The following is a 57,671-nucleotide window of genomic DNA, read 5'->3' as shown; positions in this document are numbered from 1 at the left end:
GAGAGGGTCACCATCGGGTGCCACGAGGTCGCACTCGACCCAGCGGCCCACGCTCTCCCGGGGTTCGTCGGGCAGACCGAGGCGGACCGCCTGGAACGGCAGCCGGGACGCGATCGCCACCCCGGCGCGACCCGCCGCCGGTGCCTCGTGGTGCACCACGTGCCAGTCCGCGCTCAGGTGCTCGGCGAGGACCGCGGCCGGTGCGCGCACCTCCTGGAGTAGCAGCACGTCAGGGTGCGCGGACGTCAGCCACGCGCCCATGCCGCGACGGAACGCCGCCCGGATCCCGTTGACGTTGACGCTCGCGACCACCAGCGCCCGGCCGTGCGGCTCGCGCGGCTCAGACCCCACGGATCAGCGTGAGGACCGTGCTGGCGAGCTGGTCGCGATCGAGCTCGACACCCTTGCCGGCGGAGTCGACGATCGCCTGCAGCATCACACCGTCGGTGTAGGCGAGCAGGGCTCGGGTGGCGGCCTCCGCGTGCGGGTGCCCGTGCGCCGTCAGGTTCTCGACGCCGAGGGCCATCCACTCCGACAGCGCCCCACCGAGGCGCTCGGGGTAGACCAGCGTGAGCGCGAACCGTGCGCGCGTGCGCGTCATCCGGCCGGGGCGGCACAGCCGCACCGCGAACTCGGCGATGCCGCGCGAGAGGGCGGCGTCGTCGAGGTTCTCGAAGCCGCTGTGGATGTCCGTCAGGGTCGCCTGGTCGACCTCGACGAGGCGCTCGACGGCGCCGTCGAGCAGCGACTCCCGGGTGCGGAAGTAGTTGGAGGTGCTGCCGTCGGGCAGCTTCAGACGGCGGTCGACGCCGCGATGGGTGAGGGCCCTCGTACCGCCTTCTCCGATGATGGCGAGCGCGGCATCGAGCATCCGCGTACGGCGATCGAGCATGGTTGCACAGCGTACGCGCGTCAGCCGGTGCAGGCACGCCCAGCACGCCCGACACGCGAGAAGACGGTCGCCAGACCTTCCCAAATGACTACGTGAGTAGTAAGGTCGGTCGGGCGTTGCGAGCGGTGCGGGGTTGCTCGCAGCGGCAGGGGTGACTGGCGCTCGCGTCCGCTACGGGCGCGAGCGCCGCCCCCTCAGCTCGCCTGCCGGTTGTCCTGCGGCACCCGACGCGCCCACGGCCACCACACGGTACGTCCGATGTCGTGCACGAGACCGGGCACCAGCAGCGACCGCACCACGAAGGTGTCGATCAGCACGCCCACCGCCACGATGAAGGCGATCTGCAGCAGGAACAGCAGCGGGATCACCGCGAGCGCGGAGAACGTCGCAGCGAGCACCAGCCCGGCCGAGGTGATGACGCCACCGGTCACGGCCAGCCCACGCCGCACCCCCTCGCGCGTGCCGTGTTGCAGCGACTCCTCGCGCACACGCGTCATGAGGAAGATCGAGTAGTCGATGCCGAGCGCCACCAGGAACACGAACCCGTACAGCGGCACGGTCGCATCGGCCCCGGGCAGGTCCAGCACGTGGTTGAACACGATCGCCGCGAGCCCCATCGTCGCGGCGAACGACACCACGTTCGCCACCAGCAGCAGCAGCGGCGCGACGATCGCGCGCAGCAGCAGCACCAGCATGATGAAGATGACCACGAGCACGATCGGCACGATGGTGCGGAGGTCGCTCGCCGCGGTCTCCTGGGTGTCGAGGCGCTCCGCAGCCGCCCCGCCGACCAGGCTCTCCGGGTCGGCCTCGTGCGCCGCCACGCGGACGTCGGCGGCCACCCCGGTCGCCTCCTGGCTCTCGGCGCTCGCCTCGGTCACCACCTGCACGAGCACCAGGCCGTCGACGACGAGCGGCTCGGCGGGCTCGGCAGGCTCCTGACCCGGCTGACCGGCGCTGTCGCCGTCCTCGGTGAACAGGGATGCGGACGCGACCCCCTCGACCCCGGTCACGGCGTCGATGACCGCCTGCCCCGACGCCTCCGGGACGACCACCTGGATCGGCTCGACCTGCCCGACCTCGAAGTGGGCCGCGAGGACCTCCTCGCCCGCGACCGCCTCGACCTCGCCGCGGAAGACGTCGGACTCCCCCGTGCCGTCGGCGCGCAGCGTCGGCACGAACGCCGCGAGCGCGACCAGACCCAGCAGCGTCACCACCCAGACCGGGCGCGCCCGCCGCGTCACGGCGTCGGCCACCCGCTGCCACAGACCGGCCCGCTGGGGCCCGGCCACGTCGGCACCGCCGAACACCGGCCGGCGGGGCCAGAACACGGCCCGGCTGCGGGCGCCGCCGAGCAGCAGCAACGCCGGCAGCAGTGTCAGCGCGGCCAGGAACGAGGCCGCGATGCCGATCGCGGCCACCGGACCGAGGCTCGCGTTGGACCCGAGGTCCGAGAGCATCAGGCACAGCAGCCCCGCGATCACGGTGCCCGCGCTCGCCGCGATCGGCTCGAGCGAGGCGCGCCAGGCCGCGCGCATCGCCGCACCCGGGTGGCGATGGCGTGTCAGCTCCTCGCGATAGCGCGCGACCAGCAGCAGCGAGTAGTCCGTCGCTGCACCGATCACCAGGATCGACAGGATGCCCTGGCTCTGCCCGTTCAGCTGCAGCACGTCGTTGCCGGCCAGCGGCTTGATCACCAGCGCCGCGAGGCACAGCGCGAAGACCGACGTCAGGATCACCGCGAACGGCAGCACGGGCGAGCGGTAGACGATCACGAGGATGACCAGCACGACCACCAGGGCCACGGCGAGCAGGATGCCGTCGATGCCGCCGAACGCCGAGACGAGATCGGCCACGAACCCGCCGGGGCCGGTGACCCACGCCGTCATCGCGGCGTCGTCGAGTGCGTTCGGCGCCTCGGCGCGGATCGCCTCGACGACGGCGATGCTCACCCGGTCCTCCTCCTCACCGACCAGCCGGTCGGCCTCGGACCCGTCGATCGAGACCGGGATCAGCAGCGCCTCACCGTCTTCGGACGGCACCGCCACGACGGGGCCGGTCAGCACGTCGGCGACCAGCTCACCGCCCGGCAGCTCGAGGTCGCCGATGCTCTCGGCGAAAGCCTGGCCGGCGCCGAGCTGCTCCTCGGTGAGCGCCGCGTCGTCGTCGGAGGTGACCACGACGAGAGCGGGCAGCGTGTCGGTCTGGGTGAACTCGGAGGCACGATCACCCGCGCGGGTCGACTCCGCGCTCGCCGGGAGGAAGGCGGAGGAGTCGTTCTCCTGGACCTGCGAGAGCGTGCCCTGCGCCATGCCCCCGAACGCGGCGATCGCGAGCCACCCCAGGATGGCGACGACCACGAACAGCCAGCGGGCCGTACCGCGGCTGCGCGTGGCCTCTCCATCGCGATGACGCGGTTGACCCTCAGAATCACTCAGCACGCTGAGTATTTTCTCACCTGCACCCCGGTCGGGCAAGTCAGGGCAGAATGCCAGGGGTGAGCACACCGACGCAGCCCGATCACGGGGTCGGTGTCGGACCGGAGGCGTGGCCCACGGGGCGGCTCCTGTCAGCCGCGGCCCGCCGCATGGAGAACGAGTGGAACGCCTACCTGGCGCGGTGGCACCTCAACCATGCCTCGTTGCCCGCGCTGGCGATCCTGCTGGCCCGCCCGCTCTCCCAGCGCGACCTGGCGGCTGCGCTGGGCGTCACGGAGCAGACGACGAGCCGGATCGTGGCCGGGCTCGAGCGGAACGGGTACGTCACCCGGCAGCGGCTGCCCGACGACCGCAGGGTGCGGCTCCTCGCCGCCACCGGCGAGGGTGCAGCTGTGATGCACCAGCTCACCGCGGCCGGGTCGGTCGACTCGATCGTCGAGCACGGCCTCAGCGCCGAGGAGGAGGCGACGCTGCGGCGGCTGCTGATGCGCTTCCTGTGACGGTGTCGGCGGCTCGTGGCAGCATCGACGGATGCGACTCACACTCGAGATCGACCTCGACACCCTTGGTCCCGACGCCGCCGCTGAAGCCGGACGAGCCTTGCGCTACTGGGCCGGCGCGCTCGGCCAGATGGACCTCACCGCACCCGCCGCGTTCCCCCTGATGGACTCGAGCTACCAGGAGATCGGGAGCATCGCCGTCGAGAGTGCGGGAGTGACGCCGGAGCGGGACGTCAAGGCGCACCTGCACAGCTACCTCCAACGGCAGCACGAGGCGCTGCTGTGGAAGATCGACGGGCTCGGCGAGCGCGACGCCCGGTGGCCGATGACCGCCACCGGGACCAACCTGCTGGGCCTGATCAAGCACGTCGCCACCGTCGAGGCCGAGTACTTCGGGCTCGTGTTCGACCGGCCGTTCCCCGAGGTCATGCCCTGGTCCGCCGAGGACGCCGAGGACAACGCCGACATGTGGGCCGCGCCGGAGGAGTCGATCGAATCGGTGCGGGAGTTCGCCGTGCGCGTCTGGGCGCACGCCGACGACACGATCGAGGCGCTCGGTCTTGACGCCCGGGGCCACGTGCCGTGGTGGGGCGACCGGGGGGATGTGACGCTCGGGCAGGTGCTCGTGCACGTGGTGGCGGAGGTCGCCAGGCATGCCGGCCACGCCGACATCGTGCGCGAGCTGATCGACGGCGCGGCCGGGCTGAGCACCCGGATCTCGAACCTCCCCGAAGGTGATGCGCAGTGGTGGGCCGACTACGTCGAGAAGCTCAAGCAGGTCGCGAGCGCCGCCCGCTGACCACCCCGCACCCCGATTTCACCGCACTTCCGACCGACGTCCGATTTCACCGCACTTTCGACCGACGTCCGATTTCACCGCACTGTCGACGTACGTCCGGTTTCACCGCACCTTGACCCAGGTAGACGTCGGCGCACGCGGGAGATCCGACGTGCATCACCACGTGGGTGAGATCTGGATCGGGACGAAAGTGCGGTGAAATCTGGAACGGGTCGACAGTGCGGTGAAACCGTCAGGAGGAGTGGCGCCGCTCCGCGGCGTCGACGGCGTTCTTGAACAGCATCGCGATCGTGGTCGGGCCGACACCGCCCACGCGGGGCGTGATCGCACCGGCGACCTCCGCGCAGCGCTCGTCGACGTCGGGCAGCAGCCGCTTGCCCTCGTACCGGACGCCACCGCCCACGACCGTCACGCCAGGCGTGAGGTGCTCGGGCTGCAGGATCCCGGGAACACCGACCGCCGCGATGACGATCTCGGCGCGGCGCGTGTAGTCGGCCCAGTTCGGCACACCGGTGTGGACCACCGTGACCGCCGCGTTGGCCGTGGCGCGCTTCTGCGAGAGCAGCAGCGCGAGCGGGCGGCCGAGCGTGGTGCCGCGACCCAGGATCACCACGTCACGCCCCGCGACGGGAATCTCGTGGTGGGCGAGCAACGCCTCGATCCCCGCCGGCGTGCACGGCACCGGGCCGGGCATGCCGAGCGCGAGACGACCCATGTTCACCGGGTGCAGGCCGTCGACGTCCTTGTCCGGGTCGAGCTCGAGGAGCGCGGCGTCGAAGTCGATCTGCGGCGGCGTGGGGTGCTGGATGAGCACGGCGTCCACCTCGGAGGCCTCGTTCATCTCGCGGATCGCCGCGATGACGTCGGACTGCGTGGCCTCCTGCGGCAGGTGGATGTGAGGCGAGGCCAGCCCCAGCTCCCCGGCCTTCTCCTGCTTCATCCGGATGTAGCCGGCGCTGGCCGAGTCGTCACCCACGAGGATGGTGCCCAGACCCGGCTGGTGACCGGCCGCCGTCAGGGCCTCGATGCGAGGACCGAGCCCGGCGAGGACCGCCTCGGCGACCGGCTTGCCCGGCAGCAGACGGGCGCTCACTGCTGCAGGCCCTCGTACAGCGGGAACGCCTCGGTCAGCGTCGCGACGCGGGCGCGGGCGGCCTCGATGTCGGCCCCCTGCCCCTCGCGCAGCACGCCGGCGATGATGTCGGCGACCTCGGTGAACTCGGCGTCGCCGAAGCCGCGGCTGGCCAGCGCCGGGGTGCCGATCCGCAGACCGGAGGTGACCCGCGGCGGGCGCGGGTCGAACGGCACCGCGTTGCGGTTGACCGTGATCCCGGCGGCGTGCAGGAGGTCCTCGGCCTGCTGCCCGTCGAGCGGGCTGTTGCGCAGATCGACCAGCACGAGGTGCACGTCGGTGCCGCCGGTCAGCACCGAGACGCCCGCCTCGGTCACGGCCGGGTCCATGAGCCGCTCGGCGATGATCTTGGCGCCGCTGAGGGTGCGCTGCTGCTTCTCCTTGAACTGCTCGCTCGCCGCGACCTTGAGCGCGACCGCCTTCGCGGCGATGACGTGCATGAGCGGGCCGCCCTGCTGACCGGGGAACACCGCGGAGTCGAGCTTCTTGCCCCAGGTCTCGGCGTCGCGCGCGAGCAGCAGGCCGGAGCGGGGGCCGCCGAGCGTCTTGTGCACGGTCGTGGACACCACGTCGGAGTGGGGCACGGGTGAGGGGTGCAGACCGGCGGCGACCAGCCCGGCGAAGTGGGCCATGTCGGTCCACAGCAGCGCGCCGACCTCGTCGGCGATGGAGCGGAACGCCTCGAAGTCGAGGTGCCGCGGGTAGGCGGACCAGCCCGCGATGATCACCTGCGGCTGCGCCTCGATCGCGGCGGCGCGCAGCGCGTCGTACTCCACGCGGTGGCTCTGCTCGTCGACGCCGTAGGCGTGGACCTCGTAGAGCTTGCCGGAGAAGTTGATCTTCATGCCGTGCGTGAGGTGTCCGCCGTGCGCCAACGACAGCCCGAGGATGCGGTCCCCCGGCTTGGCGATCGCGTGCAGCACGGCCGCGTTGGCGGTCGCACCCGAGTGCGGCTGCACGTTGGCGTAGTCGGCGCCGAACAGCGACTTGGCCCGCTCGATCGCGAGGTTCTCGGCGATGTCGACCTGCTCGCAGCCGCCGTAGTAGCGCTTGCCGGGATAGCCCTCGGCGTACTTGTTGGTGAGCACGCTGCCCTGCGCCTGCAGGACCGCGCGGGGAACGAAGTTCTCGCTCGCGATCATCTCGAGCGTGTCGCGCTGCCGGGTGAGCTCACCCTCGAGGACAGCGGCGATCTCGGGGTCGACGTCGGCGAGCGGTGCGTCGGGATGGGGGTGGCTCATGGCACTTCCTCCGTGTGACTGGGCGGGTTTCCGTGGCGATCTGCGGCCCAGGCGGGCGACCTCAGATCAAGCGTGGAACCGTCGCTCCCCGGTGGTGCACCACCTTCGCCAGTCGCGACGCCCCGAGCCTACCCTGATCGAGCCAGGTCCCACCAAGCCCGACGGCGATGCTCACGACTGCTGGGACGCCGTCGTCCCGCTCGTCTCGGCCGGGCCGCTCAGCGCGGCTCGGCGCCGCCGTCGTCGTCGCCCGAGTCCTCGGTCTCGTCGTCGACCTCGGCCTCGCCGAGGATCTTGCGCAGATAGGCGTAGGTGAGGTCGCCGGCGTTCTGGTCGTACTGGTGCTCGAACCCGTGCTTGGCGTAGAGCGAGAGGTTCTGCTTGGAGTCCTGGCCCGTGAAGACCCAGACCTCCTTGGTGTCCTCCGGGAGGTAGGTCAGCACCGACATCAGCAGCTTGGTGCCGATGCCCTGCCCCTGCAGGTCCGGCACCACGGCCAGCCGGCCGAGCAGCGCCCGGTCCTCCTCGAGGCCGACGCGCACGGACCCGATCATCCGGGTGCCCATCCAGGCGGCGAGCGTGACCACGTCGGGTCGGGCCAGGTCGGCGCGCAGCTCGTCGAGGGTCTGCGTGAGGGCGGGGATGTGCGGGTCGTCGTACAGCTGCGCCTCCGTGACGAAGGCAGCGCGACGCACGGTGAGCAGCTCACCCGCGTCGCCGTCCTCGACGACGTCGATCCTCAGCTCGATCTCGGCCATGCGCAGCATCCTTTCATCTCCGCGCGGCCCCTGGGCCGATCAGCGCGCCGTGGCGGCGATCGCCTACCCTCGCCGGGTGAGCAGCATCGATCCGAGCACCCACTGGGTCCTCACCCTGTCTTGTCCGGACCGCCCCGGCATCGTGCACGCCGTCACCGGTGCGCTGGCCGGGCTGGGCGGGAACATCACCGAGTCGCAGCAGTTCGGCGACCCGGGTACCGGTCTGTTCTTCATGCGGGTGCAGGTGGAGTCGGCCGCGCCGCGCACCGAGCTCGTGGCCGCGCTGACGGCGGTCGGCTCGGAGTTCGCCATGACCTGGCAGCTGGACGTGGTCGGGCGCCCGGTGCGCACCCTCGTGCTCGTCTCGACGACGGCGCACTGCCTCACCGACCTGCTGTTCCGGCAGCGCTCGAACCGGTTGCCGATCGAGATCGCGGGCGTCGTCTCCAACCACACCGATCTCGCCCCGATCGCCGCGTTCTACGACGTGCCGTTCCACCACGTGCCGGTCACCAAGGCCACCAAGGACGCGGCCGAGGACCGGCTGCTGGGCCTCGTGGAGGAGCTCGACGTCGAGCTCGTGGTGCTCGCCCGGTACATGCAGATCCTCTCGGACCGCGTCTGCACCGAGCTCGCCGGCCGCGTGATCAACATCCACCACTCGTTCCTGCCCTCGTTCAAGGGCGCGCGCCCGTACGCGCAGGCCCACGACCGGGGCGTGAAGCTGATCGGGGCGACCGCGCACTACGCGACCGCCTCGCTCGACGAGGGCCCGATCATCGAGCAGGACGTCGAGCGCGTCAGCCACGCCGACGCCGTCGACGACCTCGTCGGGCTCGGGCAGGACGTCGAGCGGCGCGTCCTGGCCCGCGCGGTGCGGTGGCACGCCGAGCATCGCGTCCTGCTCGACGGGCACCGCACCGTCGTCTTCCGCTGACCGCTTTCAACACGATTCCGAACACCCCGCGGTTTCAACACGATCCCGGACAGGGCACGGTGTCAACACCGTCCCGCCCCGTCCGGAATCGTGGTGAACCGGTCAGGGGCGGGGCTCCCACACGCCGTCGACGCGGCGCGCGAGGCGCCAGGGGTTGTCGTCGCGCAGCGCCGGCGGCAGCAGTGCCTGCGGCACGTCCTGGTAGGCGACGGCACGGCCGAAGCGCTGCACCGCCGCGGTGCCCACGGACGTGCCGGCGATCGTCGTCGCCGGGTAGGGGCCGCCATGCTGCATCGCGTAGGTGACCGCGACGCCGGTGGGCCAGTCGTTCCAGACGAGGCGCCCGGACAACGTCGAGAGCACGTCGACCAGCTCGCCGGCGAGCGCCTCGTCCGGCTCGCCGTGGACGGTCGCGGTCAGCTGCCCGTCGAACCCCTCGACCACGGGGACGAGGTCCGCCGGGTCCTCGTACTCGACGACGAGGGAGACCGGTCCGAAGCACTCCTCGCGCAGCCGGTCGACCTCGGCGAACCGATCGATGCCGACGGCGAGCAGCGTCGGCGTGGGCGTGGCACCGGTGGAGCCGTCGACGACGACCCGCACCCCCTCGACGCCGCGGAGCTCCTGGAGGCCGTGGGCATAGCCCTCGGCGATGCGGTCGTTGAGCATGGGTGCCGCGGAGACCTCCGACAGCGCCTGCCCGGCTGCCTCGAGCACCGCAGACCCCGCGGGGGCGAGCAGGATCCCGGGGCTGGTGCAGAACTGACCCACGCCGAGCGAGAGCGAACCGGCGTAGCCGGTGCCGATCTCGGCACCGCGCGCCGCTGCGGCCGCCGGCGTCACCACCACGGGGTTGACGCTGCCCAGCTCGCCGTAGAAGGGGATCGGCACCGGGCGGGCGACCGCGAGGTCGAACAGCGCGCGGCCGGCACCGATCGAGCCCGTGAAGGCGCCCGCACGGATCGCCGGGTGCTGGATCAGCGCGACACCGGCGTCGAAACCGTGCACGAGGCCGAGCCCACCAGGGGCACCTGCCTCGGCGAGGGCACCGGCGACGATCTCGGCGACCGCCACCGACAGCCGCGGGTGGCCGGGATGCGCCTTGACGACGACCGGGCAGCCCGCCGCGAGCGCGGACGCGGTGTCGCCGCCTGCGACGCTGAACGCGAACGGGAAGTTGCTGGCGGAGTACACCGCGACCGGCCCGAGCGGGACGGTCACGCGCCGGATGTCCGGACGCGCCACGGGACGCCAGTCCGGGTCGGCGTGGTCGATCGTGGCATCCCACACCGCGCCCGACTCCACCTCAGCCGCGAGCAGCTCGAGCTGGCCGGTGGTCCGGCTCAGCTCGCCCGCCAGCCGGCCCTCGGGCAGGTGCGACTCCTCCTGCGCCAGCGGCACCAGGGCCTCACGCTGCGCCTCCAGGGCCTGCGCGGCGGCCCGCAGCCACCCGGCTCGCTCGCCGGGACCGGCGGCCGCCATCGGGCCGGCCGCCCGGGCGGCAGCGGCGACGATCGCGTCCAGCTCGGCGGTGGTGGTCTCGGCAGGGGTGGTGATGTGCGTCAAGACGTCTCCGTGGTCGATCGGCCAGGGCAGGCGGCGGTCAGTATCCGGGCGGGTTCTGCCCGGGAGGCGTGGTCCCGGGAGGTGTGAAGCCCGGCGGGACGCCGCCCGAGCCGTAGCCGAGCTGCGCCGCCTCGGCCTTCTTGGCCTTGTTCATGTCGATGAGGCCGCGGATCGCGATCACGATACCGATCAGGGCGAAGTACCACGGCACGAAGTACCGGTCGCCCGGCTCGGCCATCGAGTAGCTGACCACCGTGATCACGATCGCCGCGACGAAGAGCCCCAGGCCGATCCAGATCGAGCGCCTGCCGCCGGAAGCCTGGTTCTGCGCCAACGCGGCCTGCGCGCTTCCGGGAGCGGTGGAGCCGAAGGCACCGGGGGCCGCCGTGCCGTAGGGGTTCTGGTCCGCGGCGCCGTAGGCGGGCTGGGGCGGTGTCCCGTAGTCGGCTATCGGGTTCGTGCCGTAGCCGCCGGCCTGGTCGCCGGACGCCGGGGTGCCGTAGCCGCTCGCGGGCTGCGCGGCGTCGTCGACCCAGAAGGTCCAGCCGTTCGGCGCCGGCGGCCACGAGGGGTCGGGCTGCCAGTCGGAGGTGGGGACGAAGTTCGGCGGGACGTTCCATCCCGGGGGTGCGTTGAATCGCTGGGCCATGGCCGACAGGCTAGACCCGGAGACGACCTCGACATGCTTCCGGTGCAGGGAAGAACTTCCCTCGCCCGTGCCTGCGGCGTACCGTGGGGTCATGCGCGCGATCGTCACGACGACGCCGGAACCACTCCGGCGCCGTCACGGCATGCGCTGACACCGCACGCACCGCACAGCCCCGGAGCCATCGGCCCGGGGCGTTTTCGTGTCCTGGGCTCCCCAGACCAGGAGACGACACCATGCACCACGACCACCGCGACCTCGCCCGCGACATGGGTCTGATCGCCGGCGACCCGCTCGTCGGCGCGGGCCTGCCGCTCTGGCTACCCGCCGGCGCAGTGATCCGTCACGAGCTCGAGGGCCTCGGCCGTGAGACGGCCCTCGCGACCGGCTGCAGCCCCGTCTACTCGCCCGTGCTCGGCAAGCGGGCGCTCTTCGAGCGCTCCGGGCACTGGGACAAGTTCGCCGACGACATGTTCCCCGCGATGGCCATGGGCGGACCCGACGCCGAGGACCTCGTGCTGCGCCCCGCCAACTGCCCGCACCACGCCATGCTCTACGCGGCCGAGCAGCACAGCTACCGCGACCTGCCGATCCGCTACCACGAGCTGGCGCCCATGTTCCGGGCGGAGCGATCCGGTGTGGTCTCCGGGCTGAGCCGGGTGCGCCAGATCAACCTCGACGACACCCACGTCTTCGCCCGCACGGCGCAGATCGGTGACGAGGTCGCGCTCGCGCTCGCCGCCGGCCTCGACGTGCTGGGCACCCTCGGCGTCGAGGTCTCCCACGTCCGGTTGTCGCGTCGTGACGACGGCGACCGCTGGCTCGGCGAGCCCGAGCGCTGGGCCGATGCCGAGAGCCAGCTACGAGAGGCGACCTCCGCCGTCGACCTGGCCGGGCGTGGCATCGACCTCCAGGAGGTCGCCGGGGAGGCCGCGTTCTACGGGCCCAAGCTCGACGTCCAGGTCCGCGACGCAGCGGGCCGCGAGGAGACCATCTCCACCGTGCAGCTCGACTTCGGTCAGCCGGAGCGGTTCGACCTCACCTGCATCGGTCCGGACGGCGGTCGCGAGCGGGTGGTGATGATCCATCGAGGGCTCATCGGGTCGATGGAGCGGATGGTCGCGCTGCTGCTCGAGGTGCACGACGGCCGGCTCCCGATCTGGTTGGCGCCCGTCCAGGTGTGCGTGCTGCCGGTCTCCGAGGCCCACGAGCCCGCGGCAGCCGGCGCCGCGTCGCGGCTGGCCGCCGCCGGGCTCCGGGTCCGGGTCGAGAGCGGCGGCTCGCTGGGGCGTCGGCTGCGCGCCTCACGACGACGGCGTGACGCGCTGCTCGCCGTCCTCGGGTCGACCGAGGCCGCGGGTGACAGCCTGGCCGTGCACGACCCGGCGACCGACTCACGTGCCGCGATCGCCGTCGACGAGCTGCGGAACCGGCTGCTCGCCGCCGTCGAGGGCCGTCGGCCGCGGGTCGAGCTGTGCTGATGGGCGTCGGCGCGATCCCCACAGCACCCCACCGATCACGAGCACGCCACCGAGCACCTCGGGCACGGCCGGCCGCTCGCCGAGCACCAGCCACGCCGTGGTGATGCCTGCGACCGGCACGAGCATCGAGAACGGCGCGACCACACCCGCCGGGTGCCGTGCCATCAGCCACACCCAGACACCGGACCCGACGATGGTCCCGACGAGCACCGTGTAGGCGAGGCCGAGCCACGCCGGCACGGCTGCGGCCTCGGTCGCTGTGCGCAGCGACTCGGTGATGCGGTCGGGACCTTCCACCAGCAGCGACAGCACCAGCATCGGGACCGGCGGCACGACCGACATCCACAGGGTCAGGCGCAGCGGCCTGGGCGCGACCGCCTTCCGCATGGCCAGGTTGCCCAACGCCCAGCCGAGACCGCCGAGAACCACGAGCCAGAACGGCAGCCAGGCCGAGATCCCGGCGCGCGAGACCCCGACGAGGCCGAGGCCCACCGCGGCGACCGCGACGCCCAGAGCCGCGCGCGCACCGACCCGCTCCCTCAGCAGCAGCGCACCCAGCACGACGGTGAACGGTGCTGACGACTGCAGCACCAGCGAGGCCAGACCGGTGGGGAACCCCGCCGCCATGCCCAGGTACAGGCCGACGAACTGCAGCGTCCCGAAACCGAGGCCGTAACCGATCAGCCACCGCAGCGGCACCTGCGGCCGGGGCACGAGCAGCACGGTCGGGATCGCGATCACCGCGAACCGGAGCGCGACGAGGAACAGCGGTGGGAACTGCTCGAGCGAGAGGTGGATCGCGAGGAAGTTGACGCCCCACATCACCGCGACGGCGACGGCGAGCAGTGCGTGGCGGACCGGCATGCGCTCAGCCTCGTCGACGTGGCGGTGTAGGACCAGCGACTTATTCTGCAGCGTCCCTGTAGGTTCCCTTCATGGAAGTTCGGCATCTGGAGCTGCTCCGCGAGCTGTCCGTGCGCGGCTCGGTCACCGCCGTCGCGGCCGCGACATTCAGGACGCCCTCCGCGGTGTCGCAACAGCTGCGCACCGCAGAACGCGAGCTCGGGGTCGCGCTCGTCGAGCCGGTCTCGCGCGGGATCCGGCTGACGGCGCCCGGCCAGCTGCTCGCCGACGGCGCCGACGACGTCCTGCGCGCTCTCGCCGAGCTGCAGGCGCGCCTGGACGCCGGGATCGGACGGCCACGAGGGCGGGTCGCGATCGGGACGCTCCCGAGCGCGGGCGAGGCACTGCTGCCCGAGCTCGTCAGGAGGTTGCGCGACACCGAGATCGAGCTCGACATCGACGACTTCGATCTCGCCGAGGCCGACTACGCCAATCGCACGCTCGACGCCGACGTGGTGATCGCGCACAGTCTCACCGGCGACGTCCCGGCCGGCGCCGAGGCGCTGACCGCTCGCGTGCTGGCACGCGAGCCGATCGACGTCGCCCTGCCTGCCGAGCACCCGTTGGCGGCACGCGCGGTGCTGACACCGGCGGACCTCATCGGCACGTCATGGATCGGGGTGCCGGTCGGGTACCCGTTCGACAGCATCCTCGTGGCGGTCGAGACCGTGACCGGGTGCGTGCTCCCCCGCTCGATCCGGCTGCGTGACAACCGGCTCGTCGAGTCGTTGGTGGCAGCCGGCCAAGGATTGGCACTGCTGCCCCGGTTCACCACCCGGCCGCGACCAGGGATGGCGATCCGCCCGCTCACCGGCGTCCCGGTCGTGCGCAGCGTCGTCGCCGTGGCGCGACCCGACCGGCTCGCCCGCCTCGCCGTCCGGCACGTCGTCGAGGAGCTCGCCGCCATCGGCGGCGACCTCAGCGCCAGCTCACCCGAGCCCGCCGGGTGAGCGCGGCACCGTCTCAGATCAGGCCGAGACCCTTGACGGCGTCGCGCTCCTCGCCGAGCTCGGCGACCGAGGCGTCGATGCGGCCGCGGGAGAACTCGTCGATCTCCAGACCCTGGACGATCTCCCAGGCGCCGCCGACCGAGCGGGCCGGGAACGAGGAGATCAGACCCTCGGGCACCCCGTAGGAGCCGTCGGAGGGCAGCGCGACCGAGGTCCAGTCGCCCTCGGGGGTGCCGTTGACCCAGTCGTGGACGTGGTCGATCGCCGCGTTGGCCGCCGACGCCGCCGACGACGCCCCGCGCGCCTCGATGATGGCCGCGCCACGCTTGGCGACGGTCGGGATGAAGGTGTTCTCGAGCCAGTCCTGGTCGTTCACGACGTCCGCGGCGGGCTTCCCCGCCACCGTGGCGTGGAAGATGTCCGGGTACTGGCTGGCGGAGTGGTTGCCCCAGATCGTCAGCTGCTTGATGTCGTTGACCGTGGTCCCGGTCTTGGCCGCGAGCTGGCTGAGCGCCCGGTTGTGGTCGAGACGGGTCATCGCGGTGAAGCGCTCCGCCGGCACGTCCGGCGCGTGCTGCTGGGCGATCAGCGCGTTGGTGTTGGCCGGGTTGCCGACGACCAGGACGCGGACGTCCTCGGCGGCGCCGGCGTTGATCGCCTCGCCCTGCGGCTTGAAGATGCCACCGTTGGCCTCGAGCAGGTCGGCGCGCTCCATGCCCGGGCCGCGGGGGCGGGCGCCCACGAGCAGAGCGATGTTGGTGCCCTCGAAGCCGGCGGCGGGGTTGTCCGCGATGTCGATGCCGGCGAGCAGCGGGAAGGCGCAGTCGTCGAGCTCCATCGCGGTGCCCTCGGCAGCCTTGACCGCCTGCGGGATCTCCAGGAGGCGGAGCTTCACGGGCGTGTCCGGACCGAGCAGCTGACCGGAGGCGATCCGGAACAGCAGCGCGTAGCCGATCTGACCGGCGGCGCCGGTGACGGTCACGGTGACGGGGGCGGTGCTCATGGGTGTGTCATCCCGTTCTCGGCTCGTGGGGCGTCCTGCGCCGGTTCGCGAGCCGTTGAGGTCAGCCTGCTCTTGATGCGGCCCATCCTGCCACTTGCCGCGATGTCCGCTCGCGCCCACCTCCCCTCCCCCTCACCTCACCCACCCCTCCCCGGTTCGAGGTAAACGCCGACCCTCCGGAGGCGGCCAATTACCTCGAACCGGCATAGGGGTGAGGGTCGCGGGACCCGGCGGCACCGCATCCACCCCTCCCCGGTTCGAGGTAAACCCACCGTCCCGCGGCCCCCGATTACCTCGACCCGGCAGAGGTGGTGGCGGACGCGGGGGTGGAGCGGCGGTCGCAGAGCCGGTAGCCGGCGCAGACCTGGTCCATGTAGGCAGCGGGCGCGAGACGCCAGCCGACCAGATCGATGTGCAGCACCACGTCACCGGCCAGGGAGACGGCGTTGGCCCGAAGATTGTCATCGGCGACGGCGAGGCCCCAGCGGTGGGCTGCGCCGTCGATCTCCACGACCAGGCCGTTGCGCCAGCGCACATCGAGGTAGACGGTGCCGCGCGGGCCGTGTCGGATCACCTGACGGTCCGGTTCGGGAAGCCCGCGTGCCCGGCAGGCTCCGGCGAAGTCGAGCTCACCCAGGGACTGGGCGCCGTCAGCGACATCGGCAGCGACGAGGCTGATGAAGGCGCGTCGATTCCTGCCCCGCGCCGCCCGATTCGCCTCGACCAGGTCCCGGCCGCTCACCAGTCGTTGCTGCACCGGCATGCAGAGGACCAGCGCCGCCTGTCGGTCCGAGGCAGCCCAGTGCGCAGCTCGGATGGCAGCGATCGCCGGTCGGGTTCGAGGGATCCCCGCCGTCGTGGTCTCGTGGGGCACACGCCGGATGATCTTGTGGATGCGAACACCCTCGACGGGTTCGACGTCGTGGCTGTGCAGCACCGAGACGTGCACGTCCGACTCGTTGAAACCGGTCATGCCGTCGGCCTCCAGGGCCGACACGCCGTCGAGCTGGGCAATCCGCTCGCCGACCTCCCAGATCGCGCGCCAGCGCAACGCCTGCGTGTCGAGCTCGCCGGTATGCAGCGACACCGTCTGGCGGCCCCACAGCCGCCAGCGCTCCGCCCGGACCTCGCGGCGAACCATTCGATCGTCGATGCCGAGCGCTCTGAGACGTCGCCTCGACAACGCACCGCCGAAACGGCGCGCCACCGCCCGCGCCGAGCGCCGTCGCTCCGCCGTCGTCGCTGTCATGGATCCGCAGCATGCGCCGCCTCGATCGGACCTCGCCGGTCGAGCGGGGGGTGCTGTGGATCCAGATGCATCAGGCCGCACCTGTGGACAGCAGCCCTGCCGCCCTCGTCGTCACCCCTTCCCCCGGGCGGTCGAGGTAATCCCCGACCACGCGAAGGCCCCCGATTACCTCGACCGGGGCGGGGTCGGGGGGCCCTCCGCCGTGTCGAGGTAATCCGGGACCTCGCGGAGGCTGCCGATTACCTCGAACGGGGTGGGGGTGGGCGCGAGCGGAGGCGGGTGGGGGGCGGGGTCGGGGGCGGAGGCGGGGCCGGTGGCAGGGTAGAACCGGGGGCTCAGTGACCTGTCACACGGCAGGATGGGGAGCGACTGTCAGCTCGCACCGATATCTTGATATCAAGACATCAGCGAGAATCTCGGAAACGGAGCACCGGTGCCTGAATCGACGATCATCTACACCTACACGGACGAGGCGCCTGCGCTCGCGACAGCGTCGCTGCTGCCGATCGTCACCTCCTTCACCCACCAGGCGGGTGTCGAGATCGAGACCCGCGACATCTCGCTCGCCGGCCGCATCCTGGCCTCCTTCCCGGAGGCCCTGACGGCGGAGCAGCAGATCCCCGACGCGCTCGCCGAGCTGGGCGACCTCGCGAAGACCCCCGAGGCGAACATCATCAAGCTGCCGAACATCTCGGCCTCGATCCCGCAGCTGAAGGCCGCGATCGCGGAGCTGCAGGCGCTCGGCTACGCGCTCCCGAGCTACCCGGACGAGGTCGTCACGGAGCAGGACAAGGCCGTGCGCGCCGCCTACGACAAGGTCAAGGGCTCCGCCGTCAACCCGGTGCTGCGCGAGGGCAACAGCGACCGTCGTGCACCCGCCTCCGTGAAGGCCTACGCGCGCAAGCACCCGCACTCGATGGGTGCGTGGACACCCGACTCGAAGACGAACGTGGCGACGATGGGCGCCGATGACTTCGCCAGCAACGAGAAGTCGATCGTGATGCCCGCCGAGGACACCCTGCGCGTGGAGCACACCGCCGCCGATGGCACCGTGACCGTGCTCAAGGAGGCGATCCCGGTGCTCGCCGGCGAGGTCGTGGACGCCTCCGTGCTCGAGGTCGCCGCGCTCCAGCGCTTCCTCACCGAGCAGATCGAGCGCGCCAGGTCCGAGGCCGTGCTGTTCTCGATCCACCTCAAGGCCACGATGATGAAGGTCAGCGACCCGATCATCTTCGGCCACGTGGTCCGCGCCTTCCTGCCCGAGGTCTTCGCGACCTACGGCGCCACCCTGGCCGAGGCCGGCCTGTCCCCCAACGACGGGCTGGGCGCGATCCTCGCCGGCCTCGAGGGTCACCCGCAGCAGCAGGAGATCACGGCAGCGATCACCCAGGGGATCGCCGACGGTCCCGCGCTCGCCATGGTCGACTCCGACCGCGGCATCACGAACCTGCACGTCCCCTCGGACGTCATCGTCGACGCCTCGATGCCCGCCATGATCCGCACCTCGGGCCACATGTGGGGCCCGGACGGCGAGGAGGCCGACACCCTCGCGGTGCTCCCGGACTCCTCCTACGCCGGGATCTACCAGGTCGTCATCGACGACTGCCGCGCCAACGGCGCCTTCGACCCGACCACCATGGGTTCGGTCCCGAACGTGGGCCTGATGGCGCAGAAGGCCGAGGAGTACGGCAGCCACGACAAGACGTTCGAGATGGCCACCGACGGCGTCGTGCGGGTGCTCGACTCCTCGGGCGCCGTGCTGATCGAGCACGCCGTCAGCGCCGGCGACATCTGGCGCGCCTGCCAGACCAAGGACGCCCCGATCCGCGACTGGGTCAAGCTCGCGGTGACCCGGGCCCGTGCTACCGGCGCCCCCGCCGTGTTCTGGCTCGACGAGAGCCGCGCGCACGACGCCAACCTCATCGCCAAGGTGGAGGTCTACCTGACCGACCACGACGTGACCGGGCTCCAGATCGAGATCATGCCGCCCGTCGAGGCGATCGCGTTCTCCCTCGAGCGGATCCGGCGCGGCGAGGACACGATCTCGGTGACCGGCAACGTGCTCCGCGACTACCTCACCGACCTGTTCCCCATCCTCGAGCTGGGCACCAGCGCCAAGATGCTCTCCGTGGTGCCGCTGATGAACGGTGGTGGCCTCTTCGAGACCGGCGCCGGCGGCTCCGCTCCCAAGCACGTGCAGCAGCTCGTCAAGGAGAACTACCTGCGCTGGGACAGCCTCGGTGAGTTCCTCGCGCTCGCGGTGAGCCTCGAGCACATGGCGCAGACCACGAGCAACCCGCGCGCCCAGGTGCTGGCCGACACGCTCGACCGGGCCACCGGCACGCTGCTGGACGAGAACAAGTCGCCCGCTCGCAAGGTCGGCCAGATCGACAACCGCGGCAGCCACTTCTACCTCGCGCTGTACTGGGCGCAGGAGCTGGCCGCGCAGACCGAGGACCCGGAGCTCGCCGCCCTGATGTCCTCGGTCGCGGAGTCGCTGGCGAGCAACGAGCAGACGATCGTCGAGGAGCTTCTCGCGGTGCAGGGCGCGCCCGCCGACATCGGTGGCTACTACCGCCCCGACGCGGCCAAGGTCGATGCCGTGATGCGCCCGTCCGCCACGCTCAACGGGATCCTCGCGACCCTGGGCTGAGCACGAGGCGGCGCCGCGCGCGCCGGCCCCAGGGCCGCCGTCGGGAATCATGTCCGACGGCGGCCCTCGCCATGAGCGGACCTGGTCGTCCTCGGCTCCCACTCAGGTGGGGATGCAAGGATGCTCCGCGGCCCCGCACCCGAGCAGAGGATCCCCATGACCGCGCACCCCCAGCAGGCCGAGCTGTCCGCGCAGCCTCAGCAGGCCGAGCTCGACCCCGACGTCTTCGACCAGCCGGCCCCGGAGCCCTCGTTGCTCCCCCGCGTGGCCGCCGAGCTGCTCGGCACCTTCGTGCTCGTGACGGCGATCATCGTGACCGCGGCCTTCGGCTCGATCGCTGCCGCCTCGACGCCGCTGCACATCGCTCTGGCAGGCGGCCTCGCGCTGACCGCCATGGTCGCGGCGTTCGGGTCGGTCTCGGGCGCACACCTCAACCCCGCGGTCAGCCTCGGCGCCGCCGTCGCGGGCCGGTTGAGCTGGGGCGACCTGGTTCCCTACATCGTCGCGCAGACCCTGGGCGCCGTGGGTGCGGGTGGCCTGCTCATGCTGCTCACGCCGGCAGCGCTGCCCGCCGCACTGGGCATGTCCGACTCGCGAGGCTTCGTCAGCGGGACCGCCAACGGCTTCGGCGACCACTCCCCCATCGCCACGATCTCCGGCGGCCAGGTCACGTTCTCGACGGCGCAGGCGCTGGTCCTCGAGGCTGTCGCCACCGCGATCCTCGTGGGCGTGGTGCTCGCCGTGACCCGGCGACCGAACCCGTCGGCCCCGATCGCGATCGGTGCGACCCTCACGGTCACGATCCTGATCGCCGCGCAGTTCACCAACGCGGCGATCAACCCGGCGCGCGCCACCGGGACCGCCCTGTTCTCCGAGCCGTGGGCCGTGCAGCAGCTGTGGCTGTTCTGGGTCGCCCCGCTGCTCGGCGGTGTCATCGCCGGTCTGATCGCGCTGCTGATCCAGCGCAGCGCCGTTCCCGCCGAGGACTGGGACGACGAGGACGACGACTGGGACGACGAGGACGACGACGAGCTCGAGCCCGCGCCCGCTGCCACACCCTCGGTCGCCGCGGCGCTCCCCGCCGAGACCGAGCGTGGCGACGACGAGACCGAGTCGGAGGAGTTCGTCGTCGAGGACCTGGGCGACGAGACCGAGCCCGACGACGACGAGCCCACCGGCAGGGACCGCCAGGTCTGACGGAGCCGGCCCGCACGCCGGGCTGAAACTTCCGACAAGAGGTTCCCCCGGGGCGCCGCCGTCGGGAAGGATCGGTCGGCGTGAGCGACACCGTCACCGCCGACCAGCTTCGCGCCGCGCTGCGCGAGGACCATCCCGACGCTGCACCGATGATGCGGTGGTGGTGGTTCGGCCCTGCCCTCGAGCGCGCCGAGCTGGATCGCGAGCTCGCTGCCATGGCCGCGGCGGGCATCGGAGGCGTGGAGGTCTCCTTCGTCTACCCGCTCGAGGCCGCCACCACCACGTTCTGCTCCCCCGAGATGCTGGCCGACCTGCGGTGGGCCGCCGAGCGGGCGCACGAGCTGGGGCTGCGCTTCGACGTGACCCTGGGCAGCGGCTGGTCCTACGGCGGGCCGCACATCACCGCCGAGCTCGCGGCGCGCGGCCTGCGCTGGGACCGGCACGAGATCGCGGGTGGCGCCCACACGCTCGAGGTCGCCCCGGCCTGGCCCGGTGACGAGCTGGTGGCGGCCTACCTCGCGCCGGGCTCGGTGCAGGAGCAGTCCCCGGGCGCCCAGCAGGTGGACGTCCAGGATGCCGGCGGGTCGTGGCAAGTCACGGTCCCGGAGGGCTCCGGCACCCGGCACGTGCTGCTCGCCTGGTCGCGGCTGACCGGACAGCAGGTCAAGCGCGCCGCAGCCGGGGCAGAGGGACCCGTGCTCGACCACTACAGCGCACGGGCCACGCTGGCCCACCTGCACGCGGTCGGCGACCCGATGCTCGACGCCGTGCCCGCCGAGCTGCTCGGCTCGGTGTTCTGCGACAGCCTCGAGGTCTATCACGCGGACTGGACCCCGGATCTGGTGGAGCAGTTCGAGCAGCGCCGCGGCTACCCGCTGCTGCCCGCGCTGCCGCGGCTGCTGCAGGCGCAGGGGGAGGCCGCGCACCGGCTGCGGGCCGACTACCACCGCACCCTCGTGGACCTGTACGAGGAGCGGTTCGTCTCGGTCGTGCGCGACTGGGCGCGCGGGCGCGGCGTCCCGTTCCGGCTGCAGGGGTACGGGACACCGCCCGCGACCCTGAGCAGCTACCGGTTCGCCGACCTGTTCGAGGGCGAGGGGTGGGGGTGGACCGAGCTGACGGCGACCCGCTGGGCCTCCTCCGCCGCCCACCACTACGGCCGCGACGTGGTCTCGGCCGAGGCGTGGACGTGGGTGCACTCGCCCTCGTTCCGGGCCACGCCGCTCGACCTGGTCGCCGAGGCCCACGAGCACCTCCTCAACGGCGTCACGCTGCTGATCGGGCACGGCTGGCCCTACTCCCCCAGCGATGCTCCCGGGCTCGGGTGGTTCTTCTACGCCGCCGGCTGCCTCGACGACCGCAACCCGTGGTGGCCCGCGATGCCGGCCGTCACGGCACACCTGACGCGGCTCAGCTGGTTGCTGCGGCAGGGTGTCGGCGTCGCCGACGTCGCGGTCTACGTGCCGACCCAGGACCTGCTGGCCCGGTCCGCCGCGGGCATCGGCGGCTCGGTCGACGCCTGGCGCGAGGCCAACCGCACCGTGACGGCCGACGTGCTCGGCCCGATCCGCCGCGCCGGGCTCGACTACCGCCTGTTCGACGACGACGTCGTGGTGCACACCGACCTCGAGCCGCCCGCGGTGATCCTTGTGCCGCAGACCCGGATGCTGCCCGACGCCACCCGTGCGTGGCTCGAGGACGCGGCCCGCGCGGGATCGACCGTGCTCACGATCGACTCGGCGGTCTCGCCCAGCGGGTCATGCGCCGTCTCGACGGCGGAGCTCGCCTCGGCGTTGCGGGTCGCCGTCGCCGCACCGTACGGCGAGACCGAGAGCGAGATCGGTCTCGTGCACCGCCGCGTCGACGGGCTGGACGTGCGGATGCTGGCGAACACCACCTCCACGCCCGCGCAGGTGACCGTCGCCATCGACGGCGCCTGGCAGCGCTGGGACCCGGCCACGGCCGAGGTGACCGGCTCCGGTACGGGACCGGCCGCCGTCGAGGTCGCGCCGTACGAGGCGACCATCCTCGTCAGCGGCACCGGCGTCGACGCGGTGCCGGTCGCCGAGCCGCAGACCGCCGAGGTGGTCCGGCTGGCCGAGGGCTGGCAGTGCGCGTTCGCGGATGCGGCCGCGGAGCCGGTGGCGCTGCCGCACCGGTGGGAGGACCAGCCCGGCCGCGGCGGCTACTCGGGGAGCGCGACCTACACGGTCACGGTCGACCTGGCCGACCAGGCCGAGGGCGGTCGTGCGGTGCTCGACCTCGGCGCCGCGACGTCGCTGGCCGACGGGCGGAGCCCGCAACGAGGCATGGTCGGCCCGGCCTACCACGCGGCCCTGCGTGGACCGGTCGGCGAGGTCGCGGTCGTGCGGGTGAACGACCGCGACTGCGGTGTCGCGTTCGGCCCGCCGTACCGCGTGGACGTCAGCGATGCCGTCCGGCCGGGTCCGAACACGATCGAGATCACGGTCCACAACACGGCCGCGAACGCGCTCGCGCACGACCCGGAGATCGGTGCGCTGGTCGAGCGCACCGAGGCACGCTACGGACGCCGGTTCGTCATGCAGGAGCTCGACCGCGCGCTCGAAGGGGTGGCGTCCGGGCTGCTCGACGTGCCGTCGCTGGAGCTCAGCCCAGCGCGGTCGTCGGGATCGCGAGCGTGAGAGCCGCGATCACCAGCGCACCCGCCACGAACAGGGTGATGTCGAAGGCACGCGAGCGGATCGCGATCCCGTACGGACCTGGCGCGGGGCTCACCGCTCGGACGACCGCGAACGCCAGCAGCACGGCCGACAGCAGCAGCATCGCCGGCCGGACGCCGCCGTCGAGCACGATCGAGATCACCACGGTGACCACGATCGCGAGGAGGGCCAACCACATCATGAGGCGGGTCCGGTGAACGGGCTTCACCGGCGTCTGGTCCTTGGTCGGCACGGGGACGACCCTATCGCCGGCGATAGGTTGGCCAGGTGAGAGCAGCCGCACCGCAGGGTGTCCCGGACCGGGTGATCGTCGTCGGCGGCGGGCTCGCCGGGCTGCGCACGCTCGCCGAGCTGCGCGGGCTCGGCTTCGACGGCGAGCTGGTCTGGGTCGGCGCCGAGACGACACCCGCCTACGACCGGCCGCCGCTGTCGAAGGAGCTGCTCTCTCGGCCCGAGCCGCTCTGGCTCGCCGAGGACCTCGGGCACCAGCACACCGAGCTCGCCGACGCCGTGCACCTCGGCAGGGCAGCCACCGGGCTGCGCCGGGATGGCGGCGCGCTGATCGTGTCGACCGACGCCGGTGAGCTGGCCGCGGACGCGGTCGTCGCGGCCACCGGCTCGGAACCGGTGCGGCCGTGGCCCGATGCCGTCGCGCTGCACAGCGCCGCCGACGCCACGCATCTGCGCGAGCAGGTGCGACCGGGCCGACACGTGGTGATCATCGGCGCCGGGTGGATCGGCGCCGAGGTGGCCGGGGTGGCCGCCGGTGCGGGGATCCGCGTCACCGTGCTGGAGGCCGGTTCAGCACCGCTGTGGCGCCAGCTCGGCGAGGTCGCCGGCGAGCGCACGCGCGAGTGGTACACGACCGCAGGCGTGGAGCTGCGCACCGACGTCATCGTGACCGAGGTCGACGGCGGCACGGTCACGCTCGACGACGGCAGCACGGTCACCGGGGACATCGTGCTCTCGGCGGTCGGCGTGCGGCCGGCGACCGGATGGCTCGACGGCGTGGTGCCCACCCTGGCGAGCGGCCACGTGGTGACCGACCGCGCCGGCGCGACCGCCGCACCCGGGGTCTGGGCGGTCGGCGACATCGCGATGCGCGAGACGCTGCACTTCGGCGCGGTACCCGGCGGCCACTGGTTCGCGGCACTGCGCGACCCGGCGCTGGTCGCCGCGGACATCCTCGGCCTGCCGCTGCCGCCGGCCGAGGCGGCCCCCGAGGTGTTCTCCGACCAGCTCGGGCACCACCTGGAGGTGTTCGGTCGGCTGGTCCGCGACGGCGAGCCGGGAGCCGCACGGGTGCTCCGCACGCTCGACGGCGGCTGGAGCGAGCTCCACGTGAGCGATCAGCGGCTGGTCGGCGCGGTGGTCGTCGACGCCCCGCGCGAGGTGGCCGCCGTCAGGAAGCTGCTGCGCGGCGAGGCGCTGCCGAGGCTGGACCTCGCCCTCGCCGGCGACCCCGCCGTCGCGCTGCGCGCCGCCACCCTCCCCTGATCTCACCGCACTTTCGACACACCTGCGATGTCACCGCACTTCCGACCTGCGTCGAACGTGCGGTGAGATCGAGCCCGTGTCGAACGTGCGGTGAGATCGGGCCTGCGGGGTCAGTGGAAGAAGTGGCGCGTCCCGGTCAGGTAGAGGGTCACCCCGGCCGCCGTGGCAGCCTCGATCACCTCGGCGTCGCGGACCGAGCCGCCGGGCTGCACGATCGCGCGCACACCGGCGTCGATGAGGATCTGCGGGCCGTCGGCGAACGGGAAGAACGCGTCCGAGGCGGCGACCGCGCCGCGCGCCCGCTCCTCGCCGTGCCCGTTGGCGCGCTCGACCGCGAGACCGCACGAGTCGACCCGGTTGACCTGCCCCATGCCGATGCCGACCGAGGCGCCGTCCCGGGCGAGCAGGATCGCGTTCGACTTCACGGCGCGCACCGAGCGCCACGCGAAGGCGAGATCGGCGAGCGTGGCCTCGTCGGCGGCCTCCCCGGCCGCGAGGGTCCAGGTGCCCGGGTCGTCACCGGGAGCGTCGACGCGGTCGACCTGCTGCACCAGCAGCCCGCCGGAGATCTGCCGCTGCTCGAGCGGGTTGCTCGGCGGCGCGGTCACCTCGAGCAGCCGGATGTTCTTCTTCTGGGTGAGGATCTCGACCGCCTCGGGCGTGAAGCCGGGCGCGACGACGACCTCGGTGAAGACGTCCTTGATCTGGTTCGCGGTGGCCTCGTCGACGGTCCCGTTGGTGGCGATCACGCCACCGAACGCGGACACCGGGTCGCACGCGTGGGCGCGGGCGTGCGCCTGCGCGATGCTCTCCCCGACGGCGATCCCGCACGGGTTCGCGTGCTTGATGATCGCGACCGTCGGGGTGTCGCCGTGGTCGTGCGCGGCCCGCCACGCGGCATCGGCGTCGACGTAGTTGTTGTAGCTCATCTCCTTGCCGTGGAGCTGACGTCCAGAAGCAAGGCCCGTCCCGGCTGAGTCGTACCTGTACAGGGCCGCCTGCTGGTGCGGGTTCTCCCCGTAGCGCAGGACGGCGGAGCGCACCCCCGTGGATCCCGTCCAGGTGGGCAGCGCCTCGTCGGGCTCGACGACGCCACCCAGCCAGCTCGCCACCGCGACGTCGTAGCTCGCCGTGTGGCGGAACGCCTCGGCGGCGAGCGCGGTCCTCTCGGCGAGGCTGAAACCGCCGCGCCGCACCGCGTCGACGACGTCCCCGTACCGGGCCGGGTCGACGACGACGGCCACGCTCGGGTGGTTCTTCGCCGCGGCGCGGACCATCGACGGGCCGCCGATGTCGATCTGCTCGACGCACTCGTCCTGCGACGCTCCCGAGGCGACGGTCTGCGTGAACGGGTACAGGTTGACGATCACGAGGTCGAACGGCTCGACCTCAAGGTCGGCGAGCTGCTGCACGTGGTCGGGGAGGCGGCGGTCGGCGAGGATCCCCGCGTGCACGCGCGGGTGCAGCGTCTTGACGCGGCCGTCGAGGCACTCGGGGAAGCCGGTGAGCTCCTCGACCGGGGTGACCGGGACGCCGGCGCCCGAGATGCGGGACGCCGTCGACCCGGTCGAGACGATGGACACACCCGCCGCGTGCAGCGCACGGGCGAGATCCTCGAGGCCGGTCTTGTCGTAGACGGAGACGAGGGCGCGGCGGATCGGGACGACGTCGGTCATGGAGGGCTCTCCTGGTTCGGTTGCGGACACCGGCGCACCCAGGCGATCGGCGCGCGTCAGGCAGAGCCTCCGACCGCTCCCAGGTGGTGCTCCACCTCGACGCCAGTCACGATCGGACTCAGCGAGTCTACCGGGATGCGCCGCCGGCTCGCCGTCAGAGGATCCGACGTGCCCGTCGTGTCAGCCACACCAGTGCGGTGCCGAGCATGAGAGCGGTGAGGCCGAGCCACGCCGTCGTCGACCCCTCCACACCCGTCGCGGCGAGCTGGATCGGGGAGGAGGTCGTCGTGGGGGCGTCGTCGTCAAGATCGGGCGGTTCCGTCGGGGTCGGATCGGTCGGGCCGCTCGGGTCGCTGGGATCTGGATCGTCCGGGTCTGAAGGGTCGACCGGATCGGTCGGGTCCGTCGGGTCGCTCGGATCGACCGGATCCGTCGGATCGGTCGGATCGACCGGATCGGTCGGATCGACCGGATCGGTCGGATCGACCGGATCGGTGGGATCGACCGGCGCTGCCTCGACGGTGATCGTCACGGTGGCAGGCAGGCTCGTCGTCAGCGGGTCCAGCACCGTGTAGGTGAACGAGTCGGTTCCGGTGAAACCCGGGTCCGGGGTGTACGTGAAGCGGCCGTCGAACGAGCCGCCGGAGATGGTGCCGTTCGCCGGGTCGGTCAGGCGGTTGAACGACAGGAGGTCGCCGTCGGCGTCCGAGTCGTTCACCATCGGCCCGGGCGGCGGCACCACGAGCGGCACGTCCGCCGTCGTCGTGTACGCGTCGTCGACCGCCAGCGGGACGGCGTTGGCCGGGGCCACCGAGACCGTCGCGCCGTCGTCGTCGCTCGCGCTCTGCGCGAAGGCGCGGTTCTCGGCGACCCAGACCGCCGTGTTCGTCGTCGTGGCGACGATCTCCTCGTTGCGCGTGAACGAGTAGCTGCTCCCCGGTGCCAGCGCCCACACGAAGTCCGGGCCCAGCACAGCACCCGAGGCGTCGGCCACGAGGTGGTAGAACAGCGGCACGTCGCCGTCGTTCGTCACGGTGTAGCACCAGCGGACCCAGGTGCCCGCGGGCACCGGACCGATCGCGTCGGTGGTGGCGCACTCGCTCACCCCGGTGTCGATCATCACGGTCATGGTGAGCGAGACGCTGGTCACCGGTGCGCCGACCACGATCGTGGCCGTGGCGATATTGCTCAGGCTCTCGCCGTCGCTCGCCTGGTAGCTGAAGCTGTCGTAACCGGTGAATCCGGGGTCGGGCCGGTAGGTCACCCGACCGTCGCCGAAGGTGGCGATCAGCGTCCCGTTCGTCGGCAGCGTCTCGAAACGCTCCAGCACCAGGGGGTCGCCGTCGGCGTCGGTGTCGTTCGCCAGCGGTCCGGGCGCGGCGAGCACCAGGTCGGCGCCGGTCGCCACCGCGTAGGTGTCGTCAGCCGCGACCGGCGCGGCGGCGCTCGCCGGTGCGAGCGGGACGACCAGCAGCAGGATGGCGCTGACGACGGCGGTGCGTAGCGCCAGCCGCCGACCTCGTCGTCCTGCTCCAGGATGTGGCGCTGCGGTACGCCCGGCGCTCACAGCGCACCCGCCACGATCGTCGCGAGCTCGATGGCGAGAGCGGTGTCGTCGGCGGCGCCGGTCCTGACGGCGACCATCACACCGCCCGCATCCGACTCGAACACCACGGTCCGCCCACCGGAGGACGCCTGCCCGATGCCGACCACGTCCGCCATCACCAGGCCGCCCGGCAGGTCGGCGACAGGATCGGCATCCGAGATCGACGCGAGGTAGTCGGTCTCCATGTCGGCGATCGGCAGGATCGAGACCCGGACCACGACACCCGCGCCGTCCCAGACGCACTCGGAGTAGCCGGAGCCGTAGTCCGTGCCCCTGCCGGCGGGGGCGCCGTCGACGAACGTGGTGGCGAGCTCGGTCGGGGTGAGCAGCGCGCAGACGTCGACAGCCGCCCCGCTCGCGTCGCCGGAGCCGTTGCAGCGTGCGCCGATCTCGGTCCCGAGCTGCGCGATGACGTCGAAGTCGGCCGGGTCACGATCGGCGGCGACGGCGGCCATGGCCTCGTTCAGCGCGTCACCGTCCTCGGGGTCGATCCCGGCGAGGCCGGTGGCGTAGGCATCCAGCACGGAACGGAGCACCGCCCAGTCGCCGGCGAGGTCCTCCGGTGGCGTGATCGCCGCCGCTGCCGTCGCTGCGCGTGTGAAGGCGCCGACGAGATCGGCGAGCACCTCCTCCGAGGCCAGCCCGCCGTCCAGCAGCAGCCTGAGGTCGCTGCCGGCGTCGTCGATCGCCGCGCAGAACTCCTCGTCCACCGAATCGGTCGACGCGGACGTCGCCTCGCTCTCGGCCACGGCTTCGGTCGTCGCGGCGTCTGCCGTCGCGGCATCCGTCGTCGTGGTGCTGTCGGCCGTCGTCGGCTCCTCGGCAGAGGTGTCGGCCCCGCCGCACCCGGCGAGCAGCAGCAAGGCCGCCATGCAGCACATCGCACGCACGCGCATGCCATCCCCTCCTCGATCGCTCCTGGCGATGACGGTAGGCGGGGGGCCGCGGCGCCGCCTCGGTGAGGCTCACCGGGGTGTGCGGGCACTATCGTCACCGGTGACGGGCGACCTCGGCGCACCAGGTCCGGACGATCTCCGGCAGCCTCGGTTCGGCATCGGGCCACCACACGCGGAAGGCGGAGGATCATCGACGCACGCAGCGTGGCGCTCGACCGGTTGTCGGCGGCCGTCGCCCGCGCCCGCGAGGGGGCCGCGTGCGTGCTGGTCGTGCAGGGCGAGGCGGGGTCGGGCAAGTCGTGGCTGCTCGAGCAGCTGATCTCGTCGGTGACGCGGCCTCGGTCGCCGTCAGGTCCGCTGTCGGAGGCCGGGACGCCGGACGTGCAGCTCCTCCGGGCCTCCGGTCATCCCGCCGAGCAGGCGCTGCCGTTCGCGGGCTTGCACCAGCTGCTGCACCCGGTGCGGGCTCGGGTCGAGGCGCTGCCGGACATCCAGCGCGACGCCGTCGGGGCCGCGCTGGCGCTTCAGGCACGATCGAGCACGCCACCGGCGCAGCAGTTCGCGGTCGCGGCAGGCGTGCACACGCTGCTGACCACGCTCGCCGAAGAGAGCCCGCTGCTGGTCGTCGTCGACGACGTCCACTGGCTCGATGTGGCCACGATCCAGACGCTGGGCTTCGTGGCACGCCGGCTCGACAGCGACCCGGTCGCGCTGGTGCTGGCGACGCGGCCGATGGCCGACGCGCACCCGTTCGCCGACGCCTCCGCCGTGGTCGAGCTCGGCCCGCTCGGCGACGACGAGGCTCGTAGGCTGCTCCGCACGGCGCATCCGGAGCTGGTGCCCGCCGTCGCCGACGAGGTGATCAGGGTGGCGGCCGGCCTCCCGCTGGCCCTGGTCGAGGTGCCTGCAGACCTGCGCCCGGAGCAACGTCGGGGCGAGGTCCCGCTCACCTCCACGCTGCCCGCCGGCCCCACCCTGGACCGACTGTTCAGCAGCCGGCTCGGTGAGCTCGACGAGGACGCCGAGACGGCGCTGCTCCTCGCCAGCCTCGACGAGCTCGACCGTGAGGAGCTCGCCCAGGCGCTCGCTGCCGTCGGGCTGTCCGTCGCCGCGCTGGAGCCCGCCGAACGGGTCGGACTGGTGCTGCTGCACCGGAACGGCGTCACGTTCAGCCATCCGCTGGTGCGGTCCGCGGTGCAGCGCCGCGCCCGTGAGACCGCGAGACGACGGGGGCACGCTGTGCTGGCGGAGCTCTTCCGGGACTCGCCGGACCGCCGGGCGTGGCACCTGCACGAGATGGCTGACGGCGTCGACGCCGCGGTCGCTGAGGCGCTCGCCGCCGCAGCCGCGGCAGCCGAGGCGCGCGCTGCCCCGGCGGAGGCGGGGCGTGCATGGGAGGCGGCTGCCTCGCGCTCCACGACCCGTGCCGTGGCGACCCCGCGCTTGACGCGGGCGGCCGGCGCGTATCTGCGGGCGGGTGACGCGACGGCGTCGCGGCGCGTCTTCGACGGGCTGGTCGAGGCCTCTGTCGGACCGGTAGAACGCGCGCGCTGCGAGCGCGGTCGACTCGTGACCGCCAGCTGGGCGGCGTTCGAGCGACCGGACGCCGACCACGTGCTGGGCCTCGCCGCCTCGGCGGCCCCGACGGCGCCCGACGTCGCCGCCGCGCTGCTCGGCGACCTGGGGCTCGGTCTGATGGTGGCCGGCCGGTGGAGCGACGCTGCTCGGGTGATGGCCGACGCCCGTGCGCTCACACCGGCGTCGGGCCCGTCGCTGCGGAACCGGCTCGTGGACGACATGGTGGCCGTGATGGTCGGCGCTCCGGGCGCCGGCGCCGTGGTGCGCTCCGACTGGGACCTGGAGCTGACGGATGCCGCCCTGTGCGACCCGGAACTGCCTGCGGTCCACGCCGCGAGCGTGCGGTGCTGGATCGGTGAGCCCGACGGCGCTGCGCGGGTGCTCGAGCGCATGCACACCTCGTTGCAGCGCACCGGCGCCGTCGGGATGATCGGCGTGATCGTCGCGGCGCTCGCCGACGTCGACCACCGCGTGGGCGACTGGGACAAGGCGGCGGCGGGGCTGGAGACCGCGGAGCGGCTGTGCGCAGCGACGGGGCTGCTCGCCCCGCTCGCGTTCGTCCGGTTGCGGTACGCGCTGCTGCTGGCGGCGCGCGGCGCCGACACCGCATGTCGCGACCGGCTGGCCGTCGGAGCCGCGGCCGCAGGGGATCTTCCGCTGGTCCGCCACCTGGTCGAGGTGGCTCTCGGTCAGCTCGCCCTGGGTGCCGGCCGTACCCAGGACGCCGTCGACCACCTGGTCAGGGCCGGCGAGATCGAGCGCCGAGAGGGTATGCGGGAACCGGCCTACACCTCCCGTTCCGCCGACCTGATCGAGGCGTGGTGGCGGCTCCGGCACGAGGACGAGGCCGCCGTCGAGCTCGACCGGTTCAGCCGGGACGCCGAGGCAGCCGACCGGCCGAGCGCGCTGGCTGAGCTCGCGCGGTGTCGAGCGCTGCTGGTCGGGACCGAGGACATCGACGAGGCGTTCGCGGCAGCGCTCACGCGGTTCGCGCCGTTGCGCGACCCGTTCGGCCAGGCGCGTACCGAGCTGTGCTGGGGTGAACGGCTGCGGCGTGCCGGTCGCAAGCACGACGCGCGCACCCCGCTCCGGGGCGCCGCCGACACGTTCGGCCGGCTGGGCGCCGACGCCTGGGCCCGGCGAGCGCTGGCCGAGCTGGCGGCGTGCGGGGAGAGGCGCGTCGTCGACGCGGGGCCGGCGTCGATGCTGACACCGCAGGAGCTCCAGGTCGCGATGGCGGTGGCCGACGGCTCCAGCAACCCCGAGGTGGCAGCAGCCCTCTACCTGTCGCGGCGCACGGTGGAGTACCACCTGAGCTCCGCCTATCGCAAGCTCGGCGTGCGCGACCGCCACGAGCTGGCGGCCCTGCTGCGGCCTCGGATCTGAGGTGAGCGGGATCAGCCGCCGAGCACGACCTTGCGTCCCTCGACGCGGAAGCCCTCCCGCGCGAGCTTGCCCACCCAGCTGACGAGCTGGTCGCGCTCGGCGACCTTGATGCGCTCGGTGAGGGCCTCGACGTCGTCGTCGTCGAGAACGGGCACCGCGACCTGGGCCACGATCGCTCCGGTGTCGACCCCGGCGTCGACCACGAACAGGGTGGCCCCGGCGATCTTGACGCCGTACTCGAGCGCGTCGCGCGGGCCGTGGATGCCGGGGAAGGAGGGCAGCAGCGCGTTGTGCGTGTTGAGGTACCGGCCCCCGAACGCGGCGAGGAACGACTCCCCCGCCAGCTTGAGGAAGCCGGCACTGATCACGATGTCCGGCGAGGCGGCGGCCACCCGGGCCGTCAGTGCGGCGTCCCACTCCTCGCGGCTGGCATGGTCCTTGACCCGCTCCACGAAGGACGGCACCCCGGCGGAGGCGGCGACCTCGAGGGCGCCGCAGTCGCGGTCCGCACCGACGACGACGATCTCGACCCCGTAACCCGGGTCGCGGGTGGCATCGAGGAGGGCGGCGAGGTTGCTGCCACCTCCGGAGACGAGGACGGCGGCGCGGGTGGGGTTCGGCACGGACGTCAAGACTAGTGACCCTCGCTCTCGTGACAGAATCTCCGTTCAGCCACCTGGAGCCGACTTCTCGCCGTGAGCAACCCGTACGCACCGCCGGACCCGAACAAGCCGCGCGCGCCCCGGCACCCGCAGTCGCCGCCGCGTCAGCGCGCAGAGCGCCAGCAGAAGCGTGCGCAGGAGCCGCCACCTCAGCTCACCCCCGAGCAGGCGAAGTCGGTGACGGGGCGCACGATGGTCTTCGGTCTGCTCATGATGCTGACGCTGCTGGCGGGTGGTCTGCCGGTGCCGTGGCAGGTCGTCGCGCCGTTCGTGGGGCTGGGGGCGCTGGTCCACGGCGTGCGCACGCTGATCAAGGTGCGCACGCTCCGGTGGCCCGGGATGCTCTCGCCGATGCTCATCGGGGGGCTCATGCTCACCCTGCTGACCACGATGGGGACGACGACGACGCTCACCATGTTCTGGGACGAGCAGGTCGCCTACCAGGAGTGTCGCGACGGCGCCGTCACGATCGCCGCTCAGGATCGCTGTCAGCGCGAGTGGGACGAGGCGAGGAACCCGAGCGCCCCGTCGGGCGGCTAACGCTCGCGGGCGGTCCGCCACCAGCCGAGCGCGGCGTCCCGTCCGCGGCCGGCCAGCACCCGGGACTCCGGGTGCAGCAGCAGCGCGGTGATCGCGGCTCCGAGGGCCACCTGCCACGCCACGGCGATGCCGACCGCCAGCGCGTCAGGCCCGACCTCCGCCATCCGACCCGGCCCCACCGACCCCGAGGACACGGCGGCCAGCGCACCGATGACGAGCGCCGCCGTCAGGGCCGTCACGGCCACGGCGATCGCTGTCGCGGCGAGCCGAGCCGGGCGGCGACGCCGCAGCCACACGCCGGCGAGCGCACCGACGAGAACCCCGAGCACGACGACGAGCCCGACCACGCCCGGCAGGTTGCCCGGCTCGGGCAGCGCGCCCAGCACCGGCACCACCGGGAGCGGACCGGCGTCGACGCCGCTCGGGGCGAACGAGGTTCCTTGCCCGACGGCGAAGCCTGGCCCGGCGAGGAACCCCACGACCCAGACGACGAGGGTCGGGGCGAGCATCACCTGGGCGAGCACGATGATCACGCTCGAGACGGTGTCGGGCACCAGGGCGCGGTGGACGTCCATGACGCGTGAGAAGCCGAGCACCAGCGCCAGGACGAGCGCTAGCGCACCGAGCGCGAGCAGCATCGCGGCGCCGCGGGCACCGGCGCCCACTCCGGCGCGCACCGCGGCCGGGATGCGTGCGAGCAGGCGCGAGAGGTCGGCAGGGATGCGTCCGCGCATCGCGACCAGGCAGCCCGCGGCGGCGAGGACCGGGGCGCCGAGCACACCGCGCCACGACCCGGGTGTCCCGGCGAGAGCGGCGAAGCCGACGGCGAGGGCCGTGTAGGCGAGCACTGCGGCGCCGACAGGCCACCAGGTCGCGGGGCGCACCCGCCGCACGGACGCCGCGACCCCCGCGAGCGCGACCAGGCTCACCCCGACCGGGACCAGCGTGATCGAGGCACCGGCGAAGCTGAGCGCGCCGCCGTGGCCCAGCAACCAGATCGCCGAGCCCACGCGCGCGGCGTCGATCCACCCGGCCGAGCCGAGCTCAGGCGCCGCGGCCGTGGCGACGTAGCCGGCGATCGCGACGACGGCGACCACCAGCCACGAACCGATCGCTGCCTCGGCCCCCGCGAGCGCCCCGCGCAGCGCCTGCGTCGGTGGGCGCCAGGAGCTGCGGGTCGACGACGTGGCGTCGGCGTGATCGACGACGCGCGGCGTGATCGTCGGCGGCAGGGTCGTGGGCATCTCCCCCATGGTCGGCGCTCAGCCACCGATCCGCCCCGCCGACACACCGACGACCCCGCACCCGGCGACCGTTGCCCCAGCGCCGGTTCGAGGTAATCGCCACCCCTTTGGGGGCCGCGGATTACCTCGAACCCGTGGGTTGGGGTCGCCTGCTCCCCCCAGGCTTCCCGCGGTCGAGGTAATCCGCAGCCGCCCCACGGTGGCCGATTACCTCGAACCGTGGGGAGGTGGAGGTGGGGGTGGAGGCGGGGGGATTCCTGGGGTCTAGCGGCTTGGGTTGGCCGTCAGCCCTGGAGGATCTCGCGGACGAGCTCGGCGGTCTCGCTCGGGGTCTGGCCGACCTTGACGCCGGCGGCCTCGAGCGCTTCCTTCTTGGCCTGCGCGGTGCCGGCGGAGCCGGACACGATCGCACCGGCGTGGCCCATGGTCTTGCCCTCGGGGGCGGTGAACCCTGCGACGTAGCCGACGACCGGCTTGGTCACGTGCTCGGAGATGTACGCCGCCGCGCGCTCCTCGGCGTCGCCACCGATCTCGCCGATCATGACGATGACCTGCGTCTCGGGGTCGTTCTCGAAGGCCTCGAGGGCGTCGATGTGGGTGGTGCCGATGACCGGGTCGCCGCCGATGCCGATCGCCGTGGAGAACCCGAGGTCCTTCAGCTCGTACATCATCTGGTAGGTCAGGGTGCCCGACTTCGACACCAGCCCGATCGGCCCCTTGCCGGTGATGGTGTGCGGGGTGATGCCGGCCAGCGACTCGCCCGGGGTGATGATGCCGGGGCAGTTCGGGCCGATCATGCGGGTCTTCTTGCCCTGCAGGTAGGCGAACACCTCGGCGGAGTCCTGCACCGGCACGCCCTCGGTGATGACGACGATCAGCGGCATCTCGGCGTCGATCGCCTCGATCGCGGCGTCCTTGGTGAACGCCGGCGGCACGAACAGCACCGACACGTCGGCGCCGGTCTCGGCCATCGCCTCCGTGACGGTCGCGTACACCGGCAACGTGACGTCGTTGCCCTCGTGGTCCTTGTGGGTCACGGTGGTGCCCGCCTTGCGAGCGTTCACACCGCCGACGATCTGGGCGCCGGAGTCGAGCATCAGCGCGGTGTGCTTGGCACCCATCCCGCCGGTGATGCCCTGGACGATGATCTTCGAGTCCTTGTTGAGGTAGATCGACATGGCTGGTTCGCTCTCTGCAGCTGCGCGGTTCGAAAGGGGGCGGGTCAGGCGTTGGCCAGCTCGGCTGCCTTGTCGGCGCCGCCGTCCATGGTCTCGGCGAGGGTCACCAGCGGATGGTTCGCCTCCGCCAGGATCGCGCGGCCGAGGTCGACGTTGTTGCCGTCGAGCCGCACCACCAGCGGCTTCGTGGCCTCGTCGCCGAGGATCTCCAGCGCGCCGACGATGCCCTTGGCCACCTCGTCGCACGCCGTGATGCCGCCGAAGACGTTGACGAACACGCTCTTGACCTGCGGGTCGTGCAGAATGACGTCGAGCCCGTTGGCCATGACCTGCGCGTTCGCGCCGCCGCCGATGTCGAGGAAGTTGGCGGGCTTGACGCCGCCGTGCTTCTCGCCGGCGCCGGCCACGACGTCGAGCGTGCTCATCACGAGCCCCGCACCGTTGCCGATGATGCCGACCTCGCCGTCGAGCTTGACGTAGTTGAGCCCGTTCTCCTTGGCCCTGGCCTCGAGCGGGTCGGTCTCGGCCTTGTCCTCCAGCGCGGCGTGGTCGGGGTGGCGGACCTCCGAGGCGTTGTCGTCGAGCGTGACCTTGCCGTCGAGCGCGACGATGTCGCCGGCGCCCGTGCGGACCAGCGGGTTCACCTCGACCAGCGTGGCGTCCTCCTCGGTGAAGACGGTCCAGAGGCTGCGGATGACGTCGGCGACCGGTGCCTTCAGCTCCTCGGCGAAACCGGCGGTCTCGACGATCTCGAGCGCCTTGGCCTCGTCGATGCCCACGATGGGGTCGACGGCGACGCGGGCGAGCGCCTCGGGACGCTCGACGGCGAGCTGCTCGATCTCCACACCGCCCTCGACCGAGCACATGGCGAGGTAGTTCCGGTTCGAGCGGTCCAGCAGCACCGAGAAGTAGTACTCCTCGGCGATGTCGGCACCCTCGGCCACCATCACGCGGTGCACGGTGTGGCCCTTGATGTCCAGGCCAAGTATCTCGCTGGCGCGCGCGCCTGCCTCCTCGACCGACCTGGCGATCTTGACGCCGCCGGCCTTGCCGCGGCCCCCGGTCTTGACCTGAGCCTTGACGACGACGACGCCGCCATCGGCCGGCAACAGCTCCTGCGCTGCTTCGGCTGCGCTCTCGGGGGTGGTCGCGACGATGCCGCGGAGCACGGGGACACCGTGCTTCTCGAACATGTCACGCGCCTGGTACTCGAACAGGTCCACGGGTCTTGCCTTCCGTCATCCGGCGCCGCAAAGTCAGCCCGACCATACCGCGCGGCGATGACCCTCCGATGACGTCAGCCGCGGGGGGTACCTGAGGGCGTGGACGGGTCCTCGGACAGCGCGGCGGCGACCACGTCGGAGAACAGATGCATGCCGTCCATGTCCGGGTGGACCCCGTCAGGTTGCAGCTGATCCAGGTGTTGGGTGATGGTGCCGTACCAGTCGGCGACGACGACGTTGGGGTGCTCGGAGGCGACCTGCACCAGGTTCTCGTTGCTCTCCTCGATCCAGCTGCTGGAGTGGTAGATCGTGACGAGGACCACACGCCGATCGGGTCCCAGGAGGTCGAGCGCCTCCTCCAGCGGAGCCGGGTCACGGAGCCCGGCGTTGGTCCCGGCGACGATCACCACGACCTCGCGGACCGTGTCCGCGGCCACCGCCGCACGGATCGCCTCGACGACCTGCGGCCACTGCCGGTTCGACTTCGCATCGATGGCGATGCCCGGGAAGTCGGCGGTGAGCGCGGGCGCCGCGACGTAGAGCATCGAGTCGCCGAAGGCCGTGATCTCCTCGCCGCTGGGCAGCGCACCGCTCCCCTCCTCGGCCGAGCCGCTCGGGTTCTCGACGGCGTCCTCGGTCGGTTCCGCCGACGTGCCGGGTTCGGCTGGCGCGGCGTCGCTCCCGACGGCCCCGGCCGCCGCCTCCATCTGCAGCTCGACCTGCGACTTGTCGGGTGCGACGGCGAGCGCGACGCCGAAGACCACCACCAGGGCAGCGGCCGCAGCAGCCACCAGGCGTGGGCGGCGATCCGCACCCCGGGTCACGGCGGTGCGCACGCGGGCGAAGGTGGCCCGGAAGCCGTGACGGCGGATCGGCTGCTCGATCCACCGGTACGACGCCGCGGCCACCGCCAGCGTCGTGCCGAGAGCGAGCCCGCGGACGAGCCAGCTCAGGGGCGAGTCCGGCAGTGCCGCCGGCAGCGCCGCGGTGAGAACGAGCAGGACCGGCCAGTGCCACAGGTAGATGCCGTAGGAGCGCTCCCCCAGCCATCGCATCGGTCGCACCGAGAGCACGCGGACCAGGCCGTCCCGCGGGCCGGGTGCGGTGCCCAGCGAGGCGACCACGACGGCGGTCAGGACCGAGGCGAGGAGGATGCCGCCGCGATAGGCGAAGGTGCTCTCGCCGTCGAGCGTGAGCAGGAGGGCGAGCAGCCCGATACCGGCGGCGGTCGCCAGCGGGACCCGGAGGCGTGGCCACGCCGGGAGGCGGCGCAGGTCGGCATCACCGCCGGCCAGGCTGAGCGCGAGCGCAGCGCCGATCATCAGGCCGAACGCGTGCGTGTCGGTGCCGTAGTAGGCCCGGGTGACGCCGTCGCCGGCGTGCAGCGCCATCAGGGTCGCCGAGAGCGCGGCGACACCGAGGACCACCACGACGCGCTGCCGCGCCGTCCGGGTCACGGCGAGCAGCAGCGCCAGCAGCACCGGCCAGAGCAGGTAGAACTGCTCCTCCACCGCGAGCGACCAGAAGTTGACGAACAGCTGCGGCGCGGTCTGCGTGAAGTACGAGGAACCGGCACCGATCTCGAGCCAGTTGTTGGAGAAGGTCAGCGCCCCCAGGACCTGACGGCGGATGTCGACGAGCAGGTCGTCCCCGACCGCGAGAGCGACCCCGGTCGAGACGACCACGACGACCACGAGCGCCGGCAGCAGCCGCCGCGCCCGGCGGGCCCAGAACCCCTTGAGGTCGAGGCGACCGTTCTCGGCGAGCTCCCGGACGAGCAGGGTCGTGATGAGGAAGCCCGAGAGCACGAAGAAGATGTCGACGCCGAGGTAGCCGCCGGGCAGCGTCGAGGGCCGCAGGTGAAACACCAGCACGGCCAGCACCGCGATCGCGCGGAGCCCGTCGAGCCCGAGGATGCGCCCGTGCCGCACCTTCGCCGGCGCGGTTCGTTGCCCACCGGAGGGCCTGCGTGGTCGCGCCGCAGTGGCCACGGCCTCGCGTTGCTCTGTCACCACCGCCACGGGCGCCTACCTCCCGCGCCCAGGCTAGGCGCGCGCGGCCCCGACCCGGGGCGCCGACACGCGAGGTCGCGACGTCGACTCCCGCCGCTGTCACACCGGGGCTCGCGCGCGGCAGCCCTCAGGGGAAGACGCAGGGAAAGGCGCAGAGCGCCTGGCGCAGGGGCTTGCAGCGACGCAGCCGTCGTCGAAGCAGCAGGCGGATCTGAGACATGAGGTGACGTCCTTTCACAGCGGTCGGCGGACCGGCCGTCGCCGGTCTCGGCGACACACGCTGTAGACGTCCGGGCGGGCTCGGATGTGAGGTCGCGAGGAAAGCTGGAAGGGCGGGTGCCACCCGACCGAGCGCGTGAGCTGGTTCCCGGAGCCAGCGCCTGCGAGCAACCCGAGAACGACGCCCCGTGTCATGGTGCGTCGACGCCGCCGGACACGAGCCAGATCGCGATCATGGCGACCTCGGCCTGCACCCCGGTCGCCGACGCTCACCCCACCCTGGGCGGATCGATCTCGATCACCGCGCCGGCTCGCTCCACGAACACCCTGCCGTCAGGCGCCAGCGCCGCAGCGATCCGATCGAGCGCCGGCCCGGCGTCGTGGCGGCCGTCGAGGGCACCGACCCGCACGGCGACGACGAGGGCGAACGGGGCTTCGCCGTCGGCCAGCACGAGGTCCTCGATCGCGGTGTGCCGGAAGTCGGGTCCACCGCCAGCCCTGCTGGCGATCGCGTGCGCGCGCTCCGACCGATCGATGGCGACGACCTCGCAGCCACGACGGACCAGCTCGCGCGCGAGCGCACCGGGACCGCTGCCGATCTCGAGCACCCGCATGCCGGGCCGCAGCGGCAGGGCATCGGCGACCGCGGCCAGTCGCGGCGAGAGCTGGTCGGTCATCTCGTGCCGAGCGGCCCGACGACGGCGTAGCGTGCGACCAGGAACTCGTGGTTCCGGTCGCTCTCCTCCAGGCGCAGGTCGTAGGCGCCGCCGAGCAACGGCCGCCCCGACCCGAGCGTGACCGGCGCGACGCCGACCAGGATCTCGTCGAGCATCCCTGCGGCCGCGAACGAGGCGGCGAGGTCTCCACCGCCGACCATCCAGACGTCCTTGTCCCCCGCTGCCGCCTCGATCGCGGCGCGGTGCTCGGCCGGTGCGCCCGCGACCATGGTGATGGTCTCGTTCGCCGGCTCCAGGTCGCGATGGGTGAAGACGAACGTCGGCGCGGTGTAGGTCCAGGCACCCTTCTCGTGGTCGAGGATCCACTCGTACGTCGTCGCGCCCATCACCTGGGTTCCCACCCCGGCCATGAACGCCTCGAAGCTGCCCGGACCGTGCTCGTCGAACTCCTGCTTGAGGAGCCAGTCGAGGGAGTCGGCGTCATCGGCGAGAAAGCCGTCGAGCGTGGTCGCGGTGTTGTAGCGGTAACGGGTCATGTCACTGTCCTCCTGAGGCACGTCGGTGCCACGTGATCGGGTCGGGGTCCAGGGTCGGGACGCTGACGTCGACGCCCGCCTGCCGCAGCATCCAGCGGGCCAGCTGCCTGCGGTGCGCCGAGAACGTCAGCGTGTGCGCCACGATCTGCGAGAGCAGGAACGACTCGGGCGGGTCGCAGATCGCGTCGATCACCCGGTCGTCCCACGCGCCACGGCGCTCGACGTCCCGCGTCATCGCGAGCCAGCGCGCGGCGACGTCGGCGTGACGGGCGCGCAGGGTGGCCACGTCGTGCGGACCGGCGAGATCGGGCTCGTCGGCGCCCTCGATGCTGGCCAGCCAGGGCAGCTTGTCGAGCGCGAGGTGCTGCAGCACGTCGGCGAGCGTGGTCTCCGGTCCCGACCAGCTCAGCACCTCGTGACCGGCCAGCCGTTCGCGGCGCAGCTCCGGCTCGCCGAGCGGCTCGGCCGCGGCCAGGACCGCGTCGGTGTCGTCGAGGTCGTGCCGGACCATGAGCGCGAGCACCTCACCGGCGGAGTGCTCGGTGGCCGCCCCGCCGTCGACGTACAGCACTGTCGGCGAGTGGAAGTGGATGCCGTTCGGTGCGGGCAGCCAGTGCCCTCGCTCGCCGCGCGCGGGCATGGCGCTGGGTACGCACCCGAAGGCCCGCGCGAAGGCGCGGGAGAAGCCCTCGACCGAGTCGTACCCGGCCTCGAAGGCGGCGTCGGTGACCGAGGTGCCGCGCTGGATCCGCCACGCCGCTCGCTCGAGCAGCACCCGGCGCCGCAGCGCCACCGGCGGCTCCCCCGCAGCCCGGCTCACCTGCCGGCTGAAGTGGAACGGGGAGGTGTAGGCGGCTGCCGCCATGTCGCCCAGCCGGTCCCCCACCTCGACGTCCGCGAGGACGGCGTCCAGCAGCTCACGGATCCGGTCACGGCCTGGCTCGCTCACGGTTCGAGTATGGAGCGGGACGCCGCTGCCGCGCCCGACCGTTCTTGCTCAGGCTGAGGTCAGGGCGCGTCAGGCGCGCTACAGCTTCGTGACCGGCGAGTACCGCAGCAGCAGCCGCTTGGTCCCGGCCTCGCCGAAGTCGATCTTGGCGACGGCGTTGGTCCCGCCGTTCTCGATGGCCACCACCCGGCCCATGCCGTAGGCGTCGTGGGTCACGCGGTCCCCGATCTCGAGATTCGGCACGTCGGCACGCGGCGTGGCCGACCCGAACTTCGGGGCGTCCCGCGACGGCGGTGCCGACTCCTGGCGCTGCCGGCGCTCGGCGAGCCTGGAGCTGCGCGGCCCGGTGGAGCCGTAGCCGCCACCGCCGCTGAAGGAGCCGCCTCGGTAGCGCTGCATCGAGGACTCGCGGCGCTTCCAGTCGATCAGCTCCTCGGGCACGTCGGAGATGAATCGCGACTCCGGCAGCTCGTTCGGCATCCCGAACGCGGTGCGGACCGAGGCTCGGGACACGTACAGCCGCTCGCGCGCCCGCGTCAGCGCGACATAGGCGAGCCGGCGCTCCTCGGCGAGCTCGTCCGGGTCGGCGAGGCTGCGCTGGTGCGGGAACGTGCCGTCCTCCAGACCGGTCACGAACACCACGGGGAACTCCAGCCCCTTCGCGGTGTGCACCGTCATCAGCGTGATCACCCCGGACTCGCCCGCGCCCTCCGGGATCTGGTCCGCATCGGCGACCAGGGCCACGCGCTCGAGGAAGTCCCCCAGGTCGCCCTCGGGATCGGACTCGGCGAACTCGGCGGCGACGGCGTGGAGCTCGGCCAGGTTCTCCACCCGGGAGGCATCCTGCGGGTCGTCGCTGGCGCGGAGCTCGCGCAGGTAGCCCGACTCCTCCAGCACGGTGTCCAGCAGCTCGGCGGGTGTGGCTCCGGCCTCGGAGGCCGAGCGCAGCCGCTCGAGCATCGCAGCGAACTCCTTGATCGTGGCGACGGCGCGGGCGGCGAGCCCGAAGACCTCCCCGACCTGCCCGATCGCCGCGCCGAAGCTGATGCGCTCGCGCTCGGCGTACGCGGTGATCATCGCCTCGCTGCGGTCCCCGAGGCCACGCTTGGGCACGTTGATGATGCGGCGGATGCTGACGTCGTCATCGGGGTTGACGATCGCCCGCAGGTACGCGATCGCGTCCTTGATCTCCTTGCGCTCGTAGAAGCGGGTGCCGCCGACCACCTTGTACGGCAGCCCCACGCGCACCAGCACCTCCTCCAGCGCACGCGACTGGGCGTTGGTGCGGTAGAAGATCGCGACATCGCCGTAGCGGAAGCTCTCCTCCTGCTCGTTCAGCCGGTCGATCTCCGAGGCGATGAAGCGGGCCTCCTCGTGCTCGTTGTCGGCGACGTAACCGACGATCTGGGTGCCGGCGCCCGCGTCGGTCCACAGGTTCTTGCGCTTGCGACCCGGGTTGCGCGCGATCACCGAGTTGGCCGCGGTGAGGATCGTCTGCGTGGAGCGGTAGTTCTGCTCGAGCAGGATCGTGGCGGCATCCGGGTAGTCGGTCTCGAACTCGATGATGTTGCGGATCGTGGCGCCGCGGAAGGCGTAGATCGACTGGTCGGCGTCACCGACCACGGTCAGCTCGGCGGGCGGCACACCAGGCGTGGAGCCGCCGCCTGTGCCATCACTGCTCATGCCCACCAGCTCCCGCACGAGCACGTACTGGGCGTGGTTCGTGTCCTGGTACTCGTCGACGAGCACGTGGCGGAACCGGCGCCGGTAGTGCTCGGCGACGTCCGGGAACGCCTGCAGCATGTGGACCGTGGTCATGATGATGTCGTCGAAGTCCAGCGCGTGCGCCTGCCGCAGCCGCTCCTGGTAGCGCCGGTAGGCCGCCGCGAGGTTCTGGTCGAACGGGCTGGTGCCGACCGTGCTCAGGTACTCGTCGGGGTCGACGAGCTCGTTCTTCAGGTCCGAGACCCGGTGGCTGAACGCCTTGGGCGGGTAGCGCTTGGGATCGAGATCGAGCTCGCGGCACACCATGGTCATCAACCGCTGGGAGTCCGCGGCGTCGTAGATCGAGAAGCTCGAGCGCAGGCCGATCGTCTTCGCCTCGCGGCGCAGGATCCGCACGCACGCCGAGTGGAAGGTGGAGACCCACATCGTCCTGGCGCGCGGCCCGACGAGCTCCTCCACGCGCTCCCGCATCTCCGCGGCCGCCTTGTTCGTGAAGGTGATGGCGAGGATCTCGCCCGGCTTGGCGCGCTGGGTCGCGAGCAGGTAGGCGATCCGGTTGGTCAGCACCCGGGTCTTGCCCGAACCCGCCCCAGCGATGATCAGCAGCTGGCCGCCCTCGTGGGTGACCGCCTGGCGCTGCGGCGGGTTGAGACCCTCGATGAGGGCGTCGGCGACCAGCGAGGACCCCGGGGCGCCGCCGTCGGGCGCCTCGTCCCCGCGAGGGGCCATCACACGAGGCAGGTGGGACTCGACGTCGGGGCGCGAAACCGCCCCGAGGCCGGGGAGCGGGAGGTCGCTGAAGAGAGAGGTCATCGCACCGACCAGCCTAAGCGCTGGCACCGACGACGGCGGCGCCCAGCCCCGCCTGTGGACGGCGCCGTCGCTGGTCCTAGGGTGGGATCGGTCCCGGCGGCCTGAGGAGGGCGATGAGGTCACACGCACGGCTGCTGAGCCGCCTTCCGCGGCCCTGGCGGGTCGCGATCGGTGCGGTGGCCGTCGTGGCCGGGATCGTGGTGCTCACCCGCCCGACGACGTCCCTCGGGCTGCTCGCGCTGCTCATCGGAGCGGCGATGCTCGTGGCGGGTGCGCTCGAGGCGATTCGCTCGGACGAGGGCGAGACTCGCCGGTCGAGGCTGGCCCGATGGGGGGTGGCCGGGCTGTGGTGGCTCGGCGGCGTGTTCGTGCTGGCGTACCCGGCGCTCACGGTACGGACCACCGCGCTGGTGGCGGGGGGCGCGCTGGTGGCCAGCGGCATCCGGGGGGTGGTCACCGGGAGCCGCTCGGGGCAGGCCACCGACGCCCGGGTCGCCGAGATCGCGTTCGGGCTCGCCGGCGTGGTGCTCGGCGTGCTCGCGCTGCTGTGGCCGGACATCACGCTGCTGGTCGTCGCGGTCACCTTCGGTGCACGGCTGGCCGGGGCCGGGGCGCTGCTCCTCTGGCACACGTTGCGGCCGCCCCCGACCCCGGCGACGGAGCCCGAGCGGCCCGGACCGCTGCGTCGTTGGTCGCGCACGGTCGCCGCGGTGGTGGTGCTGCTGCTCGCGATCGGCGCCGCTGGGCTGAGCTACGTGCTGCGCCAGCCCTCGGCCGTGGTGGACGAGTTCTACGCCGCACCGCGCACGGTCCCGGACGAGTCCGGAACGCTCATCCGCTCCGAGCCCTTCACGCGCGAGGTGCCCGAGGGCGCCAGCGCGTGGCGCATCCTCTACACGACCACCCACGGTGACGGCTCACCCGCGATCGCGAGCGGGCTGGTGGTGGTACCCGACGGTCCGTCCGAGACGCCGGTCATCGCCTGGACGCACGGCACCACCGGGTTCGCGCGGCACTGCGCGCCCTCGCTGCTGGCCGAGCCGTTCGAGTCCGGGGCCTTGCTCGTGCTGCCCGAGATCCTCGAGCAGGGCTGGTCCGTGGTCGCGACCGACTACATCGGGCTCGGCACCGACGGCCCGCACCCGTACCTGGTCGGGCCGGACAGCGCCCGTGCCGCGCTCGACGCGGTGCGGGCGGCCCGGCAGCTCGAGGAGCCCTCGCTCGGCGTCCAGACGGTCGCGTGGGGGCACTCGCAGGGCGGTGGCGCGGCGCTGTGGGTGGGCGCGATCGCGCCCGAGTACGCCCCCGACGTCCCGCTGAGCGGGGTCGCCGCGCTGGCTCCCGCCTCGAACCTGCCGGCGTTCGTGGACACGCTCGCCGAGATGCTCGGCGGCAGCATCTTCTCCTCGTTCGTCGCGGCCGGGTACACGAGCACCTACGACGACGTGCACTGGGACGACTACGTGCGACCCGGTGCGTCCACCTTCGTGCGGAGCGCGTCCCAGCGGTGCCTGACCGACCCGGGCACCGCCGTCACGGTGCTCAACGAGCTCGCCGGCTCACGCGACCCCCGAATCTACTCCGCCGACCCGACCACGGGCCCGTTCGGGCAGCGGCTGCAGGAGAACGTGCCGCCCGCGACGATCGGTGCGCCGCTGCTGCTGGCCCAGGGCGAGGCGGACATGATCATCTCCGCGGCCGCGCAGCAGACCTACGTCGACGGGCTGTGCGCGGCCAGCCAGCAGGTCGACCACCGCAGCTTTCCCGGCCTCGGGCACGTGGACCTGGTCGAGCCAGGCTCCCCGCTCGTGCCCGAGCTGCTCAGCTGGACGCACGAGCGGCTCGACGGCGCTCGGGTCACCGACAGCTGCGAGCGCGACTGATCACCCCTGCAGCAACGACTGCGCGCCGTCGATCCACACCTCGGTGCCGCTGATGTGGCTCGCGGCGTCGGAGCTGAGGAACGTGACGAGCTCGGCGACCTGCTCGGAGGACCCGGGCTCGGACCCCGTGAGCGGGATGTTGCCCTGCGGGAACTCGACGGGGATCTTGACGTCCTCGTTCTGCGCGTTGGTGTTGTCGCTGATCTCGGTGTCGATCGCACCGGGGCAGATCACGTTGACCCGGATCCCCCGGGGCCCGAGCTCGACGGCCAGCATCTTCGTGATCGCGATCTGACCGGCCTTGGAGGCCGAGTACGCGGTCGCGCCGGTGTTGGAGAAGATCCGGCTGCCGTTGACCGAGGCGATGACCACCACCGAACCGCCGCGGTTCATGTGCGGCACACCGGCCTTGATCGTGATGAACGTGCCGGTGAGGTTGATGTCGAGGGTGGATCGGAAGTCCTCGACGCTCAGGTCGTCGATACCGGCCCAGGTGCCGTTGACGCCGGCGTTGGCGACGATCGTGTCGAGCCGGCCGAACTCCGCCAGCGTGGCCCGCACCGCTTCGGCGACCGCCTCCTCGTCGCTGACGTCGGCCACCGCCACGAGCGCCTCGCCGCCGGCCTCGCGGACCCCCTGGGCGACCTCCTCGAGCTCGTCGGCCGTGCGGCCCACCAACGTGACCCGTGCGCCCCGTGCGGCGAGCATCCGCGCGGACGCCTCCCCGATTCCCGAACCTGCGCCGGTGACCAGCGCGACCTTGTCCTGCATGAGTCCTCCTCGTCGTCGAACTTCGTGGTGAATCTCATCACGGTCCGTGCGCTCGCCCAAGCCCCGCCGCGGAGTCGGGGGTCGAAACCTCCCCTGATCCGTGGATGCCGCGAGAACGAGATGGCTCCTAGCGTGCTGAGCATGATCTCCCCCAGTACCCGGAAGGACGCTCTCCAACCCAGCCAGGCGGTGCGCTCCCCCGCACCCGACCTGGCGCGCGGCGCCATGCTGGCCGCGATCGCACTCGCCAACGTGATGATCTACCTCTACGACCGCCCCTACGGGTTGCGCCATCACATCGTCGAGGAGGGCGCGCTGGACCAGGCGGTCACCGCGGTGCTGACGACGACCGTCGACGCGCGCGCCTACCCGATGTCGCCGCGCTCTACGGCTACGGTCTGGCCCGCATCGCCGCCACCAGGTCCGCCCGCGGCTGGTCGGACCGGCAGGTGCGGTCGCTGCTGCGTCGGCGCGGCCTCGGGCTGATCGTGCTCGGGGCGGCGCACGCGCTGCTCGCCTTCTCCGGTGACATCCTCGGCTGGTACGGGCTGCTGGGTGTGCTGCTCGCGGGCGCGTCCATGCGCTGGTCCGACCGCCGGCTGGTGCTGGCCGCCGCGGTGGCGCTGCCACCGGCGGCGCTCGTGCAGGGCTGGATCTACTCCGACCCGCGGGTACGGCTCGACCGGGAGGTGTTCTGGTCGGTGGCGATCGAGGAACCGTTCGGTGCTGCGCTGTGGCGCGGAGCGGAGTGGTTGATGGCCCCGTTCGGGCTGCTCGCGGTCGTCGCCGCCCTGCTGCTCGGGGTGGTGGCGGGTCGTCGAGACCTGCTCGCCGACGTCATGTCCCGACGGCGGGGTCTCGGCCTCGTGGCGCTCGTCGGGATCTCGATCGGCTGGCTGGGCGGGCTGCCGATGGCGCTCGCGACCGCCCACCTCGTGGTGCTGCCGCCCGGGTCGGAGCTGTGGCTCTCGACCCTGCACATCGCCACCGGGGTCCCGTGCGGTCTGGGTTACGCCGCCCTGGCGGGGTGGCTCTGCACCTCCGCGCGGTTCACCTCCTCGGGCCCGTCCCGCGCACTGCAGGCCACCGGGGCGCGCTCGCTCAGCTGCTACCTCGCCCAGACGGTCGTCTTCGCCGCGCTGCTGCCGGCGTGGTCGCTCGGGCTCGGTGCGTCGCTGGGCACGGCCACGGCGGCCGGACTGGCGCTGCTGACCTGGCTCACCACCGTGCTGGTCGCATCCGTGCTGGAACGGCGCGGCGTGCGCGGCCCTGCGGAACGCCTGCTGCGCTGGCTCGCGAGGCCGCCTGCTGCGACGATCGGCTGATGGCGCGTCACGAGGCCTCGCAGCCGGTCACCCGGCTGTGGCTCGCGCTGCCCTACCTCCTGGCGGTGCTGGCCGCGACGCTGACGCTCGGCTCCGGAGGCAACGCGCAGGCGCCGCTGGTCGTCGCGATCTGCGCCGGTGTGCTGGTCTGGCACACCTGGTGGGCGGTGCTGCACCCGGACTGGCTGGAGCACCGGACGGCGCCGATGCTCGTGTACTTCGTGGGGTTCCTCGCCGGCTCCGCGTGGCTGTTCCACCTGTCGTTCGGCTTCATGCTGCTGTACCTGGTGTGCTTCGCGCTCGCCTTCGTCGCGCTCCCCGGCCCGTGGGCCTACCTGGGCGTCGCGCTGACGGTCGCGGCGATGCTGCTGCTCCCCGGGCTGGTCACACCCAGCCTGGACAACCTCGTGCTCGTGCTCGCGGGTGGTGTGCTGACGGTCGTGGCGGGCTGGTCGATCCGCAAGGTCGAGACCGAGTCAGCGGGACGCCGCGCCGCGCTCGCCGACCTCCGGCGGAGCACGGCCGAGCTGGAACGGGCGATGGCCGACAACGCCCAGCTGCAGACCGAGCTGCTCGAGAACGCCCACCAGCAAGGCATCGCCCGCGAGCGCGCGCGGATCGCTGCCGAGATCCACGACACGCTCGCGGCGGACCTCGCCGGCATCGTCGCCCAGCTCGAGGCCCTCGTGGTGGAGATGCGCGAGCCCGACGTGGCGGCGCGCGCCCGGCGCAGCCTCGAGGTCGCCAGGGCGGCGCTGCGGCAGGCCCGCTCCTCGGTCACGGACATGCGCGCGAGCATCGTGGGTGACGGCCTGGCCGACGCGATCGAGCGGCTCGTCCGAGGCGCGGCGGCGACGAGCACGACCAAGGTCGACTTCGCCGTCGACGGCGAGAGGGAACCGGTTCCGGACATGATCGCGGACGCACTCGTACGAACGACCGGTGAGGCGCTGCGCAACGCGCTGCGACACGCCGGTCCTGGATCGGTCATGGTCACGCTGTCGTTCCTGGGTGAGACGGTGAGCGTGGACGTCGTCGACGACGGCCGCGGCTTCGATCCCGAGGCGCACCGGACCGGCAACGGTCTGGCGATCATCGCCGAGCGCATGGCCGAGGTCGGCGGGAGGGTCGAGGTGGCGTCCGCGCCCGGCTCGGGGACCACGCTCACGTTGATCGCCCCGCTCGAGGCGGAGGCGGTCCCGTGATCCGCGTGGTCGTGGTCGACGACCACCCGGTGGTGCGGGACGGCGTCCGAGGTCAGCTCGCGAGCAGCCCCGACATCGCAGTGGTTGGGGAGGGCGCCTCGGCCACGGAAGGGATCGCGGTGCTCGCGGCCACGGCGTGCGACGTGCTGCTGGCCGACCTCCGGTTGCCGGACGCCGCTCCCGGGGCACTGATCCGTGCCGCACGCGCCGAGCACGCGGATCTGGTGATCCTGGTGCTCAGCACGTACGCGACGGTCAGCGACGTGCGCACCGCGCTCGATGCCGGAGCCGACGGCTACCTCGTCAAGGACACGGGCAGGATCGAGCTGGTCGAGGCGGTGCGAGCGGCGCGGCGCGGGCATCGCCTGCTCGGGCGCTCGGTCCCCGATCCCGGCGCCGGTCCCCGGCACCCGAGCACACGCGAGCTGCAGGTGCTCGAGATGGTCGCCGCGGGGCTGACGAACCGGCAGATCGCGAACCGGCTGCGCCTCGGCGAGGCCACGGTCAAGACGCACCTCCAGCACGTCTGCACCAAGCTGGGCGCCGTCGACCGCGCCTCTGCCGTGGCGGCTGGGTACGCGGCGGGACTGCTGCGCCCGCCGCACGGTAGCTGACGCACGGATTCCCCTCAGCTCACGAGGATCGCGATCACCCAGGCGCCGACCGCCACCATCGCGCCCGCGAGCTCGACCAGGATCGTGATGCCGGTGGCCCTGATCGCGGCCTTGGTCGAGATCCAGGCCTTGCTGCGGTCCCGGAGGCGTGCCTGCTCGGCGAGGTAGACCCCGAGCACGAACAGCAGCGGCAGCCCGATCACCGGGATGACGAAGAACCCGACCACACCGAGCACGCCCCCGACCACGAGGGTCCGGTTCGGCACGGCGGCCTTCTTCAGCCCGCGCCCGGCCAGCAGGTACTTGCCGATCCACGCGGCAACCGTTGCCACCACGCCGATAGCGAGCACCACCCAGCCGGACGCCGTCTGCACCTCCGTGGCCCACAGCAGGATGCCGCCGAGCACCAGCAGCGTGCCGGGCAGCACCTGCACCACGACGCCGAACAGGCCCACGACCATGATCGCCGCACAGAGCAGCTCGAAAGGCGTCACGGGCTCAGTGTGCCAACCTCCCGCCGTCGAGTTCGCTGCATGCGACGAACTCGGCGTAAGGGGCGTGATCGACCGAGGAGGTAGCCCTTCCCCTCGATTATCGATTAGTGATAACGTCTCGATCGCTGTCGGCCCAGTCGGGCCGGGTCAACGACGATCGCCACCCGCCGGTGGCCGGAAAGGTCGGTATGTCAGCGATGCTCAGGCGGCTTCTCACGCTGCTCACCACGATCGCCCTCGGGCTGGCCGGGCTCTTCCTGCCACCCGAGGCCAACGCCTCACCACTCACGCTCTACATCGCGCCGAACGGCGACGACTCCTCCCTCGGCACCATCGAGGAGCCGTTCCTGACCCTCGAGGGTGCCCGGGACGCCATCCGCACCCATCGGGCCGACGGCACCCTGCCGGACGGACCGGTCACCGTGTACCTGCGCGAGGGCTCCTACTACCGCACGCAGAGCTTCGAGCTGGGCGCCGAGGACTCGGGCACGGCCGACGCCCCCATCACGTACGCCTCCTACCCCGGCGAGACCGCGCGCCTCACCGGTGGGCTGGAGCTCGACCGCGACGACTTCACCCCGGTCACCGACGCCGCGGTGCTCGACCGGATCGTCGACGTCGACGCGCGCGACACCGTGCTGCAGCTCGACCTGCACGCCGCAGGGATCACCGACTTCGGCGACCTGAGCAGGCACGGCTACTGGTACGCCAACGACCTCAGCGAGATCCCTCCGATGGAGCTGTTCGTCGACGGCGAGGGCATGACGCTGGCCCGCTGGCCGAACGACGACACCGTGCAGATGAACGAGATCATCGACGTCGGGCCCACCCGCGAGGACGACGACCTTCACGAGCGCGGCGGCACCTTCAGCTTCACCTACGACCGCCCGCAGCACTGGACGGAGGCCGAGGACATCTGGATGGACGGCATCTTCGGTTACTCGTGGGAGTGGTCCTACAACAAGGTCGCCTCGATCGACCTCGAGAACAAGCAGCTCACGATGCGCTACGGCGAGATGTCCGGGCTGATGAAGACCTGGTTCGAGGACTTCCACCACTTCGAGAACCTGCTGGAGGAGCTCGACGTCCCGGGTGAGTACTACGTGGACCGCGACGCCGGCGTCCTCTACTTCCAGCCCAACGCCGGCTTCGAGCACGGCACCGGTGCGGTCACGGCCACGATGCTCTCGGAGCCGATGCTGCGCACCGACGGCACCTCCCACGTCGTCTTCGACGAGCTCGTGCTGGAGTACGGCCGGGCGCTGGCGGCCGTGATCCTCGGAGGCGAGGCCGTCACGATCTCGAGTAGCGACATCCGCAACTTCACCGATGGCGGCGTCTACATCAACTCCCCCGGCCGCTACACCTACGACGGCATCCCGGTGAACCGGGGCGGCACCGACCATGCGGTGGTGGACTCGCACCTGCAGCACGTCGGAGGCGTCGCCGTCGTCCTCCAGGGTGGTGACAAGGCGCTGCTGACGCCCGGCAACAACCGGGTGGTCAACTCCCACATCCACGACTTCGCCTACTACCACCAGGCCTACAACCCCGGCGTGATGCTCGACGGCGTGGGCAACAGCGTGCAGGACAGCGAGATCCATGACGCCCCGCACCCGGGCATCATCGTGCACGGCAACGACCACTTGATCGAGCGCAACGAGATCTACGACATCTGCAAGAGGTTCCAGGACCTCGGGGCGATCTACATGAACGCCGGCGCGACGCCGCAGCAGCGCGGGACGGTGATCCGTGGCAACTACTTCCACGACACCGGCATCGGGCGACTCGGTGTGGAGGGCATCTACCCGGACAACCTCACGATGGGCCTGACCATCGAGGGGAACTACTTCTACCGGATGGGCAACGACGCCATCAAGAGCGGTTCCGGCTCCTACATCGTCGCCCGCAACAACGTCTTCGTCGACACCTTCATCCCCTTCAACAACTACGAGATGTGGATGGGTGACGGCGAGGGCAACAAGGTCGACACCGACTACATGCCGGGGTGGCTCGAGCTCTTCGAGGAGAACAACGGCTTCGTGGGCACGCCGTACGCGGAGCGCTACCCCGAGCTGTTGACCTTCTTCGACGAGAACCACTACTACCCGGACACCAACGTCTTCGAGAACAACGTCACCTGGAACCCGGAGCTCACCCGGTCCGGGGACGTCAACGCCGAGGGTGCGCGCGACGTCCACGACCTGATGAACTACGGCGACAACTGGGTCACGGACACCGACCCGGGGTTCGTCGACTGGAGCAGCCAGGACTTCACGTTCACCGAGGGCGCGCCGGCCTTCGACCAGATCGCCGGTTTCGAGCCCACCCCGTTCGGCGAGATCGGAACCAGCGGCACGGTGGGTCACCCGGGCTCTCCCACGCACATCGATCTCGCGGGTGTCTACCTGCCGGCCGATCAGCTGACGCTGCCGCTCGGCTCGTCTCAGTCGTTCGCCGCACAGGTGGTGCCGTGGAACGCGAGCGAGGCCAGCGTCAGCTACTCCAGCAGCGATCCTGCAACCGTCGAGGTCGACGCGGCCGGTACCGTGACCGCGCTCGCCCCCGGGGAGGCGATCCTGACCGTCACCTCGACGGACGCCTCGATCACCGACGAGGCCCGGGTCGTCGTGGTGGCCGGTGACGGGATCCTCCACTACACCGACTTCGAGTCCGGCGGCAACGACTGGCCTGTCGACCCGAACCGGAGCATCGTGGCCGAGGCGGACGGCAACCACGTGTACCGGATCGTCAACGGCGCCAACAGCCAGCACCCACGCCCGTTCGGCGAGTACACGCTCCGGTTCCAGCTCGTCACGCCGGAGGTCATGCCCGAGGGCGGTGTGCTCCTGGTCTATGACCGCACCGGCGCCAACCCGGGTGGCTTCGTCGAGTACCGGCACAGCGAGGCCGAGCCGCGCTGGCGCGTCTACGACTCCGGCTGGGCCGTGCTGAAGGAGGTCGTGCTGACTCCTGAGCAGGCGCTCGCGCCGAGCTCACGGTACGAGGTCGCGATGACCTCGGCCGCCGCCGGTGTCACGGTCGCGGTCGACGGGACGCCGGTGATCTCGGGTCCGAACCCCAACCCCGGCACGTCCGGCAAGGTCGGGTTCTACGTCTCGGGCTTCAGCCACCTCGACGTCGACGACGTGATGTTCTCGCTGGTCCGCACGGCCCCGGAGTCGATCACGATCGCCGAGACCGATGTCGTCCTCGCGGCCGGGGGCAGCCGTCAGCTGACCGCCGTCCTCACGCCGAGCGACGCCAGCGCCACGCTCACGTGGGAGTCGTCGGACGCTGCCGTCGTCACGGTGGACGCGCTCGGTCGCATCCGGGCGGTCGGTCCGGGAACCGCCTCGGTGACCGTCACCGTCGCCGACGACCAGACCCTCAGCGCGAGCGTCGCCGTCGAGGTGGTCCAAGGTGAGTACGTCGTGACCGATCTGACCGACGAGCTCTCGGACGCCGCCGGCTGGGTGGGTGACGTCATCGCCGACTTCGAGGGCGGCACCCTGCGTGTGACGGCCGAAGGCGTGGTCGGCTACGAGGGCGCCACCTACGCCGACGGGCTGCTGCGCTTCAACGCCTCCTTCGGGGGCTTCGAGGGCGGCTGGTACGGCTTCGCCGTCCGGTCCGACCGCGCGGGCACGCCGAGCTGGGTCGGGAGCAACAAGGGCTACCTCGTGGTGATCAAGGAGGACGTGATCGAGTTCCAGAGCTGGCGTCCTGGTCAGTCGATGCTGGACATCATCCCCAACACCGCGATCGCCGCGAACAGCGAGCACGTCATCGAGTTCGGCACCACCGCCACCGACCAGGGCATGGAGATCGTGCTGCGCGTCGACGGTGCGACCGTGTGGAGCGGTCTCGACGCCGGGACAGGGGACGCGATCGCGGAGGCCGGTTACTTCAACGTCTACCACTACGCCGAGGCCAATGCGCTGACGCTCGCCCCGGTGGACGAGGACGAGCCCGAGCCACCGGCCCACGAGACCGGCGTCGACCTGCGGGTCAGCGTCCGCTCGCAGTGCTGGGAGGACCAAGCGGTGGTGGCGATGCACGCCGTCAACCGCACGGACCTGCCGGCGGACATCCGGCTGACCACACCGTTCGGTGACAAGAAGTTCACCGCGGTGCAGCCGGGACAGGCGGTGTACCACGGGTTCACCACCGGGGGTGCGTCGGTCGACGCCGGTACCGCGACGACCGCCGGCTACTCGTGGCACACCGACCATGGCCACTACGAGCGCTACTCGGTCAGCTACGAGGCGGTGACCTGCGGCTGAGCACGCCACCGGACGCTCCGGGGTGCCACTGCGGCACCCCGGAGCGTCCATTAACGATTAGCGATAGCCGTAGAGTGGGGGCATGACGGAGATGACGACGCAGGGGCTCTCCCGGGGGCTGCTCTCCGACCAGATCTACGACCTGATCAAGAACCAGATCAAGGACTCCACGCTCGTGCCCGGCCAGCAGCTGGTCGAGTCGCAGCTCGCGCGCGAGTGGAAGGTGAGCCAGGCCCCGGTGCGTGACGCGCTGAAGCGGCTCGCACACGAGGGCCTCGTCACGCACGAACGCAACCGCGGCAACTTCGTGGCCGAGTACTCCGAGGACGAGATGAACCAGGCGCGGGTGGCCCGCACGGCGCTGGAGTCGCTCGCGGGTCGGCTCGTGTGCGGCAACCTCAGCGAGGAGATGCGCAGCAGGCTCGACCGGACGATCGAGCAGATGCACGCGGCCGCGACCGACCGCAACCTCAGCACCTTTCGCGAGCTCGACTTCGTCTTCCACCGCACGGTGATCGAGGCGAGCGGCAACCCCTACCTGCCCCGCATGTGGGACATCATCGAGCCGAGCCTGCGCGCCACCCACGCGCTCGGAGACCCCGACTTCCCGGGCGACTGGCACGAGGTCGCGGACTGGCACTGGAGCCTGCTGCAGGTGCTGCAGGGCAACGACGAGGAAGCCGCCGCCACCCTGTTCGCCCGGCACGCCGCCGGCACGCTGCTCGAGCCCGACGAGGGCGCTCAGCCGAGGTAGAGCCGCGTCGCGAGCCCCCGCCAGAACGAGTCCGCGTCGCGGGGCTCGAGCTCGGGCAGCGCAGCGTGCGTGCGCCTCAACGTCTCCTGATAGCTGAACGTCCTGGTCGAGATCGGCCAGTCGCTCCCGAACATCAGCCGTTCGATGCCGAGGATCCCGACGGCGTCCGCCACGATCGCGGGGACGCTCGCCGGATCCCGCCCTGGTGTGTGCAGCCCCGAGACCTTCGCCATCACACGCGCGTGCTCAGCGACAGCCTGGAGCCCTTGACGCCAGCGGTCATCGGGCTCGTTACCGCCGAGACCGAGGTGACAGAGCACGATCGTCAGGTCGGGGTGCGCGGCCGCCACCGACGCCGCGGCGGGAAGCTGCTCAGGGCGGATCAGCAGCTCGAGCACCGCGCCCGTGGCGGCGAGTCCCGCGGCGAGCTCGTCCACGCCAGGGACGTCGCTGAGGTCGGCCGCACGAGTCGGAACCGCGAGCCTGATCCCTGCGAGGGCCGGATGGTCGAGCACGGCTTGCGCGGTGCCCGCCCACCACCCTGGTCGCGGTTCGTACTGCGCCACCACCGCGGATACCAGGGGGTCTCGCTCGGCCGCCGCCAGCAGCCAGCGCAGCTCCGCGAGGGTGTCGGCAGCCTGCACGACGACGGCGCCCTCGGGCGGCGCCGCCCCCGTCGCGGCGAGGTCGGCGAGCAGGTCGTCGACGACCGCGCGGGCCGGCAGACCCTGGCCGTCGCGAAACCAGGACAACGGAACCTGCGACACGTCCCACAGGTGGAGGTGGGAGTCGACGAACCTCACGCCGCCGCGTCCAGGAGCTGCCAGAGCTCGGCGGGGACGGGCACCTCGAGCCCCGCCACCCAGTCGGTCACCTCGGCCGCGGTGCGTGCACCCACGACGACGGCCTCGACGCCGTGGCGCTGCAGCGGGAACCGCGCGGCCGCGTGGCGCAGCTCGACCCCGTGATGTGCGCAGAGCTGAGCCATCGCCTGGGCCCGGGCGACGATCTCCCCCGAGGCCGGGTGGTAGTCGAAGTACGGGGCGCCCACGGGGTCGGCGAGCACTCCGGAGTTGAGCACCCCGGCCGCGATGACGCCGACGCCCCGCTCCCGCGCCGCCGGGAGCAGCGCCTCGTCGGCATGCCGGTCGATCAGCGTGAGCCGGCCGGCCTCCATCACGACGTCGAGGTCGGCCTCCTGCACGAACCGTGTCAGCGGCTCGGTCCAGACCATGCCCACCCCGATCGCACGCACGACGCCCTGGTCCTTCAGCTCCTGGAGCGCGGGGATGGTCGAGCGCAGAGCCGCGTCGACGTCCGGCGGGTCGTGCAGGTACAGCAGGTCGACCCGATCGGTGCGCAGCCGCTGCAGGCTGCCCTCGAGGCTGCGCAGCACGCCGTCCCGGCTGCCGTCGAACACCGTGCCGGAGCCGACCTGTCCGCTCGCGACGACCGCGCCGTCATCGTCGACCACGGCGCGCCCTACCTTGGTGGCGATCACCAGGTCGTCCCGAGGGACGCCGTCGAGCGCACGCCCGAGGCGCTGCTCGCTGAGGCCGGCCCCGTAGTGCGGGGCCGTGTCGAAGAACCGGATGCCGGCCGCGAGCGCGGTAGCGACGGTCGCCTCGGCATCGGCCTCGGCGACCGAGGTGTAGAGGTTCCCGATGGGAGCGCACCCGAGCCCCCAGGACGACGCCGATCCCGGCTCGCCGAGCGGCCTCAGGACTGGACGGAACGCCATGCCTCGTACTCCTCGCGGCTGTCAGCCGTGAGCGGGTAGTAGTCGCTCAGCCTGGCACCCTCGTCGAGACGCTGCCGGCTGAACACCTCCCACTCCTCGTGATCGCGAGCCGCGGCGGCGACCTCCGCCGCGGCGGCCTGCGGCACGACCACGGCGCCGTCGTCGTCGGCGATCACCACGTCACCCGGGAGGCACAGCGACCCCCCGACGGCGACCGGGACGTCGTAGGCCCACGGGAACAGCTCGGACTGCGAGGCGTAGTGCGGCGTGACGCCGTTGCTCCACACCGGCAGGTCCAGCTCCCGGATGCGCCCGGAGTCGCGGATGCAGCCGTCGACGACGAGACCGACGCCGCCCTTGCGCGACAGATAACGCGTGAGGATGTCGCCCATGCAGCCCGAGTGGGTGCTCCCGTAGGCCTGCACCACGAGCACGTCGCCCGGCTGCACCGTCTCGAGCACCTCCCAGAGGGCCGTCTTCCGCTCGGCGTACTCCTGCCCCGCGAAGGAGCCGAGATCCTCACGCTGGGGCATGAACTGCAGCGTGAGCGCCGAGCCGACCATGCGCTGCCCCGGCTTCAACGGTCGCGGCCCCGAGATGAAGGATCGGCGGATCCCCATCGAGTGCAGCTTGGCGCACGCGGTAGCGGTCGAGACCTGCTCGAGGGAGGCCCTCACCTCTGCGGGCACCCGCTCGTAGCGCTCGCCGCGTACCGGGAGCTCGATCTGCGGTCGCGTCAGGCGGATGGCGGTGTCGGTCATGGGGTTCCCCGTTCGGATCGTGCTGCGGCAAGCGCGCGTGCGCCGGCCGGGCGGTGGTGCGGTCGTTGTTCGCTGGGTCTGGTGTAGAGCGTGAGGCGGGTGCGGTGCGAGGGCGGGAGCGTCACCCGGGCGGCGCCGTCGACCTCGGTGGTGGCGGTGACAGCCCTCCCGGGGCGGGACGTCTCCGCGGTGGACGGGCCGGGGTAGTCGCCGCCCTCCTCACCGCGGCTGTCGACACGCTCCAGCCGGTGCTCGCCGAACGCGCTCGCGCGGATCAGCAGCCGTCGGGTGCGGGTCGGCGAGAGGTTGACGACCTCGACCTCGATGCGATCCTCGTCGAGGCTCGTCACGAGCGCGGCGACATCCTGCGGCA

The 57,671-nt window shown here is 72.1% G+C and carries 48 protein-coding genes and 2 riboswitches (2 of these 50 cut by a window edge); of the genes, 18 read left to right on the top strand and 30 right to left on the bottom strand.

Translation table 11 applies throughout. The features are described 5' to 3' along the window. From GPA04_RS11375 to GPA04_RS11365, 3 genes are all read right to left on the bottom strand, one after another. Nucleotides 1–351 carry the start of an exodeoxyribonuclease III gene (locus tag GPA04_RS11375; RefSeq protein WP_277754301.1) on the bottom strand. It extends 468 nt beyond the left edge of the window, so 351 of the gene's 819 nt are visible here — the first part of the coding sequence; its start codon is at nucleotides 349–351; the stop codon falls past the left edge of the window. Then, complete coding sequence (locus GPA04_RS11370; RefSeq protein WP_156224217.1) at nucleotides 341–892, bottom strand: TetR/AcrR family transcriptional regulator; 552 nt, start codon at nucleotides 890–892, stop codon at nucleotides 341–343. Before GPA04_RS11370 ends, GPA04_RS11375 begins: the two co-directional genes overlap by 11 nt. 194 nt (nucleotides 893–1,086) lie before the next feature. Further along, nucleotides 1,087–3,333: an MMPL family transporter gene (locus GPA04_RS11365; protein WP_241680747.1), complete on the bottom strand. Its 2,247-nt coding sequence runs from the start codon at nucleotides 3,331–3,333 to the stop codon at nucleotides 1,087–1,089. Nucleotides 3,334–3,389: 56 nt separating this feature from the next. Between GPA04_RS11365 and GPA04_RS11360 the strand changes: the two genes are divergently transcribed. Further along, a complete protein-coding gene (locus GPA04_RS11360) occupies nucleotides 3,390–3,830 on the top strand; it encodes a MarR family winged helix-turn-helix transcriptional regulator (protein ID WP_241680746.1) in 441 nt (146 codons plus the stop codon). Between the two features lie 31 nt (nucleotides 3,831–3,861). After that, nucleotides 3,862–4,629 (top strand): DinB family protein, encoded by a 768-nt coding sequence (locus tag GPA04_RS11355; protein WP_241680745.1) that lies wholly within the window; start codon nucleotides 3,862–3,864, stop codon nucleotides 4,627–4,629. A gap of 232 nt (nucleotides 4,630–4,861) precedes the next feature. On the opposite strand, the gene GPA04_RS11350 is transcribed toward GPA04_RS11355, so the two are convergent. The 3 genes from GPA04_RS11350 to GPA04_RS11340 all read right to left on the bottom strand — a co-directional run bounded on the left by GPA04_RS11350 (nucleotide 4,862) and on the right by GPA04_RS11340 (nucleotide 7,760). Next, nucleotides 4,862–5,722, bottom strand: a complete 861-nt coding sequence (locus GPA04_RS11350) for a bifunctional 5,10-methylenetetrahydrofolate dehydrogenase/5,10-methenyltetrahydrofolate cyclohydrolase (protein WP_156224215.1) — start codon at nucleotides 5,720–5,722, stop codon at nucleotides 4,862–4,864. Next, a complete protein-coding gene (glyA, locus tag GPA04_RS11345) occupies nucleotides 5,719–7,002 on the bottom strand; it encodes a serine hydroxymethyltransferase (RefSeq protein WP_156224214.1) in 1,284 nt (427 codons plus the stop codon). The genes GPA04_RS11350 and glyA overlap by 4 nt, the downstream gene beginning before the upstream one ends. 38 nt (nucleotides 7,003–7,040) lie before the next feature. Continuing rightward, a riboswitch (ZMP/ZTP riboswitch) is annotated at nucleotides 7,041–7,128 on the bottom strand. Between the two features lie 92 nt (nucleotides 7,129–7,220). Then, complete coding sequence (locus tag GPA04_RS11340) at nucleotides 7,221–7,760, bottom strand: GNAT family N-acetyltransferase (protein WP_156224213.1); 540 nt, start codon at nucleotides 7,758–7,760, stop codon at nucleotides 7,221–7,223. Between the two features lie 76 nt (nucleotides 7,761–7,836). On the opposite strand from GPA04_RS11340, the gene purU reads away from it, so the two are divergent. Then, nucleotides 7,837–8,697: a formyltetrahydrofolate deformylase gene (gene purU / locus GPA04_RS11335; protein WP_241680744.1), complete on the top strand. Its 861-nt coding sequence runs from the start codon at nucleotides 7,837–7,839 to the stop codon at nucleotides 8,695–8,697. A 102-nt stretch (nucleotides 8,698–8,799) separates the two neighbouring features. Here the strand turns inward: purU and GPA04_RS11330 are convergent, their stop codons facing one another. After that, on the bottom strand, nucleotides 8,800–10,263 hold the full coding sequence (locus GPA04_RS11330; protein ID WP_156224211.1) for an aldehyde dehydrogenase (NADP(+)): 1,464 nt from the start codon (nucleotides 10,261–10,263) through the stop codon (nucleotides 8,800–8,802). Nucleotides 10,264–10,300: 37 nt separating this feature from the next. Beyond that, complete coding sequence (locus GPA04_RS11325) at nucleotides 10,301–10,912, bottom strand: hypothetical protein (protein WP_156224210.1); 612 nt, start codon at nucleotides 10,910–10,912, stop codon at nucleotides 10,301–10,303. Nucleotides 10,913–11,145: 233 nt separating this feature from the next. On the opposite strand from GPA04_RS11325, the gene thrS reads away from it, so the two are divergent. After that, a complete protein-coding gene (thrS, locus tag GPA04_RS11320; protein ID WP_156224209.1) occupies nucleotides 11,146–12,390 on the top strand; it encodes a threonine--tRNA ligase in 1,245 nt (414 codons plus the stop codon). Here thrS and GPA04_RS11315 read toward each other — a convergent pair. Continuing rightward, a complete protein-coding gene (locus tag GPA04_RS11315) occupies nucleotides 12,304–13,254 on the bottom strand; it encodes an EamA family transporter (protein ID WP_156224208.1) in 951 nt (316 codons plus the stop codon). The genes thrS and GPA04_RS11315 overlap by 87 nt on opposite strands. 71 nt (nucleotides 13,255–13,325) lie before the next feature. Between GPA04_RS11315 and GPA04_RS11310 the strand changes: the two genes are divergently transcribed. Further along, the gene (locus GPA04_RS11310; protein WP_156224207.1) at nucleotides 13,326–14,243 is read left to right on the top strand and encodes a LysR family transcriptional regulator; all 918 of its coding nucleotides are present in this window, start codon (nucleotides 13,326–13,328) and stop codon (nucleotides 14,241–14,243) included. Nucleotides 14,244–14,256: 13 nt separating this feature from the next. On the opposite strand, the gene GPA04_RS11305 is transcribed toward GPA04_RS11310, so the two are convergent. Then, nucleotides 14,257–15,246 carry a malate dehydrogenase gene (locus GPA04_RS11305; RefSeq protein ID WP_156224206.1) on the bottom strand — a complete coding sequence of 330 codons (990 nt, stop codon included), beginning with the start codon at nucleotides 15,244–15,246 and terminating at the stop codon, nucleotides 14,257–14,259. A 289-nt stretch (nucleotides 15,247–15,535) separates the two neighbouring features. Continuing rightward, the gene (locus GPA04_RS11300; protein WP_156224205.1) at nucleotides 15,536–16,387 is read right to left on the bottom strand and encodes a hypothetical protein; all 852 of its coding nucleotides are present in this window, start codon (nucleotides 16,385–16,387) and stop codon (nucleotides 15,536–15,538) included. A 541-nt stretch (nucleotides 16,388–16,928) separates the two neighbouring features. Here GPA04_RS11300 and GPA04_RS11295 point away from each other — a divergent pair. The 3 genes from GPA04_RS11295 to GPA04_RS11285 all read left to right on the top strand — a co-directional run bounded on the left by GPA04_RS11295 (nucleotide 16,929) and on the right by GPA04_RS11285 (nucleotide 23,008). Further along, nucleotides 16,929–19,148: an NADP-dependent isocitrate dehydrogenase gene (locus GPA04_RS11295; RefSeq protein WP_156224204.1), complete on the top strand. Its 2,220-nt coding sequence runs from the start codon at nucleotides 16,929–16,931 to the stop codon at nucleotides 19,146–19,148. 156 nt (nucleotides 19,149–19,304) lie between these two features. Next, nucleotides 19,305–20,345, top strand: coding sequence for an MIP/aquaporin family protein (locus GPA04_RS11290; RefSeq protein WP_162458591.1), 1,041 nt, complete (start codon nucleotides 19,305–19,307; stop codon nucleotides 20,343–20,345). 80 nt (nucleotides 20,346–20,425) lie between these two features. Further along, the gene (locus tag GPA04_RS11285; RefSeq protein WP_156224202.1) at nucleotides 20,426–23,008 is read left to right on the top strand and encodes a glycosyl hydrolase; all 2,583 of its coding nucleotides are present in this window, start codon (nucleotides 20,426–20,428) and stop codon (nucleotides 23,006–23,008) included. Here the strand turns inward: GPA04_RS11285 and GPA04_RS11280 are convergent. After that, nucleotides 22,974–23,279: a DUF3017 domain-containing protein gene (locus GPA04_RS11280; RefSeq protein WP_156224201.1), complete on the bottom strand. Its 306-nt coding sequence runs from the start codon at nucleotides 23,277–23,279 to the stop codon at nucleotides 22,974–22,976. The two genes, GPA04_RS11285 and GPA04_RS11280, sit on opposite strands and share 35 nt — an antisense overlap. Before the next feature lie 35 nt (nucleotides 23,280–23,314). Here GPA04_RS11280 and GPA04_RS11275 point away from each other — a divergent pair, with 35 nt between their 5' ends. Further along, the gene (locus GPA04_RS11275; protein WP_241680743.1) at nucleotides 23,315–24,544 is read left to right on the top strand and encodes an NAD(P)/FAD-dependent oxidoreductase; all 1,230 of its coding nucleotides are present in this window, start codon (nucleotides 23,315–23,317) and stop codon (nucleotides 24,542–24,544) included. A 110-nt stretch (nucleotides 24,545–24,654) separates the two neighbouring features. On the opposite strand, the gene purH is transcribed toward GPA04_RS11275, so the two are convergent. From purH to GPA04_RS11260, 3 genes are all read right to left on the bottom strand, one after another. Further along, nucleotides 24,655–26,220 carry a bifunctional phosphoribosylaminoimidazolecarboxamide formyltransferase/IMP cyclohydrolase gene (purH, locus tag GPA04_RS11270; protein ID WP_156224200.1) on the bottom strand — a complete coding sequence of 522 codons (1,566 nt, stop codon included), beginning with the start codon at nucleotides 26,218–26,220 and terminating at the stop codon, nucleotides 24,655–24,657. 29 nt (nucleotides 26,221–26,249) lie between these two features. Continuing rightward, a riboswitch (ZMP/ZTP riboswitch) is annotated at nucleotides 26,250–26,340 on the bottom strand. 34 nt (nucleotides 26,341–26,374) lie between these two features. After that, a complete protein-coding gene (locus GPA04_RS11265; RefSeq protein ID WP_156224199.1) occupies nucleotides 26,375–27,787 on the bottom strand; it encodes a cadherin-like domain-containing protein in 1,413 nt (470 codons plus the stop codon). Then, on the bottom strand, nucleotides 27,784–28,722 hold the full coding sequence (locus GPA04_RS11260) for a hypothetical protein (RefSeq protein ID WP_156224198.1): 939 nt from the start codon (nucleotides 28,720–28,722) through the stop codon (nucleotides 27,784–27,786). The genes GPA04_RS11265 and GPA04_RS11260 overlap by 4 nt, the downstream gene beginning before the upstream one ends. A 204-nt stretch (nucleotides 28,723–28,926) precedes the next feature. Between GPA04_RS11260 and GPA04_RS11255 the strand changes: the two genes are divergently transcribed. Next, nucleotides 28,927–31,686 carry a helix-turn-helix transcriptional regulator gene (locus GPA04_RS11255; protein WP_156224197.1) on the top strand — a complete coding sequence of 920 codons (2,760 nt, stop codon included), beginning with the start codon at nucleotides 28,927–28,929 and terminating at the stop codon, nucleotides 31,684–31,686. A gap of 11 nt (nucleotides 31,687–31,697) precedes the next feature. Here GPA04_RS11255 and purN read toward each other — a convergent pair whose 3' ends face one another. Beyond that, nucleotides 31,698–32,309 (bottom strand): phosphoribosylglycinamide formyltransferase, encoded by a 612-nt coding sequence (purN, locus tag GPA04_RS11250; protein WP_156224196.1) that lies wholly within the window; start codon nucleotides 32,307–32,309, stop codon nucleotides 31,698–31,700. A 72-nt stretch (nucleotides 32,310–32,381) separates the two neighbouring features. Here purN and GPA04_RS11245 point away from each other — a divergent pair, with 72 nt between their 5' ends. Next, a complete protein-coding gene (locus GPA04_RS11245) occupies nucleotides 32,382–32,888 on the top strand; it encodes a hypothetical protein (RefSeq protein WP_156224195.1) in 507 nt (168 codons plus the stop codon). Here GPA04_RS11245 and GPA04_RS11240 read toward each other — a convergent pair. The 8 genes from GPA04_RS11240 to pcrA form a co-directional block, all read right to left on the bottom strand. Then, nucleotides 32,885–34,132: a cell division protein PerM gene (locus GPA04_RS11240; protein WP_156224194.1), complete on the bottom strand. Its 1,248-nt coding sequence runs from the start codon at nucleotides 34,130–34,132 to the stop codon at nucleotides 32,885–32,887. The genes GPA04_RS11245 and GPA04_RS11240 overlap by 4 nt on opposite strands. Nucleotides 34,133–34,416: 284 nt before the next feature. Next, nucleotides 34,417–35,310 carry a succinate--CoA ligase subunit alpha gene (gene sucD / locus GPA04_RS11235; protein ID WP_156224193.1) on the bottom strand — a complete coding sequence of 298 codons (894 nt, stop codon included), beginning with the start codon at nucleotides 35,308–35,310 and terminating at the stop codon, nucleotides 34,417–34,419. Between the two features lie 44 nt (nucleotides 35,311–35,354). Next, nucleotides 35,355–36,533, bottom strand: a complete 1,179-nt coding sequence (gene sucC / locus GPA04_RS11230) for an ADP-forming succinate--CoA ligase subunit beta (protein ID WP_156224192.1) — start codon at nucleotides 36,531–36,533, stop codon at nucleotides 35,355–35,357. Nucleotides 36,534–36,607: 74 nt separating this feature from the next. Beyond that, nucleotides 36,608–38,554 carry an acyltransferase family protein gene (locus GPA04_RS11225; protein ID WP_156224191.1) on the bottom strand — a complete coding sequence of 649 codons (1,947 nt, stop codon included), beginning with the start codon at nucleotides 38,552–38,554 and terminating at the stop codon, nucleotides 36,608–36,610. A gap of 479 nt (nucleotides 38,555–39,033) precedes the next feature. After that, a complete protein-coding gene (locus GPA04_RS11220) occupies nucleotides 39,034–39,441 on the bottom strand; it encodes a class I SAM-dependent methyltransferase (protein WP_156224190.1) in 408 nt (135 codons plus the stop codon). Continuing rightward, nucleotides 39,438–39,977 carry a dihydrofolate reductase family protein gene (locus GPA04_RS11215; RefSeq protein WP_156224189.1) on the bottom strand — a complete coding sequence of 180 codons (540 nt, stop codon included), beginning with the start codon at nucleotides 39,975–39,977 and terminating at the stop codon, nucleotides 39,438–39,440. Before GPA04_RS11215 ends, GPA04_RS11220 begins: the two co-directional genes overlap by 4 nt. 1 nt (nucleotide 39,978) lies before the next feature. Then, a complete protein-coding gene (locus tag GPA04_RS11210) occupies nucleotides 39,979–40,926 on the bottom strand; it encodes a helix-turn-helix domain-containing protein (protein WP_241680742.1) in 948 nt (315 codons plus the stop codon). Nucleotides 40,927–41,004: 78 nt separating this feature from the next. Continuing rightward, nucleotides 41,005–43,464 carry a DNA helicase PcrA gene (gene pcrA / locus GPA04_RS11205; RefSeq protein ID WP_156224188.1) on the bottom strand — a complete coding sequence of 820 codons (2,460 nt, stop codon included), beginning with the start codon at nucleotides 43,462–43,464 and terminating at the stop codon, nucleotides 41,005–41,007. Nucleotides 43,465–43,577: 113 nt separating this feature from the next. On the opposite strand from pcrA, the gene GPA04_RS11200 reads away from it, so the two are divergent. Then, the gene (locus GPA04_RS11200) at nucleotides 43,578–45,347 is read left to right on the top strand and encodes a lipase family protein (RefSeq protein ID WP_156224187.1); all 1,770 of its coding nucleotides are present in this window, start codon (nucleotides 43,578–43,580) and stop codon (nucleotides 45,345–45,347) included. On the opposite strand, the gene GPA04_RS11195 is transcribed toward GPA04_RS11200, so the two are convergent. Beyond that, nucleotides 45,348–46,118, bottom strand: a complete 771-nt coding sequence (locus GPA04_RS11195; protein ID WP_156224186.1) for an SDR family oxidoreductase — start codon at nucleotides 46,116–46,118, stop codon at nucleotides 45,348–45,350. It lies immediately after the preceding gene. Between the two features lie 141 nt (nucleotides 46,119–46,259). Here GPA04_RS11195 and GPA04_RS11190 point away from each other — a divergent pair, with 141 nt between their 5' ends. Genes GPA04_RS11190 through GPA04_RS11175 form a run of 4 tightly spaced genes read left to right on the top strand, consistent with a single transcriptional unit; the run spans nucleotide 46,260 to nucleotide 49,262 of the window. Further along, a complete protein-coding gene (locus tag GPA04_RS11190) occupies nucleotides 46,260–46,604 on the top strand; it encodes a hypothetical protein (protein ID WP_156224185.1) in 345 nt (114 codons plus the stop codon). After that, nucleotides 46,568–47,443 carry a DUF418 domain-containing protein gene (locus GPA04_RS11185; protein ID WP_156224184.1) on the top strand — a complete coding sequence of 292 codons (876 nt, stop codon included), beginning with the start codon at nucleotides 46,568–46,570 and terminating at the stop codon, nucleotides 47,441–47,443. Before GPA04_RS11190 ends, GPA04_RS11185 begins: the two co-directional genes overlap by 37 nt. Further along, nucleotides 47,443–48,648, top strand: coding sequence for a sensor histidine kinase (locus GPA04_RS11180; protein ID WP_156224183.1), 1,206 nt, complete (start codon nucleotides 47,443–47,445; stop codon nucleotides 48,646–48,648). Before GPA04_RS11185 ends, GPA04_RS11180 begins: the two co-directional genes overlap by 1 nt. Beyond that, nucleotides 48,645–49,262: a response regulator gene (locus GPA04_RS11175; RefSeq protein ID WP_156224182.1), complete on the top strand. Its 618-nt coding sequence runs from the start codon at nucleotides 48,645–48,647 to the stop codon at nucleotides 49,260–49,262. The genes GPA04_RS11180 and GPA04_RS11175 overlap by 4 nt, the downstream gene beginning before the upstream one ends. Nucleotides 49,263–49,276: 14 nt before the next feature. On the opposite strand, the gene GPA04_RS11170 is transcribed toward GPA04_RS11175, so the two are convergent. Further along, a complete protein-coding gene (locus tag GPA04_RS11170) occupies nucleotides 49,277–49,756 on the bottom strand; it encodes a DUF456 domain-containing protein (protein ID WP_241680741.1) in 480 nt (159 codons plus the stop codon). Nucleotides 49,757–49,944: 188 nt separating this feature from the next. Between GPA04_RS11170 and GPA04_RS11165 the strand changes: the two genes are divergently transcribed. Next, the gene (locus GPA04_RS11165) at nucleotides 49,945–54,042 is read left to right on the top strand and encodes an Ig-like domain-containing protein (RefSeq protein WP_156224181.1); all 4,098 of its coding nucleotides are present in this window, start codon (nucleotides 49,945–49,947) and stop codon (nucleotides 54,040–54,042) included. A gap of 82 nt (nucleotides 54,043–54,124) precedes the next feature. Next, complete coding sequence (locus GPA04_RS11160; protein ID WP_156224180.1) at nucleotides 54,125–54,796, top strand: GntR family transcriptional regulator; 672 nt, start codon at nucleotides 54,125–54,127, stop codon at nucleotides 54,794–54,796. On the opposite strand, the gene GPA04_RS11155 is transcribed toward GPA04_RS11160, so the two are convergent. The 4 genes in view from GPA04_RS11155 to GPA04_RS11140 are tightly spaced (each overlapping or abutting the next) and all read right to left on the bottom strand, a layout consistent with a single transcriptional unit that may run on beyond the window. Next, entirely contained in the window at nucleotides 54,784–55,599 is an 816-nt protein-coding gene (locus GPA04_RS11155) for an amidohydrolase family protein (RefSeq protein WP_162458590.1), read from the bottom strand. The genes GPA04_RS11160 and GPA04_RS11155 overlap by 13 nt on opposite strands. Next, nucleotides 55,596–56,537: an aldo/keto reductase gene (locus tag GPA04_RS11150; RefSeq protein WP_156224178.1), complete on the bottom strand. Its 942-nt coding sequence runs from the start codon at nucleotides 56,535–56,537 to the stop codon at nucleotides 55,596–55,598. Before GPA04_RS11150 ends, GPA04_RS11155 begins: the two co-directional genes overlap by 4 nt. Beyond that, nucleotides 56,516–57,298: an RraA family protein gene (locus tag GPA04_RS11145; RefSeq protein WP_156224177.1), complete on the bottom strand. Its 783-nt coding sequence runs from the start codon at nucleotides 57,296–57,298 to the stop codon at nucleotides 56,516–56,518. Before GPA04_RS11145 ends, GPA04_RS11150 begins: the two co-directional genes overlap by 22 nt. Next, a protein-coding gene (locus GPA04_RS11140; RefSeq protein ID WP_156224176.1) for a DUF8034 domain-containing protein crosses the window boundary here: on the bottom strand, nucleotides 57,295–57,671 show its final stretch. 1,573 nt of this gene lie beyond the right edge of the window; only the last 377 of its 1,950 coding nucleotides appear in the window; its start codon lies beyond the right edge, outside the window; the stop codon is at nucleotides 57,295–57,297. Before GPA04_RS11140 ends, GPA04_RS11145 begins: the two co-directional genes overlap by 4 nt.

This window comes from Pseudactinotalea suaedae, assembly GCF_009733815.1.
In the GTDB taxonomy this organism is placed as follows: domain Bacteria; phylum Actinomycetota; class Actinomycetes; order Actinomycetales; family Beutenbergiaceae; genus Pseudactinotalea; species Pseudactinotalea suaedae.
The sequence above is the reverse complement of the archived record's forward strand: the minus strand, read 5'-3'. Positions and strand labels throughout refer to the sequence as shown.

Coding starts and splice junctions, on each gene's coding strand:
- GPA04_RS11195 (WP_156224186.1), bottom strand. CDS start 46,118: ATGCAGGACAAGGTCGCGCTGGTCACCGGCGCAGGTTCGGGAATCGGG.
- GPA04_RS11215 (WP_156224189.1), bottom strand. CDS start 39,977: ATGACCCGTTACCGCTACAACACCGCGACCACGCTCGACGGCTTTCTC.
- GPA04_RS11240 (WP_156224194.1), bottom strand. CDS start 34,132: ATGCCCACGACCCTGCCGCCGACGATCACGCCGCGCGTCGTCGATCAC.
- GPA04_RS11300 (WP_156224205.1), bottom strand. CDS start 16,387: ATGGTTCGCCGCGAGGTCCGGGCGGAGCGCTGGCGGCTGTGGGGCCGC.
- GPA04_RS11325 (WP_156224210.1), bottom strand. CDS start 10,912: ATGGCCCAGCGATTCAACGCACCCCCGGGATGGAACGTCCCGCCGAAC.
- GPA04_RS11200 (WP_156224187.1), top strand. CDS start 43,578: ATGAGGTCACACGCACGGCTGCTGAGCCGCCTTCCGCGGCCCTGGCGG.
- GPA04_RS11165 (WP_156224181.1), top strand. CDS start 49,945: ATGTCAGCGATGCTCAGGCGGCTTCTCACGCTGCTCACCACGATCGCC.
- GPA04_RS11370 (WP_156224217.1), bottom strand. CDS start 892: ATGCTCGATCGCCGTACGCGGATGCTCGATGCCGCGCTCGCCATCATC.
- pcrA (WP_156224188.1), bottom strand. CDS start 43,464: ATGACCTCTCTCTTCAGCGACCTCCCGCTCCCCGGCCTCGGGGCGGTT.
- GPA04_RS11160 (WP_156224180.1), top strand. CDS start 54,125: ATGACGGAGATGACGACGCAGGGGCTCTCCCGGGGGCTGCTCTCCGAC.
- GPA04_RS11355 (WP_241680745.1), top strand. CDS start 3,862: ATGCGACTCACACTCGAGATCGACCTCGACACCCTTGGTCCCGACGCC.
- GPA04_RS11310 (WP_156224207.1), top strand. CDS start 13,326: ATGGAAGTTCGGCATCTGGAGCTGCTCCGCGAGCTGTCCGTGCGCGGC.
- GPA04_RS11315 (WP_156224208.1), bottom strand. CDS start 13,254: ATGCCGGTCCGCCACGCACTGCTCGCCGTCGCCGTCGCGGTGATGTGG.
- GPA04_RS11340 (WP_156224213.1), bottom strand. CDS start 7,760: ATGGCCGAGATCGAGCTGAGGATCGACGTCGTCGAGGACGGCGACGCG.
- GPA04_RS11260 (WP_156224198.1), bottom strand. CDS start 28,722: ATGCGCGTGCGTGCGATGTGCTGCATGGCGGCCTTGCTGCTGCTCGCC.
- thrS (WP_156224209.1), top strand. CDS start 11,146: ATGCACCACGACCACCGCGACCTCGCCCGCGACATGGGTCTGATCGCC.
- GPA04_RS11190 (WP_156224185.1), top strand. CDS start 46,260: ATGATCTCCCCCAGTACCCGGAAGGACGCTCTCCAACCCAGCCAGGCG.
- GPA04_RS11305 (WP_156224206.1), bottom strand. CDS start 15,246: ATGAGCACCGCCCCCGTCACCGTGACCGTCACCGGCGCCGCCGGTCAG.
- purH (WP_156224200.1), bottom strand. CDS start 26,220: ATGACCGACGTCGTCCCGATCCGCCGCGCCCTCGTCTCCGTCTACGAC.
- sucD (WP_156224193.1), bottom strand. CDS start 35,310: ATGTCGATCTACCTCAACAAGGACTCGAAGATCATCGTCCAGGGCATC.
- glyA (WP_156224214.1), bottom strand. CDS start 7,002: ATGAGCCACCCCCATCCCGACGCACCGCTCGCCGACGTCGACCCCGAG.
- GPA04_RS11220 (WP_156224190.1), bottom strand. CDS start 39,441: ATGACCGACCAGCTCTCGCCGCGACTGGCCGCGGTCGCCGATGCCCTG.
- GPA04_RS11180 (WP_156224183.1), top strand. CDS start 47,443: ATGGCGCGTCACGAGGCCTCGCAGCCGGTCACCCGGCTGTGGCTCGCG.
- GPA04_RS11145 (WP_156224177.1), bottom strand. CDS start 57,298: ATGACCGACACCGCCATCCGCCTGACGCGACCGCAGATCGAGCTCCCG.
- GPA04_RS11290 (WP_162458591.1), top strand. CDS start 19,305: ATGACCGCGCACCCCCAGCAGGCCGAGCTGTCCGCGCAGCCTCAGCAG.
- GPA04_RS11150 (WP_156224178.1), bottom strand. CDS start 56,537: ATGGCGTTCCGTCCAGTCCTGAGGCCGCTCGGCGAGCCGGGATCGGCG.